Consider the following 55,081-nt stretch of genomic DNA (forward strand, 5'->3'; position numbering starts at 1 on the left):
GGACGGCGCGGACGCGGCGTGTTGCGGCGGCGCGAAGCGGCGCGGCCGGAAGCGGCCGGTGCCTCTTCTTCCATCGCGACTTCGGCCGGCGTGCCTTCGATCACCGGCTGCGGGCCGGTACCGTCGATGACAGGCTGCGGCTCGGAAACCGGCGCTGCGGCTGCGGCAACCGGAGCCGGCATGTCGTCTACATAGCCCTGATCCAGATCGTCCTGGTCCTGGTCGGCGGCATCGTGGCCGCGGAAGTCCTGACGGTCGTCACGCTGGAAACGGTCCTGCATCTGCGCCTGTGCGGCAGCGATGATGCGGTTGTAATGCTCGGCGTGCTGCAGGTAGTTTTCCGCCATGACCCGGTCGCCGGAGCTCTGGGCGTCGCGCGCAAGTGCAGAATACTTCTCGGCGATGTGCTGGGCCGTACCGCGAATCTTCACATCCGGACCGGAGCTGTCGTAGGTCCGCGTCAGCGGGTTCGAGCCCTTGCGGTTGTGATTGTTGTTATTACCATTGTTGTTGTTATTGTTGTTGTTATTCCGCCCGCGGCCGCGCTTGTTTTGCTGTCCTGGCCTCATAGTACATTCACCCGAATTCTCTTGATAATGATGATCATGTGGTTTCGTCTTCCGGCCGGATCCGTTCACGCCCGACAGAACACGCGCCGTTGTGCTCGCACAATGGCGGCTTCGGCGCCGACTGACGTCAAATTAACAGGTACCCGCACAAGGCACTGTTGAACCCTAGCAACTCTTTCTTGAGAGCAATCCCCGTGGCCAGGTCATACCGGAACGAATCTTAGGTCCATGACCTTCTGCCCAGTGCGCGGGCAAACTAGCCCGCTTCCTCTGGGATTCCAAGCCCTTTCTTTGCCTCTGCAAGAAAGAAGATGCGCCAGTGCAGCATTTTTTCAACGGTTTGTGTCGCGTTCGAAGATCAGGACGCGGTCGTTGCCGCCGAGATCCTTCGCCTCTTCACGCAGACGGAATTTTTCGGCGTAAAACAACGCCGTTACCGCCTCTTTCTGGTCGAAACCGATTTCCAAGCCTATCACGCCGTTTGTCTCAAGATGATGAACAGCTTGAGAAGCGATGGCGCGATAGGCATCTAGCCCATCTTCTCCGCCATCAAGCGCTGCGGCCGGGTCGTGAAGTCTCACCTCCGGCTCAAGCTCTTCGACCACACTGGACCGGATATACGGCGGATTTGAGACGATGACGTCGTATCGACCATCCACCTTTTCGTACCAGTTGCTGAGCAGGGGCCGAAATCGATCCGCAAGTCCGAGAGCGGCGGCATTTGCCGTCGCCGTAACCAGCGCGTCTCCGGATATATCGGTCGCCGTGCCCCTGGCTTCAAGAACCTCAGCCAGAAGCGCGAGACAAATCGCGCCCGTGCCGGTCCCGAGATCGATGATCTCGCACCCTCCCTTTCGCGCGACCACCGCGCGCAAATAAGGGATCATGCGATCGACCAGGGTTTCGGTGTCCGGGCGCGGCTCCAGCGTTTCCTTCGACAGCTTCAGCGGAAGGCCGAAGAACTCGCGCTCACCGAGGATGCGATAGACCGGCTCGCGCGCCAGCCGGCGGGTAACCGCTGCCCGGATCCGCTGGGCATCCTCATCCGAAACCGGGTCCCTGCCCCGCGACACGACCGCGCTCAGCGACAGGTCGAGCAGGCCCGAGATCAGATGCCGGACGTCGAGCGCCGCGTGTTCGATGCCGCCCGCCTGCAGGCGATCGCGACTTTCGGCAACCAGGCTCGCGAGCGTCTCGGCCATCGCTCAGCCTCGCTGCTCGCCGAGCTGCGCCAGCTGGCTTGCCTGATAGTCGGCAAGCAGCGCGTCGACGACTTCGTCGATTTCGCCCATCATCATCCGGTCAAGCTTGTAGAGCGTCAGGTTGATGCGGTGGTCGGTCAGCCGTCCCTGAGGGAAATTGTAGGTACGGATGCGTTCAGAGCGGTCGCCCGATCCCACCTGGCTCTTACGGTCGGCCGAGCGTTCGCTGTCGGCGCGCTGGCGCTCCATGTCGTAGAGGCGCGAGCGCAGCACCTGCATCGCCTTCGCACGGTTCTGGTGCTGCGACTTTTCCGAGCTGGTGACGACAAGTCCGGTCGGAAGATGGGTGATGCGCACGGCCGAGTCCGTCGTGTTGACGTGCTGGCCACCGGCGCCCGACGAGCGCATCGTGTCGATGCGGATGTCCTCGGGCCGGATCTCGATGTCGATGTCCTCGGCCTCCGGCAGCACCGCAACCGTCGCGGCCGAGGTATGAATGCGGCCGCTCGCCTCGGTTTCCGGCACGCGCTGCACCCGATGAACACCGGATTCGAACTTCAGCCGCGCGAACACGCCGCGCCCGGAAACGGTAGCGATGATTTCCTTGAAACCGCCGGCTTCGCCTTCGCTCGACGACAGCACTTCGACCTTCCACCCCTTGCCAGCCGCATAGCGCTCGTACATCCGGAACAGGTCGCCGGCAAACAGCGCCGCCTCGGAACCGCCGGTTCCGGCGCGGATTTCAAGGATCGCGCTCTTTTCGTCGGCCGCGTCCTTCGGAAGGAGCAGGAGCTGGATTTCCTGCTCCAACCCCTCGATCGCCGCTTGGACCTCGGGCTTTTCCATTTCGGCGAGATCACGCATCTCGCGGTCGGTCGATTTGTCGGCGAGCATGGCGGTGATGTCGGCAAGCTCCGCCGTCGCCTTTTCATAGGCGCGGATCTTCGTCACCACCGGCTGCAGTTCGGAATATTCCGAGGCGAGCTTGACGTAGACGTCCGCGGCCGGGCCGGCGGACATGCGCGCCTCGATTTCACCGAACCGCCGTTCCAGTTCGCGCATCTTTTCAACGGGAAGCTTTGCCAAGTCTCACTCCAATGCGTCTTGCCCCGGCCGGATCAGCTCCGGACGAGGGTTGCGACGCGTCACTTCAATCTAAACCGGAATGCCGTTTTCCGCGGCGAAATCCACCAGCATCTGGCGAACGGGCGTCTGATCGCGCGTATCGTCCAGTGCAGCGTTGAGCTGTGCGCCGAGCTTGGAGGCGTCAAGCGCCAGAAGCATCGCCTTGATCGGTCCGACGGCCGTCGGCGACATCGACACCGAACGGAACCCAAGCCCCAGCAGCGCCATGGCCGAGAGCGGCTTGCTCGCCATCTCGCCACAGAGCGTTACCGGCGTGTCGTGCCGGTCGCCGGCGCGCACGATGTCGCGCAGGATCCTGAGGAACGGGCGTCCGAGCACGTCGAACCGGTCGGAGACACGGGCATTGCCGCGATCGACCGCCATGGCGAACTGGAAGAGGTCGTTGGAGCCGACGGATACGAAGTCCACCTCGGTCATCAGCTCGTCGAGCTGCCAGAGCAGCGCCGGCACCTCCAGCATGGCGCCGAACTGCAGCTTGCGCGGCAACTGTTCGCCGAGCTTCGACTGCCGTTCGATTTCCTTCTGCAGGAGGTCGCGCGCGATCCTGAGTTCGGAAACCTCGGTGACCATCGGCAGCATCAGCTTGAGCTCGGCACCGGCCGCAGCGCGCAGCATGGCGCGCAGCTGCGTACGCAGTAGACCCGGCCGGTCGAGCGAAAGCCGGATGGCGCGCCAGCCGAGCGCCGGGTTTTCCTCTTCCGCCGCGCGGAAATAGGGAACCACCTTGTCGCCACCGATATCGAGCGTGCGGAAGGTCACGGGCTTGCCGCCCGTCTGCTTCAGAACGTTACGATAGAAGGCTTCCTGTTCCTCCGCCTTCGGCATGGTCGAGGCGATCATGAACTGGAGCTCGGTGCGGAAGAGACCTATGCCTTCGGCACCCGCCTCGTTCAGGTGCGGCAGGTCGACGAGCAGGCCGGCGTTCATCTGCAGCGTGATGCGCGTGCCGTCCCGGGTCAGCGGATCGACATCCTTCAGCGCCCGGAACTGCGCCTGACGCCGCGCCCGGAAGCGAACCTTTTCCTCATAGGCGCGCTGCAGGTCGGCGAGCGGTCGCAGATGCACCTTGGCATCGTCGCCATCGATGATGATTGCGTCGCGGTTTTCCGCAAGCGCCACGGCACCGGTCGCCTGGCCGATGACAGGAATACCCATGGCGCGGGCAACGATCACCACATGGCTGGTGACGGCACCTTCTTCGAGCACCAGGCCGCGCACGTTTTCTCGCGGATAGTCGAGCAGTTCGGCAGCACCCATGGCGCGCGCGACGATCACCGCATCGTTCGGGAAGTCGCTGGCCGAAAGCTTGGCGCCGTAGCCCGAGAGCTGGCGCAGCAAGCGGTTGGCGAGATCGTCGAAATCATGCATGCGCTCGCGCAAGTACGGATCCGTCAGGCGGATCATGCGCGCCTTGGTCTCGCTCTGCACGCGCTCGACGGCGGCTTCCGCCGTCAGGCCGTTGCGGATCGCCTCTTCGAGCTTGCGCACCCAGCCGCGGTCATGCGCGAACATGCGGTAGGTCTCGAGCACCGCCCGGTGCTCGCCTTCCATCGACACCTCGCGGCGCGACAGCATGTCGTCGATCGAAATGCGCAGCGAGCCGAGCGCTTCGGCAAGCCGCTGCAGCTCCTGGTCGGTATCCTCGTTGAGGAGATTGGTGACGACGATCCTCGGTTCGTGCAGGACAACATAGCCGAGACCGATGCCTTCGCCGTAGCTGTTGCCGTCGATCGAGACGGGACGCGACAGGTCGAGTTCGAGACCGGGCTTGGTGATCTTCTTCAGCTCGCCGGTCGCCACCATTTCGGCGAGAACCATGGCGGTCGTCTCAAGCGCCTCGACCTCGTCCTCGCGATAGTTGCGCATCGCCTTGTTCTGGACGACGAGAACGCCGAGCGCGCGCCCGGTGCGCAGGATCGGCACGCCGAGGAAGGAATGGTAGATCTCTTCGCCGGTTTCCGGCAGGTAGGTAAAGGCCGGGTGCGACTGGGCGTCGGAGAGATTGAGCGGCCGCGCCGAGGCGGCGATGGTGCCGACGAGGCCCTGCCCCATCTTCAATTGCGCCAGGTGAACGGCGGCCTTGTTCAGACCTTCGGTCGCATAGAGTTCGAGCACGCCGTCGGAGCGCAGCACATAGACCGAACACACTTCCGCGACCATATTCTGCGCGATCTGGCGCACGATACGGTCAAGGCGCTCCTGCGGCTCCAGCGGTTCCGCCATCAACTCGCGCAACCGCTTGAGGAGAACGCGCGGACCTGCGGAAAGGTCTCTCATCGCGTGGGGTCTCCCGAAATAGAGGGGACGGCAGCAAAGGGGATACGCGGCCAAACCGCCGCGAATCCCAAATCGGTCGTCTGTCGATTAACTCTTATCGAGACCGTAAGCGGAATGCAAAGTGCGAACCGCCAATTCCGCATAGGGTCCATCGATCAGGATCGAAATCTTGATCTCCGACGTGGTGATGGCCTTGATGTTGATGCCCTTGTCGGCAAGTGCGCGGAAGGCCGAAGCCGCAACACCGGCGTGGCTGCGCATGCCGATGCCGATGACCGATACCTTGACGAGGCCCGCTTCGGACTGGACGACGTCGTAGCCGATCTTGTCCTTGTTGTCGCCGAGCACCTTCAGCGCCTTGTCGACGTCGCCGGAGGGAACCGTGAAGGTCATGTCGGTCTTCGAACCGTCCTCGGAAATGTTCTGGACGATCATGTCGACGTTGATATGGGCTTCAGCCAGCGGGCCGAAGATCGCGGCGGAGACGCCCGGCCGGTCTGCGAGACGGCGCAGCGAAATCTGGGCTTCATCCTTGGCATAGGCAATGCCGGTTACGACTTCCTGTTCCACGATCTCATCCTCATCACAAATCAGCGTACCGGGCGGATTGAGAAGGTCACCCATGCCCGGCGCATCGGGATCTTCGAAAGACGAACGCACGAAGGTGCGGACCTTGTGCACCATGGCGAGCTCGACCGAGCGCACCTGCAGCACCTTGGCGCCGAGCGATGCCATTTCCAGCATTTCCTCGAACGCGATTTTCTTCAGCCGCCGCGCCTTCGGCTCGATGCGCGGGTCGGTCGTGTAGACGCCATCAACGTCGGTGTAGATGTCGCAACGGTCGGCCTTGACCCCTGCGGCGATCGCAACGGCCGAGGTGTCGGAGCCGCCGCGGCCAAGTGTGGCGACGCGGTTGTCTGGTCCAAGCCCCTGGAAGCCGGCGATGACGGCAACCTGGCCCTCGCCCATGCGGCGGACGAGCTCGGCACCGTCGATGTCGAGAATGCGGGCGGCGCCATGGGCGTTGTCGGTGCGGATCGGGATCTGCCAGCCCTGCCAGGAACGGGCGTTGATGCCCATCGACTGCAGCGCGATCGCCAGCAGGCCGGAAGTCACCTGTTCGCCGGACGCGACGATCGCGTCATACTCGCGCGCATCGTAGAAGGGCGAGTTGGCGCCGGTTGCCTTCGGCATGTTCTGCACCCAGCCGACCAGCTCGTTGGTCTTGCCGGACATGGCGGAAACGACGACGGCAACTTCGTGGCCGGCATCGACTTCGCGTTTCACATGGCGGGCAACATTGTGAATGCGGTCCAAATCAGCGACGGACGTTCCGCCGAATTTCATCACGATGCGTGCCATGTGCCTCTACCGGTACCCAATTTGCGCGCGTGAGGCGCGCGTGACAGGAAAGTCCCCGCCGGCGCCCGACGGTCAAAAAGCTTGGGAGACTTCTCGGACATCGGCAGTCACCGCTTCGGGGAGCGGAAAGTCGCGGCGTCTCTTAGCGGATCAGGGGGCCGCACGCAATGGCAAGAGGGCAGGAATAAGGCGCGGGAACCCCCGCCGGAAACCTATACCGGGACAAGCATGCGCCACTTGCAATTGCAGCCATGGCGGCTAGGCTGCCAGCGAGGGATCAAGGGGGCAGACATGCAGACACGTCGCATAGCCGCAACCGGGCGCGCCGCAGCCCACCTTGCCGGCACATTTGCGCTGGCGCTGCTCGCCTCCGCACCGGCGCGCGCTGCCGATTTCGACGCCGAGCGTATGGCGCCTGAGAGCGACTGGACGGTGATCGTCAGCCCCTATATCTGGGCCGCCAGCCTGAAGGGCGACGCATCGCTCGCCGGTTTCGACACCGATGTCGATGTGCCGTTCAAGGACACGCTCGACCATCTCGACCTGGCGCTGATGGGCAACATCGAGCTGACCAACGGCCAATGGGGCGTCTATTTCGACGGCCAATATGTGCGCACCAGCCAGGACGAAGAGCTGCTCTCCCATGAGATCGGCCTCGATATCAAGATGACGACACTGGCGGTCGGCGCGTTTTATCAGATCTACGAGCAGGAACTCGGTGGCAACACGGCCTTTGGCAAGCCCCGGACGCTCTCGATCGAGCCGACGATCGGCCTTCGCTGGACGAAGCTCGAAGCGGACGTGTCCGTGGCCGGCGCGAGTGCGAGCAAGAGCGCCGACTGGACCGACCCTTTTGTCGGCCTGCGGCTCAACGCCGACCTCAGCGAACGCTGGAACCTCGTCGCCGAGGCCGATGTCGGCGGCTTCGATGTCGGCTCCAAGCTCAGCGTCAACGCCCAGGCCTACCTCGGCTACCGCACCGAAATGTTCGGTCAACCGACGATCCTTCGCGCCGGCTACCGCCTGCTCTATCAGGACTACGAAAGCGACGATTTCACTGGAACCAACAAGTTTCGTTGGGACGTAAACCAGCATGGCCCGGTCATCGGATTCTCGATGCTGTTCTAGAGAGGCCTGATCCGCACGCGACCTGAAAGGGAGAATGACGTGACGTTTATCGGAAAGTCCGCCCGCTCGATTGTTTCAGCGGCACTCGCCAGCCTTCTCGTCCTTGCCCAGACCAGCGCCGAAGCCTGCACGCGCCTCGTCTATCTCGGCCCTGATGACAATGTCATCACAGCGCGTTCCATGGACTGGAAAAGGGATGTCGCCACCAATCTCTGGGTGCTGCCGCGCGGCACCGAACGCGATGGCCAGGCCGGCCCCAATTCGTTCAAATGGACGGCGAAGTATGGCAGCGTCGTTGCCACCGGCTATGACGTCTCCACCACCGACGGCGTCAACGAGGTAGGGCTGAATGCAAATCTGCTCTGGCTGGTAGAATCCGAGTATCCAAAGTTTGATGACAAATCGAAGCCCGGCCTGACGATTGCCGCCTGGGCGCAATATGTGCTCGACAGCTTCGCAACTGTCGAAGAGGCAGTGGCAGCGCTCGAGAAAGAGCCCTTCACCATCGTTACGGACAATGTTCCGGGCGAGAACCGCCTGACGACGCTGCACCTTTCCATCTCCGACAAGACGGGCGATAGCGCCATCGTCGAATATATCGGCGGCAAGCAGGTGATCCACCACGACCGCAAATACCAGGTCATGACCAACTCGCCTGTCTTCGACCAGCAACTGGCATTGAACAGCTACTGGAAGCAGATCGGCGGAACGGTGATGCTGCCCGGCACCAATCGAGCATCCGACCGGTTCGCCCGCGCCTCCTTCTACGTCAATGCCATCCCGAAGGACGAGAACCCCGACCGGGCGCTGGCGAGCGTCTTTAGCGTCATTCGCAATGTCTCGGTCCCCTATGGGCTCAACACCCCGGAAGAACCGAACATTTCCTCGACCCGCTGGCGCACCGTCGTTGATCACAAGCGCAAGCTCTACTTCTTCGAATCCGCGCTGACACCAAACACTTTCTGGGTCGACCTGAAGAAGATCGACTTTGCCAAGGAAACCGGCAAGGTGATGAAACTCGATCTCGGCGAAAACCAGGATCACACCTATTCGGGCGACGCAACCGGCGATTTCAAGCCGGCCGAACCATTCAAGTTCCTCGGCCTGCAGATGTGAGCCTTCGATGCCGGGGGCATTGAAAGTTGCACGCGACGATGGTATTCACACCGCGCAACTTGAATTCGAGGAAGGGGGGCTGCACGTGATGACATTTTTCCGGCACCACCGCCAGCGTGGCCCCGTCCAAGCCCTGCAGATGCGTTTGCAGGGCTGACCGGACATACTTCGCAACATCGCGAACCTATCCCTGGTCTGCCCAGAGTGATGCAGTGCGCAACCGTACCGGTTTGAACGCCTGCATCGTCTTCCCATACCGAGCCGACATGGCCCGAGCACAGCCCCTCGCTGTCGCGGGTTAAACCATCCGCCAACCGCGGCTAAGCGTGCCGCCCCGGATGCCTCATCGTCGCTCGCGCAGTCCAGAGAACGACCATGGCCTTGATCAATATCCGCAACCTCGGCGTCAGCCTGAGCGCACCGCTTTTCTCCAACCTCAACCTCTCCGTCGCATCCGGCGACCGTATCGGCATCGTCGCCGCCAACGGGCGCGGCAAGTCGACCCTGCTGAGATCGATCGCCGGGACGTTCGACCCGACGGCGGGCGAAATCACCCGCTCGCGAGGCCTGACGGTTGGCCACGTCGAGCAGAACGTGCCTGCGTCCCTTTTGCCTCTCTCCTTCCACGACGCGGTTCTTTCGGCGCTCCCGGCAGACCAGGCGGAGAACGAAAGCTGGCGCGTCGATATCGTGCTCGATTCCCTCGATGTGCCGGAGGTTCTGCGGGCGCGTGCCGTCTCGCAGTTGAGTGGCGGCTGGCAGCGGCTGATGCTGCTTGCCCGTGTCTGGGTCAGCGAGCCCGACGCCCTGCTGCTGGACGAGCCGACCAACCATCTCGATCTCGCCAAGATCGGGCGGCTGGAGGCCTGGCTGAATGCATTGCCACGCGATGTGCCGGTGCTGGTTGCCAGCCACGACCGCGCCTTCCTCGACGCAACCACCAACCGCACGCTGTTCCTGAGGCCGGAGCAATCGCCAGTCTTCGCGCTCCCCTATTCACGGGCGCGCTCCGCTCTCGATGAGGTGGACGCCTCGGAGGAGCGGCGTTACCAGCGCGACATGAAGGTGGCACAGCAGCTTCGCCGCCAGGCCGCCAAGCTCAACAATATCGGCATCAACTCCGGCAGCGACCTGCTCACGGTGAAGACGAAGCAGTTGAAACAGCGGGCGGAGCGGCTGGAGGATGCGGCAAAGCCGGCGCATCAGGAGCGCTCAGCCGGTGCGATCCGGCTCGCGAACCGCGGCACCCACGCCAAGATCCTGGTGACGCTCGACGACGTTCAGGTCGAAACGCCCGACGGCACCCCGCTTTTCCGCACCGGCAAGCGCTGGATCTGCCAGGGCGACCGCATCGTGCTGCTCGGCGAAAACGGCGCCGGCAAGACCCGGCTCGTCAATCTCATCCGCACCGCGATCGAGGAACCCTCCCGCGCGCCGGAAACGCTGAAGGCAACGCCCTCGCTCGTGCTCGGCTACAGCGACCAGGCACTTGCCGGCCTGTCGGACGACGAGACGCCGCTTGCAGCACTCTCCCGCCGCTTCTCGCTCGGCGATCAGCGCGCCCGTAGCCTGCTCGTCGGTGTCGGCGTCGGCATCGACATGCAGGAAAAGGCGATCGGCCGGCTCTCGGGTGGCCAGAAGGCGCGTCTTGCGATGCTGGTGTTGCGCTTGAAGGAGCCCAATTTCTACCTGCTCGACGAACCGACCAACCATCTGGACATCGAGGGCCAGGAAGCGCTTGAGGCGGAGCTGCTGAGAAACGAGACGAGCTGCCTTCTCGTCTCCCACGACCGCAGCTTCGTGCGCAATGTCGGCGACCGCTTCTGGCTGATCGAGAAGCGCCGTCTCGTCGAAGTCGAGGATCCCGAGGACTTCTTCGCCTCGGCGGCTGCAGGCGACGTCGGCTGACATAACCCCAATCATCGCAAGCGTGGCGCCCGCAAAAAGCGGGCGTCATCAGTCGCAACACCATCAGGCAGGCGGCCGCGCAATCAGGCAGGCGACCTCGCCGCTGTCGAAGCTCTTCGCCAACCGGACCTCGACCTGCCAGCTGTGGCGTAGGGCCGCCGCCTCAAGCCGCGCGCCAACGTCGTCCGCCCCCGTGGACGGCTCGTCATGGAAAAGAAAAAGGCGGCCCTCCGGTTTCAGCAGCCGCACCAGCGCCGCAAACTCGCGGATGGGATCGCCCCGCGTGAACACACCGACGCGCATGGCGAACGCCTTATCGAAGCGACGGCCACCGAGATCGAGCGAGCGAAGCTCCGCGACCCGCAAAGCGGCTCGCCCGGCGGCAACATATTCGGCATTTCGGCGTGCTGCGGCTGCCACCATCGTGGCCGATCGGTCGATCGCGACAATCTCCCCATCGACAAGCCGCTCGCAAACCTTCGTCACGGCAACGCCGTGTCCGCAGCCGACTTCGAGCAGATGATCGGACGGGCGGGGCGCGATGACGTCGATCGCCCAGTCGATCCTGTTCAGCCTCATCTGGATTGCTCTCCTTCCCTTCTCCGAAAACTAGCACGCGTGCCGGCGTGAATCCATCCGATGCAAATATAAAACCGCTTGCAAAATTACATCAGATTTGCCACTCTCCCCGTGAGAGAGCGTGCCGTAACGGGAGAGAGAAATGCGCAAGGTCATCATGTGGGACATGGTCAGCGTTGACGGCTTCTTCGAAGCGCCGGGACACGACATCGGCTGGTTCGTCTTCGAGGACGAGCTCGCCGCCTATATCGGCGAAACACAGCTCGGAACGGGCACCTTGCTTTTCGGCCGCGTGACCTATGAGATGATGGCGGCCTACTGGCCGTCGGCCGAAGGTGACATCGCGACCTTCATGAACGGCGTCGAGAAATTCGTCTTCTCACGCACGCTGACCTCCGCCGATTGGGCACGGACGACGCTCGTGACCGGCGACGCCGCCAAGGAAGTCGAACGATTGAAAAGGCTCGAAGGCGGCACGATCTTCATTTTCGGCAGCGCCGATTTCGCCAGCGAACTGGTCGAGAAGGGCCTCGTCGACGAATACCGCCTCGGCATCAATCCGGTATTGCTCGGCGAGGGTGTGCCCCTCTTCAAACCAGGACTGAAGCGAACGAAACTCAAGCTGACCCACACGCGCCCTCTGACGTCCGGTGTCGTCATCCTGCACTACCAGCCGGAAGCGAGCGCATAGCGGGACGGGTGCCACGTAGGCGCGTGCGCCGATCTGGCCCAGCGCCACCTCTTGACTTCCTTGTCCGATCGTCCGACTTCACTGCTGCACAACTCCCTAAATCGGGATCGGTTTAGGGGTAAATGATGCAGCAGTTTGAAGTGTTGCAGCGTCCGTAGCGCGTCGTAAAAGACGCGCGGCGCTGTCGGGACGATGCAAGGAGACGGCGACATGAGCGAGACCGCACGCACGACGATCGACCAGAGCGAGGTTGACCGCTTTTCCGCCATGGCCGCGGAGTGGTGGGATCCGACCGGCAAGTTCCGGCCGCTGCACAAGTTCAATCCCGTTCGCCTCGCCTATATCCGCGACAAGGTGGCTGAGCATTTCGGCCGCGATCCCAGGAGCCCGCAGCCGCTGAAGGGCCTGCGGCTCCTCGATATCGGCTGCGGCGGCGGTCTCCTGTCGGAGCCGATGGCACGCATGGGCGCAGACGTGCTCGGCGCCGACGCCTCCGAAAAGAACATCGGGATCGCGAAGACCCATGCGGCTGGAAGCGGGGTAACTGTCGACTATCGCGCCGTGACCGCCGAAGCGCTAGCCGAAGCCGGCGAGAGCTTCGACATCGTACTCAACATGGAAGTCGTCGAGCATGTGGCCGATGTCGATTTCTTCATGACCACCTGCGCCCATATGGTGCGCCCCGGCGGCCTGATGTTCGTCGCCACCATCAACCGCACGATGAAGGCGGCGGCGCTTGCCATCTTCGCCGCCGAGAACGTGCTGCGCTGGCTGCCGCGCGGCACGCACCAGTATGAAAAGCTGGTGCGTCCGGAGGAGCTGGAAAAGCCGCTCGTGGCGAACGGCCTCGAAGTGACCGAGCGGACCGGCGTGTTCTTCAATCCGCTCTCCAACCAGTGGAACCTGTCCAAGGATATGGACGTCAACTACATGATCATCGCCAAGCGGCCGCTATAAGCGATGTCGGCGGGGCTCAACCCGCCTGCCGACGGTCCTGCCATTCGCGCTTCAGGAGCGCATAGACGTATTCGTCGCCCCAGACATCGTTGAACCGGTCGTTCTCGATCAGATGCGCTTCGCGGCGCATGCCGAGACGCTCGACGACACCGACCGATCCCTTGTTGAGGGCATCGAGCCGGGCAAAGATCCGGTGGAAATTCAGCGTCGAGAAGCCGAGATCGAGCGTGGCCCGCATTGCCTCGGTGGCATAGCCCTTGCCGGCAAAGGCGGGATCGAAGATGTAACCGGTCTCCGCCTGCTCCGCCGCGCCGCTGGCGAGTTTCAGCAGCACCTCTCCGATCACGGCGCCATCGTCCCGACGCTCGACGGCGAACACGGCGACATCCCCATCGTCAACAAGCTTTGGCGCCGTAGCCTTGGCGAATTTTGTCCGCGCCGCCGTTTCGTCCAACGGTTCCTGGTAGAGATAGCGATAGACCTCAGGCAGCTGGTGATAGCCAAAGTAGCTCGCGAAATCATCGGGTGCGAAGGCCCTGATGATGAGGCGATCGGTGGAAATGCGGATATCGGACAACGTCATAGGCTGAAAAACTCCCACTGCAAAACCGCCAGATGGGAAGCAAGCCGTTGTATTTAAAGAGGCGCCGACGCGTTTACGCGAAAAGGGGCGAGTGTTTCCCGCCCGTGCGTCAGTTGACTTCGTCGGGCAGGATCGGGAGCGGCGCGACGGCAATGCCCTCTTCGAGCAGCGCCACGGCCTCTTCCGCCGTTGCTTTGCCGATCAGGCCGCGTTCTTCCGCTTCGCCGTAATGGATCTTGCGGGCCTCTTCCGGAAAGCGCTCGCCGACATCCTCGGCGTTTTCGCGTACGGACTTCACCAGCTCGCGGATCTTGGCGACCGTTTCCTTCTGCGCCTGGTCCATGATCACCGCCCGCGTCGCTTCCTTCTTGCGCGCAGTCGTGACGGAAGGCGCCATCAGTTGCTTGGCAACCGACGTCGAATTGCAGCTCGGACAGGAGACCAGCTTGCGCTCGACCTGGCGGTCGAAATCGTCGCTCGACGAGAACCAGCCCTCGAAATCGTGGCCGTTGTCGCAGGAAAGGGTGTAGCGGATCAAGCGGCAACGCCTCCCTTCCCGGTCGGCGCCACTTCATCGAGCACGAAACTGCGGGCGTTCTTCAGGTTCGGTATCTTGGCGCGCGCCGCGTGCACGGCGGCGACATCGATGTCGGCAAGCACAATGGCCTCGCCGGTCGGGCCAGCCGATGCAAGCACGCGCCCCCAGGGATCGATGATCATCGAATGGCCGAAGGTCTCGCGCCCATCCTCATGCGTGCCCCCTTGCGCGGCGGCAATGACGAAAAGGCCGTTTTCGATCGCTCGGGCGCGAAGCAGGATTTCCCAGTGCGCCTCACCGGTCTGCCGCGTGAAGGCGGCAGGCACCGACATGATCTCGGCGCCGGCAACGGCCTGCTGCCGGAAAAGCTCCGGGAAGCGCACGTCGTAGCAGATGGAAAAGCCAAGCTTGCCAAAGTCGAGTTCGGCCAGGCGCGCGATGCTGCCGGGCTGATAGGCCGCACTTTCCCGCCAGCTCTCGCCGTTGTCGAGATCGACGTCGAACATATGGATCTTGTCGTAGTCGCAGATCTTCTGGCCGCTCGGGCCGAACAGCAGGCCGCGATTGGCGATCTTGCCGTCGGCAAGCGCGATCGGCGTCGAGCCGACATGGAGGTAGACGCCGAGTTCGCGGGCCAGCTGAGCTGCCGCCGCGGCAATGAGATCGTTGGCCTCGTCCTTCAGGATCGCGCGCAAAGCAGCCCGGTCCCGCTGGAGCGCTCCGGTCATTTCCGGCGTCTGGATATAGGTCGCGCCCTGGGCTGCCGCTTCGCGCGCAAGCCGCACCATCGTCTCCGCATTCTTGCGGGGATCGACGCCGGAACACATCTGAAGGGCTGCAGCCTTGAAAGTCATCTCGTCCAACTCCCGGCGCTCACCGCTGACAAACGGGACGTCGCCTCTTGCAAGGGTGCGGTGCCTCAGGCAGCCAGCATCGCGTCGAGTTTGCCGGCGCGTTCCAGCGCGTGCAGGTCGTCGCATCCACCGACGTGAATGTCGTTGATGAAGATCTGCGGGAACGTCGTCCCCCCGTGCGACTTGTCGATCATCACCTTCCGAACACTCGGATCATAGGTGGCATCGTGCTCGAGGAAGGAAACGCCCTTGGTTTCCAGGAGTTTCTTTGCAGCCGAGCAATAGCCGCAGAACTGACGCGTATAAATGACCACCGAAGCCATGATCCTGAACCGCTCCTTTGCCGGCGCCCGTGCCGGACATCTGATTGTCATATAAGACCGGATACGGCTCTTGCAAAGGTCAAAACCGTGACCGACCCGACGCCCGCCCGCTTCAGCGCACGGGTCGCCGCGGCAACGGTTGCGCCGGTCGTATATACATCGTCGACGAGAACCACGCTTTTCCCGCTGAGACCCGCCTTGCCGCTTTCCGAGACGGCGAAGGCGCCGCGCACGTTCTCCTCGCGGGCGCGCAGCCCCAGGCGAACCTGCGGGCTCGTGCGCCGGATGCGTTTCAAAAGATCGGGCTGATAGGGACGGCCGGAGAGCTGCGCAATCGCCCGCGCCAGCTCCGCCGACTGGTTGAACCGCCGCTTCCACAGCCGGAAGGCATGCAGCGGCACGGGAATGATCGCATCGGCGGAAGCGACGGCACCGTCGCTCGCCCGGATCATCCATGCCGCCATCATCGGCGCGAGATCCGTGCGGTCGCGATACTTCAGCCCGTGGACCAGATCTCGGGCGACGCCTTCATGGATCGCCACCGATCTCAGCCGATCGAAGGCAGGCGGGTTGGCGATCGCCTCCGGTGACACCGATCCGGCGCCATGGTCGACCGAAAACGGGGTACCGAGAATATTGCAATAGGGCCGCTCGATCAGCGGCAGCGTCGCCCAGCAGGAGGCGCAGACCGCGCGATGGTCGCCGACCAGCCGACCGCAGCCGCAACAGACGGGCGGAAAGACGAGATCGACGAGCCCCAGGCCGAACCGTCTCAGCATGCCCGCGCGCCACGCCTGCGGAATACGCAACCTCTCCCATGCCATGCGGTTGACTTTGTGCCTCCGAAGGTCTCTTTGCTGCCCATCGCGGAGAGACTATCGTGGAAAAAATCTTTGACCAGAGCCTCGTCGAGGCGCACCGGGCAAGGGCGCTCAGAAACGCCGATCCGAAGGCCGGATTCCTTCTCGACATCGTGGCCGAGGAGCTCGCCGAGCGTGTCGGCGTGGTCGAGCGCCACTTCGACCGCGCACTCGAACTGCACGGCTACACCGGTGAAACGGCCCGCCAACTGATGGCGACCGGCAAGATCGACGCCATCGAGCGCGTCGAGACCGACGCCCGCTTCGGCTCGACCGAGGCGCCGGTGACGATCGCCTCGCTCGAAGAAGTTCCGGCCGAACCGGAAAGCGTCAACCTGATCGTCTCGCCGCTGTCCCTGCATCTGACCAATGATACGCCGGGCGCCTTCATCCAGGTGCGGCGGGCGCTGAAGCCCGACGGGCTGTTCCTCGCCGCCATCCCCGGCAGCGGCACGTTGCAGGAACTGCGCGAAGCACTGCTGGCTGCGGAAGCCGAGCTGACGGGCGGCGCCAGCCCGCGCGTCATTCCCTTCGCCGATGTCCGTGACGTCGGCGCGCTCCTGCAGCGCGCCGGTTTCGCCCTGCCGGTCACCGACACGGAAAACTACACGGTCCGCTACGATTCGCTGTTTGCGCTGATCCGCGACCTGCGCGCCATGGGCATGACCAGCCCGCTTTCGGCGCGCAGCCGCACGCCCGTTTCCAGGCGCTTTTTCCTCAGAGCTGCGGAAATCTATGCGGAGCGCTTCTCCGATCCGGACGGTCGCATTCGCGCAACCTTCTCGATCATCTACCTGTCCGGTTGGGCACCGCACGAGAGCCAGCAGAAGCCGTTGAAGCCGGGTTCGGCAAAACAGCGGCTTTCAACCGCTCTCGGTACGAAAGAGCAGCCGCTTTAGGGCGGCATCCACCCCCAGATCCGGTTTTAATGTTTATGCGCTTGGGAACGCTGCGGCGAGCGAGTCGTAGACGTAGGTCAACGCACTGCCGATCTGGTTGGCCCCGAAGATCAGGCTGAGGGAGACGAGGGCGGCAATCAGCGCATACTCGATGGCGATGCCTCCATCCTTGCCGCGAAACAAGCGTCTAAGCGTTTCCATTCGTCCCCAGCCTGATTTCTGTTCAATCCGAAACGCAAGCCAGCACCAACGGGCGGATGGCGTTCGTTTCAGCAGCCGCTCTTGCGGCCGTCGGCATCGATAATGCAAACCGCTCCGGGCATTTCCTGAAGGACGCTGCGCCGAACCGTGTAGCGCTTGGTGGTCCCGTTCGAAGGGATGGAGCCGGTGGAAATGTTGTCGTAATCGACAGGCGTATTGGCCATGATGCGCTTGTCTGTCTTTGACGACAGCATGGGCGTCAGGATCAGCGTCAGTGCGATCACCGCTGTTCCGAACAACAGCGACAGATTGAGCACACCTGTCCGGCGGGACTGATTGTTCATCAGATCCTTTTCCTGAACCGTGTTCCAGAAATCGTCGTCCACCATCCCAGCCTCACAAACGCGCAAAATACGGCGAACGCAAGCGCCCTTCCCAAGCTTGGTTCTACCGCACTGCCTGAAATCGATACGCCGTTGCCAACGATACGTACCGAAACTGAATTGGAGCTATCTTTGCGCCAGGGAGATAAACGATCGATTAATAATCAATCAGATTTCGGGTAGGTTCAGAGCAAATCCATAAGAAACGGGATGAGCGGTTCGTCGGCCGGCGGCATCGGATAATCGCGCAGGGCCTTTGGCCGGACCCACTTGATCGCCTGGCCTTCCCGCCCGGTCGCAACCCCTTCGTAGCGGCGGCAGACATAGAGCGGCATCAGGAGATGGAAGTCGTCATAGGTGTGGCTGGCGAAGGTGAGCGGCGCGAGGCACGCGACCTTGGTGCGGATGCCGAGCTCTTCCTCGAGCTCGCGGATCAGGGTTTCCTCCGGCGTCTCGCCCGCCTCGACCTTACCGCCCGGAAACTCCCATAGGCCGGCAAGCGATTTTCCTTCCGGCCGCTGCGCAAGCAGGATGCGGCCATCGGAATCGACCAGCGCGCAGGCCGCGACAAGCACGATCTTCTTTCCGTTGGCGTCCATGGCCTCAAGCTCCCGGCGTTCTGTAGATGTAGCTGTAGACTTCGGAGAAACCGGCGCCGCGATAAAGCGCCATGGCCGCGCTGTTGTCCGCCTCCACCTGCAGCCAGGCCTTCTTGGCGCCGCGAAGGCGCGCCCAGCGCAGGCAGACGTCGAGCATTGCCTTGCCGACGCCCTGGCCACGGACGCGCTCGTCGACGGCAAACTGCATGATGCCGGCAAGGTCGTTGTCCTGGACGACCAGCGCCACGGCCGTCGGTCCCGTTTCGGCATCCTCGAACAGGAAGAGGCCGCTCTCCGGCTTGATCGCATTGATGATTTCCGCCAGCGCCGCCTTGCGCTTCGGATCGCCCTTCGCAATCCCGATGCAGGCGTCGACGAAGCGCCCGACATCCTTGATCGGCAGGTGATCGATGCCGTCGCCAAACTCGCGCTCGACGAGATCGACCGTCATCACCAGGCTGCGGCTGAACGCGGTCCAGCCCTCGGCGTCCATATGGGCGACAAGCTGCGGCGGTGTCAGTGGCGTCTGGCGCACGGTCAACGGCCGGCCGTAATCGGCAAAGCGCCGGGCGGCCTTTTCGAGACGGACCGGGATGTCGCGATAGTCGGACGGATCAAGCGGATTGACGGAATTCAGCCGCTTGGAATCATGGCCTGCGTTGAGCCGGATCAGCCAGCTGCCATCATATTGCACGGACGCTGCCGGCCAGGCGCGGAAACCCACGGCCTCGAGACGGCGCACGTTCGGAAGATCCACCATTGCCACTTCCCCAGCTTCGGCCTGTGCCTTGCCCGCCACGGGCCGAATATCACTCGATGTCATCTTGCTACCTCTGTACGGCCTGGCACGCCAGGCCGCTCACCATCCTGCAATCGGTGCCTCAGCTCCGATAATCGCCGTTGATCTCGACATATTCCTTGGTCAGGTCGCAGGTATAGACGGTGGCGCGACCGGAACCGAGGCCGATCTCGACGCGGATCGGGATGTCCTCGGCCTTCATCACGGCGGTGGCCGCAGCTTCCGAATAGGTCGGATCACGCTCGCCCTCGACCGCCACGCGCACATCGCCGAACCAGATCGCCAGCCGGTCGCGTTCGGCCAATTCGCCCGCCTTGCCGACGGCCATGACCACGCGGCCCCAGTTGGCGTCTTCGCCGGCAACGGCGGTCTTGACCAGCGGCGAATTGGCGATCGAAAGCGCAATGCGCTTGGCGGCCGCATCGTTCTCGGCGCCCTCGACGGTGACCTCGACCATCTTGCGCGCGCCTTCGCCGTCACGCACCACCTGGAGCGCCAGATCGCGCAGGAGATCGTTCAGTGCTGCGCGGAAGGCATCGAGCCGCGGGTCGGCCGCGTCGGTGATCGCCGGCTGGCCATCGGCCGATGCAGCGCCCGTCGCAAAGAGCATCAGCGTGTCGGACGTCGAAGTGTCGCTGTCGACCGTGACCGAATTGAAGGTCGGGCCGACGCCGGCCGAAAGCAGGGCCTGCAGCGCGGCCGGCGCAATGTCGGCATCGGTGACCACGAAGGAGAGCATCGTCGCCATGTCGGGCGCGATCATGCCGGCGCCCTTGGCGATGCCGTTGATCGTCACCTTGACGCCACCGATGTCGGCGCTGCGTGTCGCGACCTTCGGATAGGTATCCGTCGTCATGATCGCCTTGGCGGCTTCGAACCAGAAATCCTCTTTGCCGGCAACAGCCAGATCGTCGAGTACGCCGGCAAACTTGGTCGCGTCCAAGGGTTCGCCGATGACGCCGGTCGACGCCAGGAACACTTCGCTCTCCGCGCAGCCGACAGCCTTTGCCGCCGACTTCGCCGTCAGTTCGGTCGCGTCGCGGCCCTTCTTGCCGGTGAAGGCATTGGCGTTGCCGGAGTTGACGACGACGGCGCGTGCGACACCGCCAGAAAGGTTCTTGCGGCAGAAATCGACAGGGGCCGAGGGGCACTTGGAACGGGTGAAGACACCGGCCACGACAGCCGGCCGGTCGAACACCATCATCAGCACGTCGGTGCGGTTCTTGTACTTGATGCCGGCGGCTGCGGTCGCCATGCGGACGCCGCGCACGGAGGGCATTTCGGCAAAGGTTTTCGGAGCGAGCGGGGAAACGGAGCCGGACATGGGAAACCTGCTGTGACGTGTTGAAACCAAAGCATCTCCAGGAAGAACCAGGGCGGCCTTCAGGAGTGCCTAAGAACAAAGATCCGGAGCGGTCTACAACCGAAACGGTTCCAGATCCATCTTGCGACAAATGCCCGAACGGTTTTCATGCCGGGCATCGACAAAAAGCGGTGACGACAGGCCCCGCCGGTGGCAGGGCCCGCCGATCGAATTACTTGGCTTCTTGCGCTTCCTGCGCCTTGTTGGCCTCGTCATAGGCCTGCTTCAGCGCTGGGTCGGAAATTTCGACGCCTGCATCCTTCTTGGCAGCGGCAAGCAGCTCGACATACTTGTCACGCATCACAAGCTGACGAACCTGCTGTTCGACCTGCTCGAGCGGCGGCGGGGCCTGCGGACGCTTGTCTTCGACCAGGATGACGTGGAAGCCGAACTGGGTCTTGACCGGGGTCTTGGTGTAGGTGCCCTTCTCGAGAGCGAAGGCAGCCGTTTCGAATTCCGGCACCATGCGGCCCTTGGTGAAGTAGCCGAGGTCGCCGCCGTCGTTCTTGTTCGGATCGGTGGACTTCGCCTTGGCAAGCTCGACGAAGCTCTTGCCGGCGTCGAGTTCCTTGATGATTTCCTTGGCTTCGTCTTCCGTCTTGACCAGGATATGACGGGCCTTCACTTCTTCCTGAACCGGAATGGCCGCGACTTCCTTGTCGTAGCGGGCCTTCACCTCGTCCTTGGTGATGGCGTCGACGACGTGCTTCTTGAAGTAGGCGTTGTGCAGTTCGCGCTCGGTGAGGTACGCGACGCGCTGCTTGAAGGTGGCGTCGTCCTGCAGGCCTTCCTTCTCGGCCGTGGCGGACAGAAGCTTGACGTCGATGATTGCCGACAGTGCAGCGGCGCGCTTCTGTTCTTCCGGCATCTGCTGCAGCTGCGGGTCGAGACCGCCCAGAGCAAGGTTGAGTTCGGACTGGCGCACGTCCTCGCCGCCAACCTTGGCGACCACCGGATCGGCGTCTTCCGCCCGCGCGCCACCATGTACGGCCATCGCCGCAACCAGTGCCGCGGCGGCCAGGGTTTTCAACTTGGTCATGCTCACTAACCTTTCACATTGGCCTTCGGCGCAATTGCCTGCAGCTTGTAGCGGCTGCACAACACCAGAATGTGGCGGTTCTGTAGCCGTCCGGCAGTGCAATTGCGTTGACATAATTCGACCCCCCTCTTATCTGTCACGCAACCTCGCGTCCAGAACAGTTTCCGGGCGTTTCACGGCATTGCGCGGTTTTCGCGGCGCGGCCATGAGACCCAAGGCAACAAAAAAGAAAGGACCATTCATATGGTCAGTCTCGGCGGCCTAGCCCGCAAGTTGTTTGGCTCCTCCAACGATCGCCGCGTGCGTGGCTACAAAGCCCGGGTGGATGCCATCAACGCTCTCGAAGCCGACATGAAGGCCCTGTCGGACGAGGCGCTCGCCGGCAAGACGGTGGAATTCCGCAAGCAGCTGGAAGAAGGCAAGACGCTCGACGACCTGCTGGTTCCGGCCTTTGCAGTCGCCCGCGAAGCGGCCCGCCGCGTGCTCGGCCTGCGCCCGTTCGACGTCCAGCTCATCGGCGGCATGATCCTGCATGAGCGCGCCATCGCCGAAATGAAGACCGGTGAAGGCAAGACCCTCGTCGCGACGCTTCCGGTCTACCTGAACGCGCTTGCGGGCAAGGGCGTCCACGTCGTTACCGTCAACGACTACCTCGCCCAGCGCGACGCCGGCACCATGGACCGCATCTATAGCTTCCTCGGCATGACCACGGGCGTCATCGTCCACGGCCTGACCGACGAGCAGCGCAAAGCCGCCTATGCCTGCGACATCACCTACGCCACCAACAACGAGCTCGGCTTCGACTATCTGCGCGACAACATGAAGTACGAGCGCGGACAGATGGTCCAGCGCGGTCACTTCTTCGCCATCGTCGATGAAGTGGACTCGATCCTCGTCGACGAAGCGCGCACGCCGCTGATCATCTCCGGCCCGCTCGACGACCGCTCGGATCTGTACAACACGATCAACCAGTTCATTCCGCTGCTTTCGCCCGAAGATTACGAGATCGACGAAAAGCAGCGCTCGGCCAACTTCTCCGAAGAAGGCACCGAGAAGCTGGAAAACCTGCTGCGCGAGGCGGGCCTGCTCAAGGGTGAATCGCTCTACGACATCGAAAACGTCGCGATCGTCCACCACGTCAACAATGCGCTCAAGGCCCACAAGCTGTTCCAGCGCGACAAGGACTACATCGTTCGCAACGGCGAGATCGTCATCATCGACGAATTCACCGGCCGCATGATGCCGGGCCGCCGTTATTCGGAAGGCCAGCACCAGGCGCTCGAAGCCAAGGAAAAGGTGCAGATCCAGCCCGAGAACCAGACGCTCGCATCGATCACCTTCCAGAACTACTTCCGCATGTATTCCAAGCTCGGCGGCATGACCGGTACGGCCTCCACCGAAGCGGAAGAATTCGGCAACATCTACGGTCTGGAAGTCGTTGAAGTCCCGACCAACCTGCCGATCAAGCGTATCGACGAGGACGACGAAGTCTATCGCACCCAGGGCGAGAAGCTGAACGCCATCATCGAGGAGATCAAGTCGGCGCACGAGCGCGGCCAGCCGATGCTGGTCGGCACGACGTCGATCGAAAAGTCGGAACAGCTCGCCGACCTCCTGAAGAAGTCGGGCTTTGCCAACTTCCAGGTTCTGAACGCCCGCTACCACGAGCAGGAAGCCTTCATCGTCGCCCAGGCCGGCGTGCCGGGCGCCGTCACGATCGCCACCAACATGGCCGGTCGCGGTACCGACATCCAGCTCGGCGGCAACGTCGACATGCGCATCCAGCAGGAGCTCTCGGACGTCGAGCCCGGCCCCGAGCGCGAACAGCGCGAACAGGCGATCCGCGCCGAAGTGCAGCAGCTCAAGGAAAAGGCGCTGGCCGCCGGCGGCCTTTACGTTCTCGCGACCGAGCGCCACGAAAGCCGGCGCATCGACAACCAGCTGCGCGGCCGTTCCGGCCGTCAGGGCGACCCGGGTCGCTCCAAGTTCTACCTGTCGCTCCAGGACGACCTGATGCGCATCTTCGGCTCCGACCGCATGGACGGCATGCTGCAGAAGCTGGGCCTCAAGGAAGGCGAGTCGATCATCCATCCGTGGATCAACAAGGCACTCGAACGCGCCCAGAAGAAGGTCGAAGCCCGCAACTTCGACATCCGCAAGAACCTTCTGAAGTACGACGACGTTCTCAACGATCAGCGCAAGGTGATCTTCGAGCAGCGTATCGAGCTGATGGATGCCGAAAGCGTCACCGAAACCGTGACCGACATGCGCACCGAAGTCGTCGAAGACATGGTCAGCAAGCGCATTCCCGAAAAGGCCTATGCCGAGCAGTGGGACGTCGCCGGCCTCAAGGCCGACGTGCAGCAATACCTCAATCTCGACCTGCCGATCACCGAATGGGCCGCCGAGGAAGGCATTGACGAGGCCGATATTCTCGAGCGCGTCATGGCCGCTGCCGAAAAGGAAGCCGCCGACCGTGCCGAACGCTTCGGTCCCGAGATCATGCAGTATGTCGAACGCTCGGTCGTGCTGCAGACGCTCGACCATCTGTGGCGCGAGCACATCGTCAACCTCGACCACCTGCGCTCGGTCATCGGCTTCCGCGGTTATGCCCAGCGCGACCCGCTGCAGGAATACAAGTCCGAAGCCTTCGAGCTGTTCCAGGCCCTGCTCGGCAACCTGCGCCAGGCCGTGACGGCACAACTCATGCGCGTCGAGCTGGTGCGCGAAGCGGCAGAAGCGCCACAGCCGGTCCCGCCGGCCATGCACGGCCACCACATCGACCCGCTGACCGGCGAGGACGATTTCGGCGGCGAAACGCTTCTGGCAGCTCCGCCGGTACAGCGCGACGCGGCCAACCCACTGTCCTGGGGCAAGGTGTCGCGCAACGAGCTGTGCCCCTGCGGTTCGGGCAAGAAGTACAAGCACTGCCACGGCATCTACGAGGCATAAGCCGAATATGGAAAGCGGGTGCTGTCTGTACCCCCTGCCCTTCAGAAATGCCGCCTCCGGGCGGCATTTTCGTTTCGCGGGGCCTGCTTGCTAGAGATCGGACGACCTGGCGTGGGCAATCAGGCTTTCGAGTGCGCGAATGCCGGTGCGGTTGATGTGGCGGCGGCCTAGCGTGGCGTTGATGCGGAGTGCGAGGTCTTGCGCATCCGCCGTTTTGAGGTCGTCCAACCGCTCGATGCCGATCTCCTGGAGATAGCCGACCATGCGCGGGCCGATCGATTTCGCCTGCATCATCCGTTGCCGCTCGATGTCCTCAATCGGCATGGTTGCCCCCATTCCTTACAACCGCGCTGCACCCTTTGTTAACGCTGTTCTGGCAGTACTGAAACCCTGTATTGCGTAATCTCAGGGTGTTCTCGTGTTCATGGCGGTATGTCAAACGGCCGGACGAATGCTGCCGTCGGCACTGAGACACCGCCTGTCCGCAATATTCGCCGGACTTCTCCCGATCCTCACCGGTTCGGACGCGAAGAACGCCGCGCGCCGCATGGCGCTCGTCGCCTTCGCGGTTCGTATCGTCAGCGCCGCCATCGCCTTCCTGTCGCAGATCATCCTTGCGCGGCTGATGGGCGAGTTCGAATACGGCATCTTCGTCTTCGTCTGGGTGCTGGTCATCCTGTTCGGCAGCCTCTCCTGCGTCGGCTTCCACTCCGTGGTCATCCGCTTCCTGCCGGAGTACCAGGCATCGGCCGCCATGGACGAGATCCGAGGCGTCACGACGACGGTGCGCATCTTCGCACTTTCCTCCGCCACCACGGTCGCGGTCCTCGGCCTTGCCGGTTTCTGGTTCTTTTCCGGGCACATCGAGGCCTACTACCTCGTGCCCCTCTATCTCGGGCTCTTTACCCTGCCGATGATTTCGCTCGGCGACGTCATGGATGGCACCGCGCGCGCCCATGGCTGGCCGATTGCCGCCATGAGCCCCACCTTCATCATCCGGCCGCTGCTGGTGCTCGTTTTCATGGTGCTCGCCGTCACCGCCGGGGCGCCGCATACGGCGCAAACGGCCATGATGGCAGCCATGGCCGCGGCCTATGTCACCAGCGTCTCGCAGTTTCTCGCGCTCACCTATCGCCTTCGCTCGCGCTATGTTCCAGGACCGCGACGCGTCGAGCTTCGCCGCTGGCTCAAGGTCTCGATCCCGGTCTTCCTGGTCGATGGCTTCGGGTTCCTTCTCACCAATTCCGATGTGGTGATCGTCGGCCTCTACCTTGAGCCGGACGACGTCGCGATCTATTTCGCCGCTGCCAAGACGATGGCGCTGGTGCATTTCGTCATGTTCGCGGTCAAGGCAGCCGCAGGCCCGCGCGTCTCCAACGCGATGGCGCGCGATCCCGGCCAGATCCCCGGCATCGCGATCGAAAGCGCCCGTTGGGCCTTCTGGCCGTCGCTTCTGGTCGGCGCTTTGGTGCTTCTGGCGGGGCCGTTCCTGCTGTCGCTTTTCGGGCCGGCCTTCGTCACCGGACTGCCGCTGATGATGGTGCTTTTTGCGGGCATCCTCGCCAAGGCTTTCGTCGGCCCGGCCGAAACGCTGCTGACGATGGCCGGCCAACAGACGCTGTGCGTGATCCTCTACGCTGGCGCGCTGGTGGTCAACATCGCACTCAACCTCAGCCTCATCCCTCTTTTCGGACTGAACGGTGCTGCTTTTGCAACCGCCGGTGCTATGTTCGTAGAGGCGATGCTGCTGCACATCGCCGTCCGGCGTACCTTCGGCTTCGCGCTCTTCGCCTTCGCAAGAGCACGGGCCGGCAATGATAACAACGGGGCTGTCCATCCATGATCGGCAATACCAATCTTCCGAGCGATGCAAACAGCCGGGCCGCACGGGTTCTCGGCGGCCTGGCGCAGGCCGGCGACAGCGGGCCGACCGCAGAGCAGCTGATCGAGGTCGGTCGCCCCGGACGCCATCTTGCCATCTATCCGGCAAGGGCCGGCTACGAGTTGCAGCGCGAGCTCGACTTCCTGTCGAACCGGGCGCTGGAGCCGAACGTCTTCTTCACCGGACGCTTCCTCGCGCCGGCCATGCCGCGCCTGGAAGAGCGCGTCATCCGGCTTGCAATCATGCGCGACAACGACGAACGCCGCAGCCGTCTGCGCTTCCTGATGCCGTTCTCGATCGAAAAACCCGGCTTTTCGATCGGCGCACCGATCATCCGCGCCTGGTCGAACCCGTTCGGACCGCTGGGCGTGCCACTGCTCGACGCCGAGGATGCGGCCGAGACAATCGACAACCTGTTCGAAGCCTTTGCCGCACCGGCAACCGGGCTGCCCTCGATCCTGGTGCTGCCCGACATGCGGCTGAACGGCAAGGTTGCCCGCCTCACCCGCGCCGTCGCCATCGGCCGCAACCTGCCTCTGACGGTGACCGACACTTTCAGCCGGCCGATGCTTGAAAGCCTGCTCGACGGCCCGACCTATCTGCGCCAGGCAATCAGCCCGGCGCATTTCCGCGAGCTGCGGCGGCAGTGGAACAATCTCGAAAAAGAGGGCGAGCTCGTCTATTCGGTCGCCCGCCAGCCTGCCGACGTCCGCTTGCGCATGGAGGAATTCCTGGCGCTGGAAGCCTCCGGCTGGAAGGGCAAGGCGCGCAGCGCCATGGTGCTCGACCGTTTCCGCGCCGCCTTTGCCCGCGAGGCGATCACCAATCTGGCGGACGGCGACAGCGTGCGCATCCACACGCTCGATCTCGACGGCAAGGCGATCGCCTCGATGGTCGTCTTCCTGATGTCGGGCGAGGCCTACACCTGGAAGACCGCCTATGACGAGCGCTATGCCAGGTTCTCGCCGGGCAAGCTGCTTCTCGCCGAACTGACGGAATGGCATCTCGACGACGCCAACATCTCGCGCTCCGATTCCTGCGCGGTACCGGACCACCCGATCATGAGCCGCTTCTGGCAGGAGCGCGAAGACATGGGAACCATGGTGATCGGCCTGCAGCAGACCCGAGACCGCGAAGTGCGCCAGGTGGCAGCCCAGCTCCATCTCTATCGCAACACCCGCAACATGGCGCGGATCCTGCGCGACAAGATCAAGGCGCTGGCCGGGCGCTAGAGCGGGACAAGAAACTGCACGCGGTTTCCGCCCGCTTTCCCGTCCAGCCAATGGGTTCAATCGCGCGGCGCCCGCGGGGGCTACGAGGCTTCGGAAATCTCGATCGCCTCGTGCGCTTCCGCCGCCGCCTGTTCACGCAGGAACCGGCGGATCACCTTGCCCGACGTCGTCAGCGGCAGGCTGTCGACGAAGGCGATCTCGCGCGGATATTCATGCATCGACAGCCGGGTCTTCACCCATTCACGGATGGAGCTCGCAACACGATCGTCGCCGACGACGCCGGGTCTCAGCACCACATAGGCCTTGACGATCTCGGTCCTCACCGGATCCGGTTTTCCGACCGCGGCTGCGAGCTGGACGTCCGGATGGCCGGCCAGGCAATCCTCGATCTCGCCGGGACCGATGCGATAGCCCGACGAGGTGATGACGTCGTCGTCACGGCCAAAGAAGGTGAAGTAGCCCTCCTCGTCCATCACGCCCTGATCGCCGGTCGTCATCCAGTCGCCGATGAATTTCTTCTCGGTCGCCGCCTCGTTGCCCCAATAGCCGAGGAACATCACCGGGTCCGGCCGTTTCACCGCCACCTGTCCGACGCTGCCGGCCGGCAACTCGCGCCCCTCGCCGTCGATGATCGCCACGCGGTGACCGGGCGCTGCCTTGCCCATTGAGCCCGGCTTGACGACGCCAAGATCGGCAGCCGACGAGATGACGATGTTGCACTCGGTCTGGCCATAGAACTCGCTGACCTCGATCCCGAGCGCGGCCTTTGCCCACTCATAGGTTTCGCGACCAAGGGATTCACCGGCCGAGCCGATGGTTCTCAGATTAAGCCGATAGCGCTCGCGCGGGTTCTCGACCGCCTTCATCAGTCGAAGCGCCGTCGGCGGAATGAAGGCGTTGCGCACGTCCATTTCTTCCAGGATGCGAAAGGCCGTATGCGGATCGAATTTTTGGGCCGGCGACGACACGACCGGGACGCCATGCAGCAGCGACGGCAACAGCGCGTTGAGCAGCCCTCCCGCCCAGGCCCAGTCGGCCGGCGTCCACATGCGGTCACCCGGCTGCGGCAGGAAGTGATGGTGAAACTCGAAGCCCGGCAGATGGCCGAGCAGCACCCGGTGCCCGTGCAGTGCCCCCTTCGGCGGCCCTGTCGTGCCTGACGTATAGATCATCAAGGCCGGATCGTCGGGCCCGGTATCGGCCGCAACAAAGCCCGAAGGATCACCCGACGCCAAGTCCGAGAAGGCGATCGTGCCCGCCTGCGGCTGATCCTCCGCCAGCACCACAAGCCGCAAATCAGGCAGCCGTTCACGGATCGCCGCAATGCGTTCATAACCGAAGCTGTTGGTGACGACAGCTGCCACGCCGGCATCGCGCAGCCGGTACTCGAGCGCCTCGACGCCGAAGAGCAGCGCCAGCGGCAGAGCGATGGCACCGTGCTTGTAGATCGCCGCATGGGCGATCGCCGTTTCGAACCCCTGCGGCAGCAGGATCGCGACCCGCTCGCCGGGCACGACAGCCTCCCCCGCAAGCCCCTTGGCGAAGGCAGAGGATTGCCGCGCGAATGCACCATAGGTGAGCGACCGATGCGCACCGCCGGGATCAAAATGCTGGAGACAAACCCGCTCCGGCGCCCGCGCAGCCCAGGCGTCGCTGACGGCAACGCCGATATTGAACTTTTCCGGGATCTGCCAGCGGAAAGCGCGGTAGAGGTCGTCGTAGGTCTCTATTCTCGGTAACATGACGCTGCCATGACAGTTTTCTTGCTGCAGCGCACCTAACACCTTCGCAAGCGACAGTTCAATGACCGCGACGACACGGCTGCGTGAGCGTGCGCCACACTGGTCATCGCTTCAGCGCCGAACACCGCCCTTGCGTTTCAAGTCGGCGGCACTTCGGCGAGAAGAGCGCGGATATGGCCGAGAACGTGACGAAAACCGCCAATCCCGCCACCGCCTCGGGACAGAAACACCGCCCCCTGCCAGGCCGCCACAACGATGGCGGCCCGTGCGACCGCCTGCGCCGGCGTCCAACCCATCTCCTCCAGATTGCGTGCGAGCAGCCTTTCCATGTCCTTGAGGACAGCAGTCGCAAGGTCCCGCATCGCCGCCGTCGTCGCCAGGGGATCGATCATCGTCTGTCCAACCGGACAACCGATGATCTCCCCTTGTCCGGCGTAGAAGGTCTCAATCCGGAAAAACACCCGCTCGATCCGCTGCGACGGCGAGAGTTCCGGGTCTTCGAAGATCGGCAAAGTCTCGGTGCGGAAATGCATCACCACCTGTTCGAACAGCGCTTCGAACAGGGCGGCCTTGTTTGGAAAGTGGTGGGTGATCTTGCCGAGCGAGACGCCGAGGGCAGCCGTGATCTCCGAAAACGAGGACGCTGCATAGCCGCGAACGAAAACCAGCCGTCCAGCGGCCTGAAGGATTTCCTCCCGTGTACGAAGTCCCTTGTCGTAGCCCACGATCCTATCTCCCGGATACAACCGAGCGACGGAAGAACCAGAAGGTCCCGCCCGGCAGGAAGCTGAACAGCATCGCCTTGATCGCCCAACCGCGTGGCTGATCACGCAGCGCCAGCTCATTGATGACGGCCCAGACGTAGATGAGGAAGGCCATGCCATGCAAAGGGCCGAGCCAGCGTGTGACCTCGGCAAAGCCGAAGCCGTGCTTCAGCGGCACCCCGACGCAAACGAGCAGGAGCAAAGTCGTTCCCTCGGCGATCGCCGCAAAGCGCAGCAGGCGGGAGATAGGATTTCGGGTTTCGGGCTCGGACATGGTCAGGCTCACTTGATGATGGCGATGGAAATGATGGTGACGGTCAGTGCCAGGCCGGCAGCTTGCAGCATGCGGATGCGACCGGCCGACACCCGCCGGTCTGGGCGGCGAAGGGAAGACACCGTTGCGGCGATCGCGCCGTGCAGGCCTGTCATCGCCAGGACGCAGGCAAGCTTGACTTGAAACCAGGGCTCGCCGAGCAGCTCCGGCCCCCGCAGGAAAAACAGGGTGGCGCCCAACAAAAGCGTCGCGAGCATCGCCGGATTGATCACGGCGCGCAGGCCACGCTGTCCGATCACCCCCAAGGTTTCGGCACCGCCGCCTTCAGCAAGCGCCTGCCGTTGGCTGGCGAGCTGCGCGACGAGAAGGGCTTGCCCGCCGAGCCAGATGACGACCGAGACGACATGCGCCGCCTTGATCCAGAGGTAGTAGGGAAAGAGCAGATCCATCATCGGCAAATCCAAAACAAAAAGATCATTCTGTTTGTTGCCGAAATGGGTTCAAGAGTCACTGCGACAAATCGGCAGCGGAGCGCGTCCGTGAGACGACGTCGGCAGACATGAAAGATCTCAATGCCGCACAGTCCGTCGAAACGGACGTCGTTGCCTTGATGCAAGAGAATGTTGGATGGGTTGCAGTCTGGTGGTGCCCCATGCCGGGGTCGAACCAGCACTCCTTTCGGAACTCGATTTTGAGTCGAGCGCGTCTACCAATTCCGCCAATGGGGCTCAGGGAAGTGCGATATCAGCGGCTCGGATTTACACGAAGGATTTCGCCGTGGTCAACCATCATTTTCAGGATGCACGACCAACAATCACGAAAGCGTGCGGGCCGGTCGCAGCCGCCGCGATTTACAGCGCGTGCGATCCTGCCTAAGAAGGCGCCATCCAGTTTGCACTGCGGCATGCGTCGGTTTCGAGCTGCCGCCCGCGAGGTATAGATGATCGACGCCGCCACCCAATCCCGCCAGCATCTGCTGATCGCCGTTATCGTAACGCTCGGCATGGCGGCGACAGTCGGCGGGGCGCTCGGCTTCGAGCATGTCGGCGGCTATATCCCCTGCGCGCTCTGCCTGTTGCAGCGCGATCCCTACTACTACGGCATCCCGGTCGGCGTTCTGGCAATCGCCACGAGCGTGTTCAAACTGCCGGCGTGGACGACACGCACGCTGCTTCTCATCGTCGGCATCCTGATGCTGGTCGGCGCCGGGATGGGCGTCTACCATTCGGGCGCGGAGTGGGGTTTCTGGGAAGGCCCGTCGACCTGCGCCACGACCGCACAAGGGATTTCGTCCAATGTCGGCGACCTGCTCGGCGACCTCGATTCCAAGCATGGCCCGTCCTGCACCGAAGCCTCCTTGCGGGTGCTCGGGCTCTCCTTTGCCGGATGGAACGTGATCGCCAGCCTTATCCTCGCAGCGATCGCCCTGCGCGGTGCGGCAAAGGCGCGCTGACCCAGATCGCTCTTGGGAAACAGGCACGATGTGTCGTGACCGCCCCGACAAAGTTTCGCGAGCGCACGCACCTGTCCTGACCCCGCTTTTGCGGCCTGATCCGGCAAGAAGGCACGAACAGCGTCAGGGCTGCAGTTCGACGTCCCAGTAGAGATAGTCCATCCAGCTTTCATGCAGATGGTTCGGCGGGAAGAGCCGGCCGTTGTTGTGCAGATCCTGAACCGTCGGCTGATAGGGCCGCTGGTGCGGGAACATGCCGGCCTGCTTCGGCAGCTTGCTGCCCTTGCGCAGATTGCAGGGCGAGCAGGCTGCGACGACATTGTCCCAGGTCGTCTGGCCGCCGTGAGCGCGGGGCACCACGTGATCGAAGGTGAGATCGTCGGGCGAACCGCAATACTGGCATTCGAATTTGTCGCGCAGGAACACGTTGAACCGGGTGAAGGCCGGGTGGCGTGAGGGCTGCACGTAGCTCTTGAGGCAAACAACGCTCGGCAGTCGCATCGAGAAACTCGGAGACGACACCGAATGTTCGTACTCGGCAAGGATATTTACACGGTCAAGGAAGACGGCCTTGATCGCGTCCTGCCAGGACCAAAGCGACAAGGGGTAGTAACTCAGCGGCCTATAGTCAGCGTTCAAGACGAGCGCCGGCAAGGCCTGTGGTGAGACTGCAATCGTCAAGCGTATTCTCCTGATCGATTCGGCATCTGCACCTTCTATATTAGGCCCGTTGCAACAGGATTGTGAAGCCGGAAACAAAAATGCGTGCGCTGGATTCGCTTTTTCCTTCAAGGTGTCACAGGAACAGCATCACGACGCATTTCCTGTGAGTAATAGGCCCAGAAGAGGCGTGCCGCGACGCTGCGCCAGGGCGACCAGGAAGCGGCGAGCGAATCAATTTCGCGTGCGCTCGGGCGCAGTTCGAGGCCCAGTCCGTGGCCGATCGCGTTTTGCAGCGCGACGTCGCCGGAGGGAAAGACATCCGGGTGGCCGGCGCAGAAGAGCAGATAGACTTCAGCCGTCCAGCGCCCCACCCCCTTGATCGCCGTCAACTCCCGGATCGCCTCCGATCCGTCGATGTTGCAGATCGCGTCGAGATCGATCTGACCACCGACGACCACTTCGGCCACGCGCCTCAGCGCCTCTGCCTTCGCCCGCGACAGCCCGATCGCCCGGCAATCCTCGTCGCTCAGCGAATTGACGCCCGCGGCCGTCACCTCGCCGAGCTTCTCCTCCATGCGCCGCCAGATCGCGGCCGCACTGGCCTTCGAGACCATTTGCGAGACGATGATGCTGGCAAGGCCACGATAGCCGGGATCGGTGCGCCGGAGCGGCACGGGGCCGGCTCTGGCAACGACGTGCCCGAGGCGCGCATCGAGCATCACCAGGCCCGAAAGCCCGGCCTCGATGTCCTCATGTGTCCGGATGATCCGCATGACGCCTCCACAAAGCGGATGATTTTTATACCCCTTCCATGGCAAAGGGAAAGCATGCCTGACACGCCACCCGTTTTCCGCTTTGCCCCCAGCCCCAATGGCCTGCTTCATCTCGGCCACGCGCTTTCCGCGGTCCTGAACCACGACATGGCGAAGGCCGCAAACGGACGGTTCCTGCTGCGCATCGAGGATATCGACCGGACCCGCTGCCGCCCCGAATTCGAGGCGGCGATCTTCGAAGACCTCGCCTGGCTGGGCCTCGACTGGGAGCGCCCGGCGCGCCGCCAGTCGGAGCATCTCGACGCCTATGCGTCGGCATTGGCGCGGCTCGATGCGCTCGGCGTCGTCTATCCCGCAAACATGACGCGCGGCGAGATCAAGACGGCGGTCGCCGCCGCCGAAGAAGGAGGCGGGCCCTGGCCGCGCGATCCGGACGGAAGCCCAGTCTACCCGGGTCGCGAACGTGAGCTTAAGGCTCGCGACCGCGCCGGCCTGCTGTCGAGCGGCAAGGCCTATGCGTGGCGGCTCGACATGGAAAAGGCCGTCGCCCTCATCGGAGATACCCGCCTGACCTGGAGCGAAAGCGGCAGCGGCCCCGAAGGCCAGACCGGCACGATCATCGCCGATCCCGGCGCCTGGGGCGACGTGATCCTGTCGCGCTCCGATGCGCCGTCGAGCTATCATCTCTCCGTCGTCGTCGACGACGCGCTGCAGGGCATCACCCATGTGGTGCGCGGCCGCGACCTCTATCACGCGACATCCGTTCACCGGCTGCTGCAGCGGCTTCTCGATCTGCCGGAGCCGCTCTATCACCATCATCGGCTGCTCCTTGGCCCAGACGGGCGCAAGCTGTCGAAGAGCAACCAGGATACCGGCATCGCAGCCTTCCGTGCTGCCGGCCGCACGCCTGAAGACGTCCGTGCGCTAATCGGCTAGGTCCTGCTCCTCGCGAGCGGTATCCCCACCATTGCGCAGCTGGAAGCTGCGCCGCACCATGCGCTTGACCCTGTATTTGAGGATCGCGGCATTGATCTCGGCGCCGATGATGAAGATCGCTGCGATCATGTAGAGAAACACCAGCACGATCATGATCGACGCCAGACCTGCATAGGTCGAGACATAGGTGGCGAAGGTCGCGAGGTAGGAAGCAAAGGCATAGGCGCCGATCGTCCAGCAGACAAGCGTCAGCACGATGCCCGGCAGCACGTCGATCACCTTGCGGTGGCCGTCCGGCAGCCAGAGATGCGACACCAGCAGACCGGTGGTCAGCACGACGAGTGCGAGCGGCAAGCTCCAATTGTCGACAGTCGCAAGCACATCAGCAAGCCAGGGGAGCCACTGTCCGGCATACCGCACCGCCAACGGCACGGCGACGAGCAGGATGCTGAGTGCGGCCAGAATCAGGACGCCGGCCAGCACGAAACCCAGGCTCGCAAGCCGGGTGACGTACCAGTAGCGGCTCTCGGTGACGCGATAGGCGCGGTTGAGCGAGACGCGCAGCGCCTCGACGCCGTTGGAGGCGAAATAGGCGGCGGCCAGCACCGAAACGGTCAAGAGCCCGCCGCGCGGGATGGTCAGCACCCGCACGATTTCGTCGGCGATGGGCTTGGCGATCGATTCCGGCCAGGCATCGAAAATCAGATGCACCGCCGTTTCGGCAAATTGGTCGGCCCCGAGAAAGCTGCCGAGCGCCGTGCCGAAAATCAGGAAGGGAAACACGGCGAGCAGCGACGACAGCGCCACATGGCTCGCCATCGCCCAACCGTCGTCGAGGCTGAAGTGCCAGAGCGCATCGAAAACGACTTTCCAGGTGATGCGTATAAACGCTGGCATTCCATTCCAATCCTACGAGGCGCCGGGACTACCCGATCAGTACGTCCGTCTCGGCGCCGTTTCCTTGGCTTCGCATGACCCCAACGGCGACAACGCTGGCGGGTTCCGGCTTGCGCAATTCAATTGTATCCCGCCGATGAATATGGGAAACCGAGGCAGGATTTCTACAGGATTCGACCGGATGACGGATCGCCCCACAATCATTGTCACCGGATGCTCCTCCGGAATCGGCGCCCATTGCGTACGCGCACTTCACGCCGACGGCTGGCGGGTCTTTGCGACCGTGCGGCGGGAAGAGGACCGGCAATCGCTTGAAAGCGAGGGCATCGAGACCTTTCTGATGGACTATACCAAGCCGGAGAGTATCGCTGCCCTGGCCGATACGGTGCTGGCCCTTTCCGGCGGGCGCATCGATGCGCTGTTCAACAACGGCGCCTATGGCCAGGCGGGTGCGGTCGAGGATCTGCCGACCGAGGCGCTGAGGCTCCAGCTCGAAACCAACGTGATTGGCTGGCACGACCTGACGCGGCGGGTGATCCCGGCGATGCGGGCGCGCGGCAGCGGCCGCATCGTGCAGTGCTCCTCCATCCTCGGCATCGTGCCCTATCGCTGGCGCGGCGCCTACAACGCCTCCAAGTTTGCGATCGAGGGCCTGTCGCTGACCCTCAAGATGGAACTGGCCGGCAGCGGTATCGAGGTGAGCCTGATCGAGCCCGGGCCGATCACCTCGAAATTCACCGCCAATGCCGTCACCTATATCGAGCGCTTCATCGACCTCAAGAATTCGGTGCATCGCGTCGAATACGAACGGCAGATGCGACGCCTGAAAGGCGAGAGCAAACCCGCGGCCGGAAAGCTTGGCCCGGAGGCGGTTTATGCGGTTTTGAAGCACGCGCTGACAGCAAAGAAACCGAAACCGCACTATATTGTAACAAGGCCCGCCAGACAGGGCGCGCTTCTGAAGAAGCTTCTGCCGGCGGCACTGTTTTATCGCATCATCGGCCGACTTGGCTGACGCAAGAATTGCAAGGAAGAGTTCGATGTCCAGCTTCTTTACCGGCCTGACCCTGTTCGTCATGGGCCTGGTCGTGATCGTCTTGATCCGCGGCCTCGTGAACATGGCAAAGGGCGGCAGTGGCAACACGTCCAACAAGCTGATGCAGGCGCGCGTTCTGCTGCAGGCGATCGCGATCGCCCTGATCATGCTCACGCTCTGGATCACCGGCGGCGGCCGCCCGACCTGACGCAATCTTGAACGGACAGCCGTTCCACACCGTTCCTGATATTGCGCGAGAGGACTGCGTCCACCCATGGTGAAGCTCAACAAGATTTACACCCGGACGGGTGACAACGGCACCACCGGGCTCGTCTCCGGGCCGCGCCGTCTGAAAAGCGACCTGCGCGTCGATGCCTATGGCGCAGTGGACGAAACCAACGCCTTTGTCGGCCTGGCGCGGCAGCATACGGCCGGCAACGTCGACCTCGATGCCGCGCTGATGCGGATCCAGAACGATCTCTTCGATCTCGGCGCGGATCTCGCGACACCCGACACCGGCGAGCCGCCGCAATACGAACCGCTGCGCATCGTCGCAGCACAGGTGACCTGGCTCGAAACCGAGATCGACCGGCTGAATGCCGAGCTCGATCCCTTGCGCTCCTTCGTGCTTCCGGCCGGCAGCCCCGCCTCTGCAGCCCTCCATGTCGCCCGCACGGTCGCACGCCGTGCGGAACGCCAGGTGGTGGCGCTTGCCCAGATCGAAGGCGAAATCGTCAGCACGGAAGCCATCGCCTATATCAACCGCCTGTCGGATTTCCTGTTCGTCGCGGCCCGCTTTGCAAATGACAAAGGTCAAGCCGACGTTCTTTGGATTCCCGGGAAAAACAGATAACGTCCGCTTGCGCATCGTCGCCCGATCGAGATTCGGCGGGAGAAACGGGCCGTAACCTGTGCTTCGGGAGACCGCATGTTCATTCCGCTTCACGATACGAACACCCTGAAGCACATCAAGGTCCAGTACGTCACGATCAGCCTGATCGTGATCAACGTCGTCGTCTGGCTGATCACCGGTCCGATTGCCTCCGAGCAGTTCGCCAATGCAGCACTGCTCGGCTTCGGCTATATCCCGGCGCTCATCTTCGACTACGCCCAGCTTGATCCCTCGCTGGTCGTCGTCCCCGACGGCTTCACTTTCGTCACCTATTCCTTCCTGCATGGCGATTTCATGCATCTCGCCATGAACATGCTGTTCCTCTGGGTGTTCGGCGACAATGTCGAGGATGCCCTCGGGCACTTCCGCTACCTCGTCTTCTACCTGCTCTGCGCCGCTGCAGGCGCACTGGCGCATGGGCTGCTCGACCCGGCCTCCGAGGCCCCGCTGATCGGAGCATCGGGGGCGATCTCCGGCATTGTTGCCGCCTATTTCCTCCTGCACCCGAAGGTGCGCGTCTGGGTGCTGGTGTTTTTCCGCATCCCGCTGCCGCTGCCCGCCGTCATCCCGCTCGCCTTCTGGATCGGCCAGCAGTTCTTCATGCTGGTCGTCGATCCCGGCAGTGGCGTTTCCTGGAGCGCCCATGTCGGCGGCATCATCGCGGGGTTGGTTCTGGTGGTCATTTTGCGACGCCGCGATGTGCCGCTGTTCGACCGCACGATCGTCACCCCCCGCGCCGTCCGGCACAAGGCCGAACCGGTCACCGCAAGCCAACCGCCCTCGCCAGATGCGACAAGACCGCCCGTTCCCTGGGGACGCCAGACCGGATCCTGACACCGGCAATCGCCAGCCTTCAACGAGGATGATCCATTATTTCAATGGCTTGCCTGGACGCTGCCCGGCCCTCCCGGAACAGGGCTGCATCAGGCCTCGAGCCACTTGCCATCGACTATTCTTACGTGTACGTAAACGTAATTCCAATTCTCGGGATTATATCGATTTAGCGTCATGCACAGCGATTGTAATTGGAGAAAAAACGCGTATCGATGTCGCCAACCGACAATCAGGCGGCTCCGTTAAGGCGCATTTTCCTGCGAAAGCTCTTGGAGGGAAGAATCCATGAAAATACTTGTGACGGTGAAGCGGGTCGTTGACTACAACGTCAAGATCCGCGTGAAGGCAGACGGTTCGGGCGTCGAACTTGCGAACGTGAAGATGTCGATGAACCCCTTCGACGAAATCTCGGTCGAAGAAGCGCTGCGGCTGAAGGAAGCCGGCAAGGCTGAGGAAGTCGTCGTCGTATCCGTCGGTCCGGCCAAGGCCGAAGAGACGCTGCGCACCGCGCTCGCCATGGGCGCCGACCGCGCCATCCTGGTTGAGACCGAAGACCAGGTCGAACCGCTCGCCGTTGCCAAGATCGTCAAGGGCGTTGCAGACGCCGAACAGCCGGGCCTGATCATCGTCGGCAAGCAGGCGATTGATGATGACAGCAACCAGACCGGCCAGATGCTGTCGGCTCTCTTGGGCTGGGCCCAGGGCACCTTTGCCTCCAAGGTCGAGATCGGCGACGGCAAGGCGACCGTGACGCGCGAAGTCGACGGCGGTCTGCAGACCATCGACATCAAGCTGCCGGCGGTCGTCACCACCGACCTGCGCTTGAACGAGCCGCGCTACGCATCGCTGCCGAACATCATGAAGGCGAAGAAGAAGCCGCTCGACAAGAAGTCGCCTGCCGACTTCGGCGTCGACACGTCAGCCCGCCTCAAGGTGCTGAAGACCGAGGAGCCGTCGGGCCGCAAGGCTGGCATTAAGGTCAAGTCGGTCGCCGAACTCGTCGAAAAGCTCAAGACCGAAGCCGGCGTACTTTAAGTTCAGGAAAGGGAGACATCATCATGGCCATTCTTCTTCTGGCTGATCACGACAGCAACCACCTTTCCGACCAGACCGCCAAGGCGCTGAGCGCTGCTTCCAAGATCGGCGGCGACGTGCACATCCTCGTTGCCGGCGCCGGCGCCAAGGCTGCGGCCGAACAGGCCTCCAAGCTTGCGGGCGTTGCCAAGGTGCTCGTCGCAGACGACGCCTCGCTGGCCAACAATCTCGCAGAGCCGCTCGCGGCCCTGATCGTCTCGCTCGCCGGCAACTACGACACGATCGTTGCCGCCGCCACCTCGGTCGGCAAGAACGTCATGCCGCGCGTCGCAGCCCTGCTCGACGTCAGCCAGGTCTCCGAAATCATCGAAGTTGTCTCTTCTGACACCTTCAAGCGCCCGATCTATGCCGGCAACGCCATCCAGACCGTGCAGACGACGGAAGCCAAGCGCGTCATCACCGTGCGCACCGCCTCCTTCGCCTCGGCCGCTGAGGGCGGTTCGGCTGCGATCGAGAGCGTTTCGGCTGCCGCCAACCCCGGCGTTTCCTCCTTCGTCGCCGACGCCCTGTCGTCGTCCGATCGTCCGGAGCTCACCTCTGCCAAGATCATCATCTCCGGCGGCCGTGCGCTCGGCTCGTCCGAGAAGTTCCAGGAAGTGATCCTGCCGGTTGCCGACAAGCTCGGTGCTGCCGTCGGCGCTTCGCGCGCTGCGGTCGACGCTGGTTACGCGCCCAACGACTGGCAGGTCGGCCAGACCGGCAAGGTCGTCGCGCCTGATCTCTACATCGCCTGCGGCATTTCCGGTGCCATCCAGCACCTCGCCGGCATGAAGGACAGCAAGGTCATCGTCGCGATCAACAAGGACGAAGAGGCGCCGATCTTCCAGGTCGCAGACTACGGCCTGGTTGCTGATCTTTTCGACGCTCTGCCGGAGTTGCAGAAGGCGCTGTAAGTCCAAATCGATGCCACCCGCCGCACCCGTGAAAAGGGCTGGCAAAAGCGGGGACTTGGCATTAACAATCTACCGGGCCGGCCAAACCGGCCCGGTTTGCATGTCTGACGGCGGCCTCGCCGCCAAGCTTTGAAGATGGATGTTCGCTGCGATGATCAAGACGGTCGGAATTATTGGTGCCGGGCAAATGGGCTGTGGCATCGCACATGTTTCGGCAATCGCCGGATACAAGGTACAGATCTATGATCTGGCCGCCGAGCGGATCGAAGCAGGCCTTGCCACCGTCAACGGCAACCTTGCCCGTCAGGTCTCCTCCGGCAAGATGACCGACGAGGCCCGCAAGGCGGCACTTGCCCTGATCAAGGGCTCTTCCGACATCAACGACCTGTCGCAGGCTGATCTGGTGATCGAAGCCGTCACCGAAGACGAAACGATCAAGCGCAAGATCTATGGCCAGGTTTGTCCGATCCTGAAGCCGGAAGCGATTCTCGCGACGAATACCTCGTCGCTGTCGATCACCCGCCTCGCCTCCGCCACCGATCGCCCCGAGCACTTCATGGGCATCCACTTCATGAACCCGGTTCCGGTCATGAAGCTGGTCGAGCTCGTGCGCGGCATCGCCACCGACGAGCAGACCTTCAAGACCGCCAAGGAATTCGTCGCGACGCTCGACAAGACCGTGACGGTCGCCGAAGACTTCCCGGCCTTCATCGTCAACCGCATCCTTTTGCCGATGATCAACGAAGCGATCTACACGCTGTACGAAGGCGTCGGCAGCGTCGAGGCGATCGACACCGCCATGAAGCTTGGCGCCAACCATCCGATGGGCCCGCTCCAGCTTGCCGACTTCATCGGCCTCGATACCTGCCTGTCGATCATGCAGGTGCTCTATGACGGCCTCGCAGACTCGAAGTACCGCCCCTGCCCGCTGCTGGTAAAATATGTCGAAGCCGGCTGGCTCGGCCGCAAGTCCGGGCGCGGCTTCTACGACTATCGCGGCGAAGTGCCGGTTCCCACCCGCTAATTCGGTCAGCATCTGACAAGGAAAACCCGGCGATCCGCCGGGTTTTTCTTTGCTCAAATCCTGTCCCGTTCAGCTTCCCGCAGCCGGGGCAAGCGCAGCGCTGATCAGCGCCTTGGCATCGTCGCTGTCCCAGGCGGCCGGGCCGTTCATCGAGCCGATCAGGCAGCCCTTGTCGTCGAGCAGCAGGGTCGCCGGCAGGCCGAAGGCCAGGCCTTCCTTCTTCATGTTGTTGAACACGCCCATGGAAGCGTCGCGGTAATAGCCAAGCGCGTGTACGGCGGTCTCGTCGAGGAAAGCCTTCGGCTTCTCGTCGTCGCCGACATCGATGTTGATCGCCACCACTTCGAACTTGTCGCTGCCGAGCGACTTCTGCAGGGCGTTCAAGGCCGGCATTTCTTCGCGGCAGGGCACACACCAGGTGGCCCAGAGATTGACGAGCAGCGTCTTGCCGGCGAAGGCCGAGACATTGGTCGGCTTGCCGTCCGGGCCGTTGAAGTCGAGCGCGATCGGCCGCGGTGCCGACGCCGGCGACATCGCGGCGACCTGCCCCTTCATGAAGGGCGTCAGCGCGGCGACCTTGGCCGAGGTCAGCGGGCAGCTGGCTGCAGCCGTTTCGGCCGTCTCGCCATTGCCAGACCCGGTCTCCTTCACGTATACCGCTGCCGCACCGACGATCACGCCGAACAGGGCGGCGAGCGCGAACAGTTTCACGGCCGGGGGGGATTTCTTCTGGTCGGGCATTTCATTCTCCAAGGCGGGCATTCTTCATGACTGACGGCAATTCCGAGACGAAATCCTCCAACCAGATGTGGGGCGGTCGCTTTGCCTCGGGTCCGGACGCGATCATGGAGGAAATAAATGCCTCGATCGGCTTCGACAAGAAGCTCTATGCCCAGGACATCCGCGGCTCAATAGCGCATGCGACGATGCTGGCGCATCAAGGCATCATTTCGACTGAGGACAAAGACAAGATCGTTCACGGCCTGAACACGATCCTGTCAGAGATCGAAAGCGGTGCGTTCGAGTTTTCGCGCCGCCTCGAAGACATCCACATGAACATCGAAGCCCGGCTCGCGACCCTCATCGGTCCGGCGGCCGGCCGCCTGCACACCGCCCGCTCGCGCAACGACCAGGTGGCGCTCGACTTCCGCCTCTGGGTCAAGGAAGAGCTGCAGCGGACCGAGAAGGCGCTGACGGCGCTGATCGCCGCCTTCCTCGACCGCGCCGAGGAACATGCCGATACCGTCATGCCCGGCTTCACCCACCTGCAGACCGCACAGCCCGTTACCTTCGGCCATCATTGCATGGCCTATGTCGAGATGTTCGGCCGCGACCGCTCGCGCGTGCGCCACGCCATCGAGCACATGGACGAAAGCCCGATCGGCGCCGCAGCCCTTGCCGGCACCGGCTTCCCGATCGACCGGCACATGACCGCCAAGGCGCTCGGCTTTGCCGGCCCGACCCGCAACTCGATCGACACGGTATCTGACCGCGACTTCGCGCTCGAATTCCTGTCGATGGCCTCGATCACCGCCACGCACCTGTCGCGCCTTGCCGAAGAGATCGTCATCTGGTCGACGCCGCAGTTTGGCTTCATCCGCCTCTCGGATGCGTTTTCGACCGGTTCCTCGATCATGCCGCAGAAGAAGAACCCGGATGCAGCCGAACTGGTGCGCGCCAAGACCGGCCGCATCAACGGCTCGTTGGTCGCGCTGCTCACGGTCATGAAGGGCCTGCCGCTCGCCTATTCCAAGGACATGCAGGAAGACAAGGAACAGGTCTTCGACGCTGCCGAAAGCCTCGAACTGGCGATCGCCGCCATGACCGGCATGGTGCGTGACGTGACCATCCGCACCGACCGCATGAAGGCGGCCGCCGGGTCCGGCTATTCGACCGCGACCGACCTTGCCGACTGGCTGGTGCGTGAAGCGGGCCTCCCCTTCCGCGACGCCCACCATGTCACCGGCCGCGCCGTGGCGCTTGCCGAACAGAAGAGCTGCGATCTCGCGGATCTTTCGCTTGCCGACCTGCAGTCCATCCATGCCGACATCACCGACAAGGTCTTCGATGTCCTGACGGTCGAAGCCTCCGTGGCCAGCCGGACCTCCTTTGGCGGCACCGCGCCGAACGAGGTCCGCAAGCAGATCGCCTGGTGGCGCGCCCGCAACTAAGGCATCCGCGCCAAGCCCGCTGCGGGCGGTTCCTCGCCCGCAGAAACAGGGTGCACAAGTGCCTGAAAAATCGGTAAGACATCGCACCTGCATCAGTTCCCGCGAAGGAAAATCACGATGACATTCACGAAGGCGGCCCGGCTTGCACTTCTGCTGGCGATCCCCGGGCTGGTTCTTGTCGGTTGCGGACGCAAAGGCGACCTCGATCGCCCCGGCTCGACCGCGCCGATCAACACCAAGGCGCCGGCAGGAACTGTCGAGCAGAAGGAAAAAGCGGACGAGCGTTCGTTCCTGCTCGATCCCCTCCTCTAGTAGAAATTATGCAATTCCGAACGGAAGCCGCTTCGCACTTTCCTGGAATTGCTCAAAGCCGAGCTGCCTGACGTGAACCATTTTCAGTACCGCGACGGAATTCTCTACGCCGAAGATGTGCCGGTGACCGATATCGCCCGCGCCGTCGGCACGCCCTTCTATTGCTACTCGACCGCCACGCTCGAGCGCCACTACACGGTGTTCTCCAAGGCTTTTGCCGATGTGGATGCGATGGTCTGCTATGCGATGAAGGCCAACTCGAACCAGGCCGTGCTGAAGACGCTCGGCCGCCTCGGCGCCGGCGTCGACGTCGTCTCGGGCGGTGAACTGCGCCGCGCGCTTGCAGCCGGCATCCCGGCAAGCCGCATCATGTTCTCCGGCGTCGGCAAGACGCCGCTGGAAATGGACCTCGCACTGGAAGCCGGCATCTACTGCTTCAACGTCGAGTCCGAGCCGGAACTCGAAGTGCTCAACCAGCGCGCCGTTCGCGCCGGCAAGCGCGCCCATGTCTCCTTCCGCATCAATCCGGATGTGGATGCTGGCACGCATGCGAAGATCTCGACCGGCAAGAAGGAAAACAAGTTCGGCATTTCGTGGGAGCGCGCCCGCGCCGTCTACGCCCATGCCGCAACCCTGCCCGGCATTCAGGTGACCGGCATCGACATGCATATCGGCAGCCAGATCACCGAGCTGCAGCCTTTCGACGCCGCTTTCAAGCTGCTGCGCGAACTGGTCGATACGCTGCGCTCCGATGGCCATTCGATCGATCACGTCGACATCGGCGGCGGCCTCGGCATTCCCTACAAGGACGACAACAATCCGCCGCCGCTGCCGGACGCCTATGCGGAAATCGTCAAGAGCCAGCTGCAGTCACTCGGTTGCAAGATCGTCACCGAGCCGGGCCGGCTGATCGTCGGCAATGCCGGCATTCTGGTGACCGAAGTCATCTATGTGAAGGACGGCGGCGACAAGACGTTCGTCATCGTCGACGGTGCGATGAACGATCTCATCCGCCCGACCCTCTATGAGGCCTATCACGAGATCCGCCCGGTCCGCATTTCCGCCGCCAACGCGCCGCGCATCCGCGCCGACGTCGTGGGCCCGGTCTGCGAAACCGGCGACTATCTGGCGCTCGACCGCGAGATGGCGATGCCGAAGCCCGGCGATCTCTTCGCCATCAGCTCGGCCGGTGCCTACGGCGCCGTGCAGGCCAGCACCTACAATTCCCGCCTGCTGATCCCCGAAGTTCTGGTCAAGGGCGACCGTTTCCACGTCATCCGTCCGCGCCAGGACTATGATGCGCTGATCGGTCTTGATTCGGTGCCGGACTGGCTCGACTGAGCCGTCCTGCCGCAGACACGACAGTCTGTGGATCGGCCGTGCGGACGATCACGATTGTGTTTGCGCCCTCGTCTTCGCCACAAACGATGGTATCCTGAACGCAAGCGGGATAGGCGAAGCTGCGTGCTTTTTTGAGCGCGGCCGTAGCCTCACTATATTGGGTCAGCCACAAGCGTTGATGGGCGACCGAAAGGAAACTTGGGCGGATGACGCAATTCCGGCAGGATGAAACGCCACAACCGAAGCCGTTTTCGAGAACTCTGGCGCTGAAGAGATGGCTGGCGCGCGCCGTGCTGGTCGCCGAGCAGGTCCTTCCGCGCATCCTTCTGCCGGGCTCCGTCGCCCTTCTGTTTCTTGCCTTCGCCTGGCTCGGTTTCTTTCGCGCAGCGCCTTTCTGGCTGCATGCGGCGGCTCTCTTTGCTTTCGCCCTAGCCTTCCTTGCCTCCCTCGTCCCGCTCAGCCGGGTCCGCCTGCCCGCGAACGCCGATGCCGATCGCATGCTCGAAGAGCGCAACGCCTTGCCGCATCAGGCCATCCGCGTCCAGGACGATCGCCCCGCGACCGACAATCCCCTGGGTGAGGCGCTCTGGCGCGAACACCAGGCGCGCATGGCGCGGATGATCGGCGCGCTCGATACCGGCCTGCCGCGGCCCGATATCGCCAGCCACGATCCCTTCGCGCTCAGGGCCGTGCCGGTGCTTCTCGCCTGCGTCGCCTTTGCCTATTCCTATTCCAATCGCGCCGGACTGCTGAGCGATGCCTTCCGGCTGCCGCAGACGTCAATCGAGGCTGCCAATATCCGCGTCGATGCCTGGGTGACGCCGCCGCCCTATACCGGGCGGGCGCCGATCTTCCTGACGGGCAAGCCCGAAGCCGCCGCGGCCGTGAATGAGGACGCCGGGGCGATCACCATTCCGCAGTTCAGCGATATCACCGTCAGGATCACCGGCGCCGGCGCAGACGCGTCCGTACGCTACGCGGAAACCGGTGCGAGCGAACCGATCGTCATTCCGGTGGCCGGCGAGAAGGCCGAGCAAAAACAGGCCGAGCCGCAAGTGGGCAAGGCCGGGCCGAAGGTCGCCGAAGTCGTTGCAACCGAGCCGGCACGCAACGCGACCGCCGTCCGCAACCACGTCTACAAGGTCGTCAAGGACGGCGAACTCATGGTCGGCAGCCAGCGCTGGGCGTTCAAGATCACCCCGGACGGCGTGCCTCAGATCGCCTTTGACGGGATCCCTCATCCGACCGTCAACGCAGCGCTCGAAATCACGTTCACGGCCAACGACGACTACGGCATCGCCCAGGCCTGGGCGGAGATCAAGCCGCTCGACGAACCGGAAGAAGGCGCCCGCGCGCTCTATCCGCTGCCGGAATACCGGCTCGATCTGCCCCGCCGCAATGCGCGCGAGGCAAAGGGCACGACCAGCCGGAACCTCAGCGAGCATCCGCTTGCCGGCAAGCGGGTAGAGGTGACGCTCGTCGCCCGGGATGCTGCCGGACAGGAAGGCCGCAGCCCGCCGCACGAGATGATCCTGCCTGCCCGCCAGTTCTCGCAGCCGCTCGCCGGCGCCGTCGCCGAGCAGCGTCAGGTCTTCGCGCTCAACGCCAACGACCTGCCGCGCGCCATCGATCTCAACGATGCCGTCACCTCGCTTGCCGAGGACTGGATCCCGAACCTCACCCACTTCCTGCTGTTGAAATCGGCGCGCACCCGCATGGCGCTCGCCTATAACGACGACATGTTGCGCGATGCCGCCGGATACCTGTGGGAAATCGCGCTCGGGATCGAGGATGGCGACCTGTCGCTCGCCGAGCGCCGTCTGCGCGAAGCCCAGCAGGCGCTGTCGGATGCGCTGGAGCGCAACGCTTCGGACCAGGAGATCGCCAAGCTGATGCAGGAACTGCGCCAGGCGATGCAGCAATACATGCAGGCGCTCGCCGAGCAGGCGATGAAAAATCCACGCATGACCGGCAAGCTCGACCCGAACAACATCCTGCGCCAGCAGGACCTCGAGAAGATGATGAACCAGATCGAGAACCTGGCACGGTCGGGTGCGCGCGATCAGGCACAGCAGATGCTCTCGGAACTGCAGCGCATGATGAACAACCTGCAGGCTGGCCGCGGACAGCAGCAGATGGGCGAGCAGAACGACGCCATGCGCCAGCAGATGGACAAGCTCGGCAAGCTGATGCAGCAGCAGCAGCAACTGATGGACGAGACCTTCAAGTTCGATCAGGCCCTGCGCGACCGGATGCAGCGCGGCGACCCGCTGCAGGGCGAGGACAACGAGCTCTTCGGTCAGGAAATGCCGCAGGACCCGGGGCAGCAGGGCGATCCGAACGGTCAGCCCAATCCGCTCGACGACATGACGGCCGAACAACTGAAGGACGCGCTGAAGCAACTGAAAGAGCAGCAGGACGCGCTTGGAAAGCAGCTCGGCGAGCTGAACAAGGGCCTGGAAAGCATGGGCATCAAGCCCGGCAAGGGCTTTGGTGAAGCCAAGCGCGAAATGGACGGCGCTTCCGGCGCGCTCGGCAAGGGCCAGGGTGAACAGGCCGTTGGCAATCAGGGCCGCGCGCTACAGGCGCTGCGCCAGGGCGCCCAGGACATGATGAACCAGATGCAGGGCCAAGGTCAGGGCGGCCCTGGCATGGGCGTGCCGCAATACGGTCAAAACGGCCGCGATCCCCTGGGACGGCGACAACAGAATCTCGGTCCGAATTTCGGCGACCAGGTCAAGGTTCCAGACGAGATCGATTCCCAGCGCGCCCGACAAATCCTCGATGAGATTCGCCGCAGGCTCGGCGACAGCCTGTCGCCGGAGCAGGAGCGGCAGTACCTCGAACGCCTGCTCGACATGCGCTGAGCCGAGAATTCGCCCGGTTTCGGCCGCTTGCCCCATCTCGGCAGAACATGACAACGCCACCCGTCGCATCGAAATCGCTGCGGCGGGTGGCGGTCTTGTTGCTGTAATGCAGGTCGGTGGATCTGCCCGTCAGGCGGCCAGCGCCAGGGCGACTGCCTTGCGGATATCGGGAAGGGAAAAGGGCTTGGAGATGACGTCGACGATCTTGTCGGTGAGATCGTCAGCCCGCTCGCGCTGCTCGGCATAGCCGGTCATCAGCAGGATCTTCATGGCCGGAAAGGCGGCCGACGCCTGGTGCGTCAGCTCGATGCCATCCATCACGGGCATGCGGATATCGGAAAGCAGAAGGTCGAAGGCCTGGGCCTCCAGGCAGGCAAGGCCATCGGCCCCATCGCCCGCTTCGACCGTCTCGTGGCCGTCGAGCCTCAGGGCCCGCGCGACGAAGGAACGCAATGCATCCTCGTCCTCGGTAATCAGGATCTTCGCCATCATGGCCTCCGCGTTCGCTTCCGAGTCCGGCGTTCACGCCGGCACCCGCACCTGATCCAAAGGTACAGCGAGCGTGGATCATCGGGAGACACACTGGCGCTGCAGCGCCGCCGATCCTCGTCGAGAATCACTGCGGCACGCACCAAAACAACCAGTTTTTCGTTTGTGTTCGGTAAACGCCGAACGACTGGATTTCAGGGCGCATGCCCCAAAACGGGACGTTTACTCGGCGTCGCCGGTGACAACGCCGACAAACGGCAGCTCGCGGAAGGCATAGGCGACGTCCATGCCATAGCCGACGACGAAGTGATCGGGGCATTCGAAGCCGACATAATCCGCCTCGAGCTCGACCTTGCGCTTGACCCGCTTGTCGAGCAGCACCGCGATCGTCACGTTGCGGGCGCCGCGCTCGTACATCAGCTCCTTGGCGAAACGCAGCGTGCGGCCGGATTCCAGAATGTCGTCGATCAGCAGAACGTCACGCCCGTGCACGTCGCTGTCGATGTCCTTGGTGATCTTGACGCCCTGCGAAACGGTGCCGGTGCCGTAGCTCGACAGCGTGATGAACTCGACTTCCGGAGCAAGACCAGCCGTATGCATCGAGCGGATCAGATCGGCCGCGAAGATGAACGATCCCTTGAGCACGGCGATCACCAGCAGATCCTTGTGCGGGCCGTTGACGATCATTCCGGCAAGCTCGCTGTTGCGGGCAGCGATCGTTTCAGCCGTATAGAGAGGTTCGATATTCTTACCGCGAACAACGGGCATCAGGGCTTCTCCAGCGTTTCATGCGGAAGACCTCGGCCTTCCCGTTGCCGCCGCTTAGCACAATCAGCGGGCCGAAACACCGTTTTCGGCGAAGGAAACCGCGACTTCCGGCATTTTTCCACCTGCATAGGGCAGTCTCGTCATGAAATGACGGCTCTCACCGGGCGCGATGGCAGCCCCCTCGGGCATCACCCGCGTCGTCGTGACCTTGCGGCCGTTGGCGGTGATCTCCACCACGACCTGCGGCAAACGCTGCTCGACATCGGAGCGATTGTCGATCGAGCCATAGACGGACAGCACGCGCATGCCACCGGAATAGTCGAGCCCGCTCTTGATGCCGGAAATCGCCAACGGCTGGACGTCGGCCTGCCCGTCGCCGGCAAAACCGACGATCGCCAGGAAGGATGCAAGCGCAACCCCCGCGACCATCCCGGCAAAGCGGCGTGCCGGCATGTCGCGAAGCCGCGTTTCGGCAAGACCAAGCAATCGGCCGCCGAGCGACGGCTCCTGCTCCACGACCGTCAGCGTCGGCCGCCGCCGGTTGCCGGTCTTCGCATTGTCGTTGAACACCGGATAGGGCGTGCGACGCGACGAGGCGGAGATCACCTCGAATTCCGCATCGACGACGTCGGCGCGCCGCGGCGCTGTAGCCCCGTCGCGTCCGCCGCGCTCCGGCGGCAGGAAGTCGGTATAGGCGCTGCTGCTGGCGGACTTGGTCCGGAATGCCTGCATGATCATTTCCTCCTGTCCCGCAAGAGAACACGGCCGCAGGCGGCCGGCTTGTCTGCGAAACCCTCGGGCAATGGCGAGCCCCTTGCGGTGCAAGAACTAGGCATTGCATCAAATCTTTCCGACACGTAAACCGGAATGGTTAATGTTTCGGAAAGACGTCGCGAAAGCGGCGCGTTTTCATGAAAAATTAACCGTCACTTAACCATGATTCCGCTGGCGGTTTTGCCTTTCCTGGCTGGTCGTCCTATGCGCGGAGGACCGGAACCGGCCATCGGTTGCAGGGCCGTAAGAGAGACTGGGCTGCCGCTTGATTCACTTTGAGAACGTCGGACTGCGCTATGGCATGGGACCGGAAATCCTCCGGGACCTGACCTTCGACATTCCACGCCGTTCGTTTCAGTTCCTGACGGGGCCCTCGGGCGCCGGCAAGACGACACTGCTGCGGCTTCTTTTCCTCTCGCTGCAGCCGACACGCGGCCTGATCCGGATGTTCGACCGCAACATTTCGTCGATCCCGCGGGAGGAATTCCCGATGCTGCGCCGGCGCGTCGGCATCGTCTTCCAGGACTTCCGCCTGCTCGAACATCTGACGACCTACGAGAATGTTGCGTTGCCTTTGCGCGTGCGTGGCAAGGAAGAGGCGAGCTACCGGGCCGACGTGATAGAACTCTTGAAATGGGTGGGCCTTGGCGAACGCATCAACGTGCTGCCGCCGGTGCTTTCCGGTGGCGAAAAACAGCGTGCGGCCATCGCCCGGGCACTGATCGACCGGCCGGAGATCCTGCTTGCCGACGAGCCGACCGGCAACGTCGATCCGCCGATGGCAAGGCGCCTGCTCAATCTCTTCCTCGAACTCAACCGGCTCGGCACGGCGGTCGTCATCGCCACCCACGATCTGTCGCTGATGGACCAGGTGGAGGCGCGGCGCATGATCCTTTCGCAAGGGCGGCTCGACATCTATGAGTGACAGCCGCACGGAACGCCAGAAGGACGTGCCCGAACAGGCACCGGAGGCGCAACAGCGCCGGACCGAAATGCGCGTGCGCCCGACCGGCCCGATCGTGCCGTCGAGCAATGTGTCCGGCAATGCGCTGATGTGCGTCATCGCCATCATGTCGTTCCTCGCCTGCCTCACGCTCGGCGGCGTCAGCATGGTGCGAGCCACGGCCCAGAGCTGGCAATCGCAGATCTCCCGCGAGATCACCATCCAGATCAAGCCCGACGACAGCCTCGACATGGAAAAGGCGCTCGCGGATGCGCGCGACCTGGCGCTGACCTTCAGCGGCACGACGGACGGCAAGATCGTCGACCGGGCCGCAACCGCCCGCCTGCTCGAACCCTGGCTCGGCGAGGGCCTCGATCTCGACGAGTTGCCCGTCCCGCGCCTCGTCATCATCACCATCGACGAAAACAACCCGCCCGACTTTGCGGCCATGCGCAAGGCGCTGACCGAAATCATCCCGCAGGCCTTCCTCGACGACCACCGCACCTGGGTCGACCGGCTGGTCGCAATGGCCAACACCACGGCGATGATCGGCACCGGCGTCTTGACGCTGGTCTTCTCCGCCATGGTGCTGACGGTGGTCTTCGCCACGCGCGGCGCGCTGTCAGGCAATCGTCACATTGTCGAGGTGCTGCATTTCGTCGGTGCCGAAGCCGGCTTCGTCGCGTCGGAATTCCAGAAACATTTCTTGAGGATCAGCCTCAAGGGCGCCGGCGCCGGCGGCCTGCTCGCGGCACTTTTCTTTGCGCTGGCGGGGTTCTGGCAGTCGCGGACCCTGGCGACCCCCGAGACGGATCAGGCCACCGCCCTCTTCGGAACATTCACCATCGGCTACGGCGGCTATCTCGGCATCGCCGCGATCATCGTCGTCATCGCCATCCTGACGACGGTTACGGCGCGGCTGACGGTGACCCGCACGATCTACGAAATCGACCTCATCCGCTCGGACCCCGGCCGTACCGACCTTTACCAAAGCTGAGCCGCCTGATGTTTCGCCGCCACTCGATCTATTCCTTGCCGCAATCTGCGGCTATGTGAAGAGAATCATGATGGCGCGAGAACTACGCGGGAACGGAATGGCCGGAGGAGACAAATGGCACGGGAAAGCCGACGATCGCCGGCGGTCCCGCAGTCTCCTGCGCAAAATTCTCCGCCGAACCTTCTTCGTCCTGCTCCTGCCGCTGGCAATCCTGATCGCCGCCTTCCTGAATTTTGCCGACACGGTGGCGTCGCTGCAGCCGCCCGGCCATCCCAAGGCCGATGCGATCGTGGTCCTCACCGGCGGCTTCCAGCGGATCGACCAGGCGGTCGATCTTTTGAAAGGCGGCGCCGGCAAGCGCCTGCTGATCTCGGGGGTTCACCCGACGACGACAGGCAGCCAGATCCGCCGCAACACCCAGAGTTCGGCCGATCTTTTCAAGTGCTGCGTCGACATCGGCCATGAGGCGATCGACACCATCGGCAATGCGACCGAAGCGGCGCAGTGGATCCGCGATCGTGGCTACGCGACCGTGCTTGTCGTCACCAACAATTATCACATGCCGCGAAGCCTGCTGGAGCTTCGCCGCGCCCGGCCGGAAACGGAGTTCATCCCCTACCCGGTCGTCAACTCCGATCTGAAGACGACAAACTGGCTGCGCAATCCGATGGTGCTGAAGTCGATCCTTCTGGAATTCGGCAAGTATACGGTGGCGTCGATACGCGACCTCGCCGGCGCCCGCCCGACCAGCGGCCTGCGCACCGATGCCTCGCGCGCGACACCCGCCGAAGAATAGGCCGGCAGGAACGCCCTTCCCCGCTGCAAAGTGAAACAGAGCAGTTTTCCTTCGGCACTTAATCGTGTAGGCAGCGATCAACCGGCTCAACGACGCCGGTGCCCTTGAGACCTCGCCTACGAGAGCGTGCCTGATGATCGTCTTGCGTTCGATCCTTTTCAACGTGGTGTTCTACGCCAATCTGATCGTGCAGATGATCGTGCTGACCCCGATCTACTTCCTGCTGCCGCGCAAGAAGGCGTGGTTCGTGCCGAAGAACTGGGTGCGCAGCAACCATTGGCTCCTAGAAAAGATGGTCGGCACGACCTTCGAGATCGAAGGCCTGGAGAACATTCCGAACGGCCCCTACATCTTCGCGCCCAAGCACCAGTCCTTCTGGGACGCCTACGCGCTGCTGCCGTGGCTGAACGACCCCTTCTACATCCTGAAGCGCGAACTGACCTGGATCCCGCTCTTCGGCTGGTACATCCTAAAGCAGCGCATGGTGCCGGTGAACCGCGCGGCGCGCGGCAAGGCGATGACAAGCGTCATGGATCGCACCAAGCAGGAAATGGCGACGGGCCGCGAGCTCATCATCTACCCGGAAGGCACCCGTCGTCCGCCGGGCGCGCCGCCGGAATACAAGTACGGCATCGCCCGCCTCTACCGCGACCTGAACGTGCCGGTCGTGCCGGTCGCCATGCATCCGGGCCTGTTCTGGCCGCGCCGCAAGTTCCTGCGCTTCCCCGGCCACTTCAAGGTCCGCATCCTGCCGCCGGTCGAGGCCGGCATGGACCCTGACGCTTTCCTCAAGAAGCTTGTCGAGGTAACGGAAAAGGCCAGTGACGAACTGCTCGTGGAAACGGTGAAGGCCAATCCGCACGTACCGCTGCCGCCGACCGCCGAGCAGCGGATGAAGGAACTGAAGGCCGAAGGCCGGGCCTGATCCTTCAGGGCCCTGCCGGATGCGGCGCCTGCCGCAGCAATCCGACCACCTCTTCCAGCCAATGATCGCGGATGCCCATTTCCTTGAGATGGGCGAGCGTGTTGAACACGTATTCGCTGTTCGGCCCGGATTTTCCGGTCGAAACCGAGACGATGCCGGCCGCCTCCGCAGTCGTCAGCGCGCCCGCGTACTGGACATGGCCGCGATCGATGACATAAGCGAGCGCCGGCACGCGGCGGCCGTCGGCAAGCAGCACCGGCATGGTGCGCTCCTTGTAGACGTGGGTCACCAGTTCGCGCTCGCGCAGATAGTCGACGACACCGGCCTGCTGTCCGCGTTGGACGCGAAACGCCGTCCCGATGCAGGAGCCGCCACGGTCGAGCCCGAGCACCAGCCCCGGCCGCTGCTCAGTGCCGCGGTGAACCCAGGAACGCACGCAGAGCGAGCGGCGAAATCCGAAGGCGCGCGCCGTCAGCTTCTCCTCGAACGCAAAGCCCGGGTTCCACATCAGCGAGCCGTAGCCAAAGACCCAAAATTCGTCCATATCCACTGTCATTCAACCCGCGCTGCTGTTCTCACTGCCGAATCACGATCGGTCGCGTGGGACGGTGAGCCATTTCGGTTTCTACGGCACAGCATCCCGGCACGAAAGAGACAAGCTCGTCCTCCTGCGGCCGAAGGAAAGAATAGTTTTGCGGATCGACGGCGCCACCCGAAAGGCAGCCTCCATCCTGTTTTGAGTGAGGTACCCGCGCCCATGTCGGCCACCGCAGTCTCCAACCCATCGCCGGTCAGCCGGAAATTCCGCTGGCTCATGGCAGGCATCGTGCTTGTCACCGGCGTTTATTCGGCCGGCTGGTTCTTTGCCGCCGACCAGATCGAGAAGCGGCTAACGACCCGCCTCGCCGAAGGACAGGCGGCCGGCCTCGGCGGCGAATGCACCAACATGGACGTGCGTGGCTTCCCGTTCCGCATCGGCCTCTTCTGCGACAAGGTGCATCTCGACGACACCCGCAACGGCACCTCTGCCTCCTTCGGAGCGCTCAGGACCGCCGCCCAGGTCTACCAGCCCGGCCATGCGGTGATCGAACTCGACGGCCCGGCCGAGATCCGGGCTTCCCCTGGCCTCAACGTGTTTGCCGACTGGACGCTGCTGCATGCGAGCGTGCGTGCGACCCTGTCCGGTGTCGACCAAACGTCGCTCACCTATGACAACCTCACCGGCCGCGTGCGCCTTCCGCTCTCGGGCGACGGCCTCGGCTTCGGCGCCAGCCACGGCGAAGTGCACCTGCGCCAGAACGGCGCGGACCTCGACGCCGCCTTGAGCGTCGACAAGCTCGACGTTCGGCCAGAAGAGGGCCCGAGCCTCGCACCGCCGGCGACCGTCGCCGCCGACCTCACCTTCACCGACCGGGCGGGATGGATGACGGCACCGCCGACGCCTGAGATGTTTCGCGGCAGCAAGGGCGAACTGCGCCAGCTTACCCTCGACCTCGGCTCCGGCATGAACGCCAAGCTTTCCGGGCCGTTCTCGGTCAACGATCAGGGGCTGATTTCCGGCGAGTTCTCGCTGACGATGACCAACATCGAAGCCTGGCGCGCCAATCTGGTCACCCTGATCCCGGATGACGCCAATCTCGTCGACAACACCGCAAACATGCTGAAGGCGCTCGCCAACGGCAAGAACGAGGCGACCGTGAAGCTCAACGTGCGCGACGGCACGGCGTTCCTCGCCTTCATCCCGATCGGCGTCCTGCCGACTCTCTAGGCCACGGGTATAAACCGCACAGGAAGGAAGACCGCTCCACGGTCTTCCCCGGCCTGCTCACGGCTATTTCTGGTCCATCGCATGGCGGCCGAAGTCCGGCATCGCCGTGTCCTGGCCTGCCTGGATGATCGAACGGCGAATGGCCCGGGTGCGGGTAAAGAGATCGAACAGCTTGTCGCCGTCGCCCCAGCGGATGGCCCGCTGCAGATAGG

At 63.4% G+C, this 55,081-nt stretch carries 58 protein-coding genes and 1 tRNA gene (1 of these 59 cut by a window edge); 27 read left to right on the top strand and 32 right to left on the bottom strand.

Annotated elements, in window-relative coordinates:
- From L981_RS25505 to L981_RS25525, 5 genes are all read right to left on the bottom strand, one after another.
- The coding region (locus L981_RS25505; RefSeq protein WP_043622963.1) for a DUF4167 domain-containing protein at nucleotides 1–569 on the bottom strand (569 nt) is incomplete at its 3' end.
- A 332-nt stretch (nucleotides 570–901) separates the two neighbouring features.
- Nucleotides 902–1,771, bottom strand: a complete 870-nt coding sequence (gene prmC / locus L981_RS25510; RefSeq protein WP_043622965.1) for a peptide chain release factor N(5)-glutamine methyltransferase — start codon at nucleotides 1,769–1,771, stop codon at nucleotides 902–904.
- Between the two features lie 3 nt (nucleotides 1,772–1,774).
- Nucleotides 1,775–2,857: a peptide chain release factor 1 gene (prfA, locus tag L981_RS25515; RefSeq protein ID WP_043622968.1), complete on the bottom strand. Its 1,083-nt coding sequence runs from the start codon at nucleotides 2,855–2,857 to the stop codon at nucleotides 1,775–1,777.
- 69 nt (nucleotides 2,858–2,926) lie between these two features.
- A complete protein-coding gene (gene ptsP / locus L981_RS25520) occupies nucleotides 2,927–5,194 on the bottom strand; it encodes a phosphoenolpyruvate--protein phosphotransferase (protein WP_043622970.1) in 2,268 nt (755 codons plus the stop codon).
- A gap of 87 nt (nucleotides 5,195–5,281) precedes the next feature.
- Nucleotides 5,282–6,556 carry an aspartate kinase gene (locus L981_RS25525; protein WP_043622972.1) on the bottom strand — a complete coding sequence of 425 codons (1,275 nt, stop codon included), beginning with the start codon at nucleotides 6,554–6,556 and terminating at the stop codon, nucleotides 5,282–5,284.
- Between the two features lie 291 nt (nucleotides 6,557–6,847).
- Between L981_RS25525 and L981_RS25530 the strand changes: the two genes are divergently transcribed.
- From L981_RS25530 to L981_RS25540, 3 genes are all read left to right on the top strand, one after another.
- The gene (locus L981_RS25530; RefSeq protein ID WP_082006158.1) at nucleotides 6,848–7,684 is read left to right on the top strand and encodes a hypothetical protein; all 837 of its coding nucleotides are present in this window, start codon (nucleotides 6,848–6,850) and stop codon (nucleotides 7,682–7,684) included.
- A gap of 69 nt (nucleotides 7,685–7,753) precedes the next feature.
- Entirely contained in the window at nucleotides 7,754–8,800 is a 1,047-nt protein-coding gene (locus L981_RS25535; protein ID WP_052202019.1) for a linear amide C-N hydrolase, read from the top strand.
- A gap of 375 nt (nucleotides 8,801–9,175) precedes the next feature.
- Nucleotides 9,176–10,708 (top strand): ABC-F family ATP-binding cassette domain-containing protein, encoded by a 1,533-nt coding sequence (locus L981_RS25540; RefSeq protein WP_043622978.1) that lies wholly within the window; start codon nucleotides 9,176–9,178, stop codon nucleotides 10,706–10,708.
- A 63-nt stretch (nucleotides 10,709–10,771) separates the two neighbouring features.
- Here the strand turns inward: L981_RS25540 and L981_RS25545 are convergent, their stop codons facing one another.
- Nucleotides 10,772–11,287 (bottom strand): class I SAM-dependent methyltransferase, encoded by a 516-nt coding sequence (locus L981_RS25545; protein WP_052202014.1) that lies wholly within the window; start codon nucleotides 11,285–11,287, stop codon nucleotides 10,772–10,774.
- A 142-nt stretch (nucleotides 11,288–11,429) separates the two neighbouring features.
- Here L981_RS25545 and L981_RS25550 point away from each other — a divergent pair, with 142 nt between their 5' ends.
- The gene (locus L981_RS25550; protein WP_043622980.1) at nucleotides 11,430–11,978 is read left to right on the top strand and encodes a dihydrofolate reductase family protein; all 549 of its coding nucleotides are present in this window, start codon (nucleotides 11,430–11,432) and stop codon (nucleotides 11,976–11,978) included.
- A gap of 210 nt (nucleotides 11,979–12,188) precedes the next feature.
- A complete protein-coding gene (gene ubiG / locus L981_RS25555; protein ID WP_043622983.1) occupies nucleotides 12,189–12,935 on the top strand; it encodes a bifunctional 2-polyprenyl-6-hydroxyphenol methylase/3-demethylubiquinol 3-O-methyltransferase UbiG in 747 nt (248 codons plus the stop codon).
- Nucleotides 12,936–12,951: 16 nt separating this feature from the next.
- Here ubiG and L981_RS25560 read toward each other — a convergent pair whose 3' ends face one another.
- From L981_RS25560 to L981_RS25580, 5 genes are all read right to left on the bottom strand, one after another.
- Nucleotides 12,952–13,518, bottom strand: coding sequence for a GNAT family N-acetyltransferase (locus L981_RS25560; protein ID WP_043622986.1), 567 nt, complete (start codon nucleotides 13,516–13,518; stop codon nucleotides 12,952–12,954).
- A gap of 109 nt (nucleotides 13,519–13,627) precedes the next feature.
- Nucleotides 13,628–14,056, bottom strand: coding sequence for a DUF1178 family protein (locus L981_RS25565; RefSeq protein ID WP_043622988.1), 429 nt, complete (start codon nucleotides 14,054–14,056; stop codon nucleotides 13,628–13,630).
- Complete coding sequence (locus L981_RS25570; protein WP_043623137.1) at nucleotides 14,053–14,910, bottom strand: carbon-nitrogen hydrolase family protein; 858 nt, start codon at nucleotides 14,908–14,910, stop codon at nucleotides 14,053–14,055. The genes L981_RS25565 and L981_RS25570 overlap by 4 nt, the downstream gene beginning before the upstream one ends.
- Nucleotides 14,911–14,975: 65 nt before the next feature.
- Nucleotides 14,976–15,233: a glutaredoxin 3 gene (grxC, locus tag L981_RS25575; RefSeq protein WP_043622990.1), complete on the bottom strand. Its 258-nt coding sequence runs from the start codon at nucleotides 15,231–15,233 to the stop codon at nucleotides 14,976–14,978.
- Between the two features lie 47 nt (nucleotides 15,234–15,280).
- A complete protein-coding gene (locus tag L981_RS25580) occupies nucleotides 15,281–16,012 on the bottom strand; it encodes a ComF family protein (RefSeq protein WP_245281717.1) in 732 nt (243 codons plus the stop codon).
- 101 nt (nucleotides 16,013–16,113) lie between these two features.
- Here L981_RS25580 and L981_RS25585 point away from each other — a divergent pair, with 101 nt between their 5' ends.
- Nucleotides 16,114–16,992 carry a methyltransferase domain-containing protein gene (locus L981_RS25585; protein WP_043622996.1) on the top strand — a complete coding sequence of 293 codons (879 nt, stop codon included), beginning with the start codon at nucleotides 16,114–16,116 and terminating at the stop codon, nucleotides 16,990–16,992.
- Between the two features lie 33 nt (nucleotides 16,993–17,025).
- Here the strand turns inward: L981_RS25585 and L981_RS34050 are convergent, their stop codons facing one another.
- The 6 genes from L981_RS34050 to L981_RS25610 form a co-directional block, all read right to left on the bottom strand.
- Nucleotides 17,026–17,193 (bottom strand): Flp family type IVb pilin, encoded by a 168-nt coding sequence (locus L981_RS34050; RefSeq protein ID WP_082006159.1) that lies wholly within the window; start codon nucleotides 17,191–17,193, stop codon nucleotides 17,026–17,028.
- A gap of 68 nt (nucleotides 17,194–17,261) precedes the next feature.
- The gene (locus L981_RS25590; RefSeq protein ID WP_043622998.1) at nucleotides 17,262–17,582 is read right to left on the bottom strand and encodes a hypothetical protein; all 321 of its coding nucleotides are present in this window, start codon (nucleotides 17,580–17,582) and stop codon (nucleotides 17,262–17,264) included.
- 179 nt (nucleotides 17,583–17,761) lie between these two features.
- The gene (mutT, locus tag L981_RS25595) at nucleotides 17,762–18,175 is read right to left on the bottom strand and encodes an 8-oxo-dGTP diphosphatase MutT (RefSeq protein WP_043623001.1); all 414 of its coding nucleotides are present in this window, start codon (nucleotides 18,173–18,175) and stop codon (nucleotides 17,762–17,764) included.
- A gap of 4 nt (nucleotides 18,176–18,179) precedes the next feature.
- Nucleotides 18,180–18,998 carry a GNAT family N-acetyltransferase gene (locus L981_RS25600; protein ID WP_043623003.1) on the bottom strand — a complete coding sequence of 273 codons (819 nt, stop codon included), beginning with the start codon at nucleotides 18,996–18,998 and terminating at the stop codon, nucleotides 18,180–18,182.
- A gap of 58 nt (nucleotides 18,999–19,056) precedes the next feature.
- Nucleotides 19,057–20,298, bottom strand: a complete 1,242-nt coding sequence (argJ, locus tag L981_RS25605) for a bifunctional glutamate N-acetyltransferase/amino-acid acetyltransferase ArgJ (protein ID WP_043623006.1) — start codon at nucleotides 20,296–20,298, stop codon at nucleotides 19,057–19,059.
- Nucleotides 20,299–20,509: 211 nt separating this feature from the next.
- The gene (locus tag L981_RS25610) at nucleotides 20,510–21,376 is read right to left on the bottom strand and encodes a peptidylprolyl isomerase (protein ID WP_043623010.1); all 867 of its coding nucleotides are present in this window, start codon (nucleotides 21,374–21,376) and stop codon (nucleotides 20,510–20,512) included.
- Nucleotides 21,377–21,619: 243 nt separating this feature from the next.
- Here L981_RS25610 and secA point away from each other — a divergent pair, with 243 nt between their 5' ends.
- Complete coding sequence (secA, locus tag L981_RS25615; RefSeq protein ID WP_043623012.1) at nucleotides 21,620–24,328, top strand: preprotein translocase subunit SecA; 2,709 nt, start codon at nucleotides 21,620–21,622, stop codon at nucleotides 24,326–24,328.
- 90 nt (nucleotides 24,329–24,418) lie between these two features.
- Here secA and L981_RS25620 read toward each other — a convergent pair whose 3' ends face one another.
- On the bottom strand, nucleotides 24,419–24,652 hold the full coding sequence (locus tag L981_RS25620; RefSeq protein WP_043623014.1) for a hypothetical protein: 234 nt from the start codon (nucleotides 24,650–24,652) through the stop codon (nucleotides 24,419–24,421).
- A 127-nt stretch (nucleotides 24,653–24,779) separates the two neighbouring features.
- On the opposite strand from L981_RS25620, the gene L981_RS25625 reads away from it, so the two are divergent.
- Both L981_RS25625 and L981_RS25630 read left to right on the top strand, forming a co-directional pair.
- Nucleotides 24,780–26,171 (top strand): lipopolysaccharide biosynthesis protein, encoded by a 1,392-nt coding sequence (locus L981_RS25625; protein WP_052202016.1) that lies wholly within the window; start codon nucleotides 24,780–24,782, stop codon nucleotides 26,169–26,171.
- The gene (locus L981_RS25630) at nucleotides 26,168–27,442 is read left to right on the top strand and encodes a GNAT family N-acetyltransferase (RefSeq protein WP_043623017.1); all 1,275 of its coding nucleotides are present in this window, start codon (nucleotides 26,168–26,170) and stop codon (nucleotides 27,440–27,442) included. The genes L981_RS25625 and L981_RS25630 overlap by 4 nt, the downstream gene beginning before the upstream one ends.
- An 80-nt stretch (nucleotides 27,443–27,522) precedes the next feature.
- On the opposite strand, the gene L981_RS25635 is transcribed toward L981_RS25630, so the two are convergent.
- From L981_RS25635 to L981_RS25655, 5 genes are all read right to left on the bottom strand, one after another.
- On the bottom strand, nucleotides 27,523–29,184 hold the full coding sequence (locus tag L981_RS25635) for an AMP-binding protein (protein ID WP_043623020.1): 1,662 nt from the start codon (nucleotides 29,182–29,184) through the stop codon (nucleotides 27,523–27,525).
- Between the two features lie 137 nt (nucleotides 29,185–29,321).
- Nucleotides 29,322–29,909 carry a TetR/AcrR family transcriptional regulator gene (locus L981_RS25640; protein WP_043623022.1) on the bottom strand — a complete coding sequence of 196 codons (588 nt, stop codon included), beginning with the start codon at nucleotides 29,907–29,909 and terminating at the stop codon, nucleotides 29,322–29,324.
- Between the two features lie 4 nt (nucleotides 29,910–29,913).
- Complete coding sequence (locus L981_RS25645) at nucleotides 29,914–30,222, bottom strand: DUF3817 domain-containing protein (RefSeq protein WP_043623026.1); 309 nt, start codon at nucleotides 30,220–30,222, stop codon at nucleotides 29,914–29,916.
- Between the two features lie 8 nt (nucleotides 30,223–30,230).
- Nucleotides 30,231–30,674, bottom strand: a complete 444-nt coding sequence (locus L981_RS25650; RefSeq protein WP_052202017.1) for a CopD family protein — start codon at nucleotides 30,672–30,674, stop codon at nucleotides 30,231–30,233.
- A 191-nt stretch (nucleotides 30,675–30,865) separates the two neighbouring features.
- Nucleotides 30,866–30,950 (bottom strand) — tRNA-Leu (locus tag L981_RS25655).
- 212 nt (nucleotides 30,951–31,162) lie between these two features.
- Between L981_RS25655 and L981_RS25660 the strand changes: the two genes are divergently transcribed.
- A complete protein-coding gene (locus L981_RS25660; RefSeq protein ID WP_043623028.1) occupies nucleotides 31,163–31,675 on the top strand; it encodes a disulfide bond formation protein B in 513 nt (170 codons plus the stop codon).
- 123 nt (nucleotides 31,676–31,798) lie between these two features.
- Here the strand turns inward: L981_RS25660 and L981_RS25665 are convergent, their stop codons facing one another.
- A complete protein-coding gene (locus L981_RS25665) occupies nucleotides 31,799–32,356 on the bottom strand; it encodes an HNH endonuclease (protein ID WP_043623031.1) in 558 nt (185 codons plus the stop codon).
- Nucleotides 32,357–32,463: 107 nt separating this feature from the next.
- On the bottom strand, nucleotides 32,464–33,111 hold the full coding sequence (locus tag L981_RS25670) for a DNA-3-methyladenine glycosylase (RefSeq protein ID WP_043623033.1): 648 nt from the start codon (nucleotides 33,109–33,111) through the stop codon (nucleotides 32,464–32,466).
- A 54-nt stretch (nucleotides 33,112–33,165) separates the two neighbouring features.
- Between L981_RS25670 and gluQRS the strand changes: the two genes are divergently transcribed.
- Complete coding sequence (gene gluQRS / locus L981_RS25675) at nucleotides 33,166–34,047, top strand: tRNA glutamyl-Q(34) synthetase GluQRS (protein WP_043623036.1); 882 nt, start codon at nucleotides 33,166–33,168, stop codon at nucleotides 34,045–34,047.
- On the opposite strand, the gene L981_RS25680 is transcribed toward gluQRS, so the two are convergent.
- Nucleotides 34,036–34,944: a YihY/virulence factor BrkB family protein gene (locus L981_RS25680; RefSeq protein ID WP_043623038.1), complete on the bottom strand. Its 909-nt coding sequence runs from the start codon at nucleotides 34,942–34,944 to the stop codon at nucleotides 34,036–34,038. The genes gluQRS and L981_RS25680 overlap by 12 nt on opposite strands.
- Before the next feature lie 181 nt (nucleotides 34,945–35,125).
- Here L981_RS25680 and L981_RS25685 point away from each other — a divergent pair, with 181 nt between their 5' ends.
- The 7 genes from L981_RS25685 to L981_RS25715 all read left to right on the top strand — a co-directional run bounded on the left by L981_RS25685 (nucleotide 35,126) and on the right by L981_RS25715 (nucleotide 40,718).
- The gene (locus tag L981_RS25685) at nucleotides 35,126–35,959 is read left to right on the top strand and encodes an SDR family oxidoreductase (RefSeq protein ID WP_043623041.1); all 834 of its coding nucleotides are present in this window, start codon (nucleotides 35,126–35,128) and stop codon (nucleotides 35,957–35,959) included.
- Nucleotides 35,960–35,984: 25 nt separating this feature from the next.
- Nucleotides 35,985–36,188, top strand: coding sequence for a twin transmembrane helix small protein (locus L981_RS25690; RefSeq protein WP_043623043.1), 204 nt, complete (start codon nucleotides 35,985–35,987; stop codon nucleotides 36,186–36,188).
- A gap of 66 nt (nucleotides 36,189–36,254) precedes the next feature.
- The gene (locus tag L981_RS25695; RefSeq protein WP_043623046.1) at nucleotides 36,255–36,833 is read left to right on the top strand and encodes a cob(I)yrinic acid a,c-diamide adenosyltransferase; all 579 of its coding nucleotides are present in this window, start codon (nucleotides 36,255–36,257) and stop codon (nucleotides 36,831–36,833) included.
- Between the two features lie 75 nt (nucleotides 36,834–36,908).
- Complete coding sequence (locus L981_RS25700) at nucleotides 36,909–37,706, top strand: rhomboid family intramembrane serine protease (protein ID WP_043623049.1); 798 nt, start codon at nucleotides 36,909–36,911, stop codon at nucleotides 37,704–37,706.
- A 285-nt stretch (nucleotides 37,707–37,991) separates the two neighbouring features.
- On the top strand, nucleotides 37,992–38,741 hold the full coding sequence (locus tag L981_RS25705) for an electron transfer flavoprotein subunit beta/FixA family protein (RefSeq protein WP_043623052.1): 750 nt from the start codon (nucleotides 37,992–37,994) through the stop codon (nucleotides 38,739–38,741).
- Between the two features lie 23 nt (nucleotides 38,742–38,764).
- A complete protein-coding gene (locus L981_RS25710; protein ID WP_043623055.1) occupies nucleotides 38,765–39,694 on the top strand; it encodes an electron transfer flavoprotein subunit alpha/FixB family protein in 930 nt (309 codons plus the stop codon).
- 151 nt (nucleotides 39,695–39,845) lie between these two features.
- Nucleotides 39,846–40,718, top strand: a complete 873-nt coding sequence (locus L981_RS25715; RefSeq protein ID WP_034806743.1) for a 3-hydroxybutyryl-CoA dehydrogenase — start codon at nucleotides 39,846–39,848, stop codon at nucleotides 40,716–40,718.
- Between the two features lie 69 nt (nucleotides 40,719–40,787).
- On the opposite strand, the gene L981_RS25720 is transcribed toward L981_RS25715, so the two are convergent.
- Entirely contained in the window at nucleotides 40,788–41,459 is a 672-nt protein-coding gene (locus L981_RS25720) for a TlpA disulfide reductase family protein (RefSeq protein ID WP_043623058.1), read from the bottom strand.
- A gap of 26 nt (nucleotides 41,460–41,485) precedes the next feature.
- On the opposite strand from L981_RS25720, the gene argH reads away from it, so the two are divergent.
- From argH to L981_RS25740, 4 genes are all read left to right on the top strand, one after another.
- A complete protein-coding gene (gene argH, locus L981_RS25725; protein WP_043623061.1) occupies nucleotides 41,486–42,889 on the top strand; it encodes an argininosuccinate lyase in 1,404 nt (467 codons plus the stop codon).
- 117 nt (nucleotides 42,890–43,006) lie between these two features.
- Nucleotides 43,007–43,201, top strand: coding sequence for a lipoprotein (locus L981_RS25730; protein WP_034806616.1), 195 nt, complete (start codon nucleotides 43,007–43,009; stop codon nucleotides 43,199–43,201).
- Between the two features lie 72 nt (nucleotides 43,202–43,273).
- A complete protein-coding gene (gene lysA / locus L981_RS25735; RefSeq protein ID WP_043623146.1) occupies nucleotides 43,274–44,542 on the top strand; it encodes a diaminopimelate decarboxylase in 1,269 nt (422 codons plus the stop codon).
- A gap of 206 nt (nucleotides 44,543–44,748) precedes the next feature.
- The gene (locus L981_RS25740) at nucleotides 44,749–47,409 is read left to right on the top strand and encodes a TIGR02302 family protein (protein WP_043623064.1); all 2,661 of its coding nucleotides are present in this window, start codon (nucleotides 44,749–44,751) and stop codon (nucleotides 47,407–47,409) included.
- 129 nt (nucleotides 47,410–47,538) lie between these two features.
- Here the strand turns inward: L981_RS25740 and L981_RS25745 are convergent, their stop codons facing one another.
- From L981_RS25745 to L981_RS25755, 3 genes are all read right to left on the bottom strand, one after another.
- A complete protein-coding gene (locus L981_RS25745; RefSeq protein ID WP_043623067.1) occupies nucleotides 47,539–47,898 on the bottom strand; it encodes a response regulator in 360 nt (119 codons plus the stop codon).
- A 222-nt stretch (nucleotides 47,899–48,120) separates the two neighbouring features.
- Nucleotides 48,121–48,666 (bottom strand): hypoxanthine phosphoribosyltransferase, encoded by a 546-nt coding sequence (gene hpt / locus L981_RS25750; RefSeq protein ID WP_034806612.1) that lies wholly within the window; start codon nucleotides 48,664–48,666, stop codon nucleotides 48,121–48,123.
- A 63-nt stretch (nucleotides 48,667–48,729) separates the two neighbouring features.
- Nucleotides 48,730–49,398, bottom strand: coding sequence for a hypothetical protein (locus L981_RS25755; protein ID WP_043623149.1), 669 nt, complete (start codon nucleotides 49,396–49,398; stop codon nucleotides 48,730–48,732).
- A gap of 307 nt (nucleotides 49,399–49,705) precedes the next feature.
- Between L981_RS25755 and ftsE the strand changes: the two genes are divergently transcribed.
- From ftsE to L981_RS25775, 4 genes are all read left to right on the top strand, one after another.
- Nucleotides 49,706–50,365, top strand: coding sequence for a cell division ATP-binding protein FtsE (ftsE, locus tag L981_RS25760; protein ID WP_043623069.1), 660 nt, complete (start codon nucleotides 49,706–49,708; stop codon nucleotides 50,363–50,365).
- On the top strand, nucleotides 50,358–51,380 hold the full coding sequence (locus L981_RS25765) for an ABC transporter permease (protein ID WP_043623071.1): 1,023 nt from the start codon (nucleotides 50,358–50,360) through the stop codon (nucleotides 51,378–51,380). The genes ftsE and L981_RS25765 overlap by 8 nt, the downstream gene beginning before the upstream one ends.
- A 97-nt stretch (nucleotides 51,381–51,477) precedes the next feature.
- Complete coding sequence (locus tag L981_RS25770; protein ID WP_043623073.1) at nucleotides 51,478–52,176, top strand: YdcF family protein; 699 nt, start codon at nucleotides 51,478–51,480, stop codon at nucleotides 52,174–52,176.
- Between the two features lie 133 nt (nucleotides 52,177–52,309).
- Entirely contained in the window at nucleotides 52,310–53,101 is a 792-nt protein-coding gene (locus L981_RS25775; protein ID WP_043623076.1) for a 1-acyl-sn-glycerol-3-phosphate acyltransferase, read from the top strand.
- Nucleotides 53,102–53,105: 4 nt separating this feature from the next.
- Here L981_RS25775 and L981_RS25780 read toward each other — a convergent pair whose 3' ends face one another.
- Nucleotides 53,106–53,657: a gamma-glutamylcyclotransferase gene (locus tag L981_RS25780; RefSeq protein ID WP_052202018.1), complete on the bottom strand. Its 552-nt coding sequence runs from the start codon at nucleotides 53,655–53,657 to the stop codon at nucleotides 53,106–53,108.
- A gap of 201 nt (nucleotides 53,658–53,858) precedes the next feature.
- Here L981_RS25780 and L981_RS25785 point away from each other — a divergent pair, with 201 nt between their 5' ends.
- Nucleotides 53,859–54,869, top strand: coding sequence for a DUF2125 domain-containing protein (locus L981_RS25785; RefSeq protein WP_043623079.1), 1,011 nt, complete (start codon nucleotides 53,859–53,861; stop codon nucleotides 54,867–54,869).
- A 63-nt stretch (nucleotides 54,870–54,932) separates the two neighbouring features.
- On the opposite strand, the gene L981_RS25790 is transcribed toward L981_RS25785, so the two are convergent.
- A protein-coding gene (locus L981_RS25790) for a prephenate/arogenate dehydrogenase family protein (RefSeq protein WP_043623081.1) crosses the window boundary here: on the bottom strand, nucleotides 54,933–55,081 show its final stretch. The gene runs 775 nt beyond the window's last position; the window shows 149 of its 924 coding nt (coding positions 776–924); its start codon lies beyond the right edge, outside the window; the stop codon is at nucleotides 54,933–54,935.

This window comes from Ensifer sp. ZNC0028 (genome assembly GCF_000799055.1).
GTDB lineage: Bacteria > Pseudomonadota > Alphaproteobacteria > Rhizobiales > Rhizobiaceae > Ensifer.

What these genes read in the sequence shown, in the direction of transcription:
- prmC (WP_043622965.1), bottom strand. Translation starts at nt 1,771, where the DNA reads ATGGCCGAGACGCTCGCGAGCCTGGTTGCCGAAAGTCGCGATCGCCTG.
- ptsP (WP_043622970.1), bottom strand. Translation starts at nt 5,194, where the DNA reads ATGAGAGACCTTTCCGCAGGTCCGCGCGTTCTCCTCAAGCGGTTGCGC.
- L981_RS25525 (WP_043622972.1), bottom strand. Translation starts at nt 6,556, where the DNA reads ATGGCACGCATCGTGATGAAATTCGGCGGAACGTCCGTCGCTGATTTG.
- L981_RS25530 (WP_082006158.1), top strand. Translation starts at nt 6,848, where the DNA reads ATGCAGACACGTCGCATAGCCGCAACCGGGCGCGCCGCAGCCCACCTT.
- L981_RS25540 (WP_043622978.1), top strand. Translation starts at nt 9,176, where the DNA reads ATGGCCTTGATCAATATCCGCAACCTCGGCGTCAGCCTGAGCGCACCG.
- L981_RS25545 (WP_052202014.1), bottom strand. Translation starts at nt 11,287, where the DNA reads ATGAGGCTGAACAGGATCGACTGGGCGATCGACGTCATCGCGCCCCGC.
- L981_RS25550 (WP_043622980.1), top strand. Translation starts at nt 11,430, where the DNA reads ATGCGCAAGGTCATCATGTGGGACATGGTCAGCGTTGACGGCTTCTTC.
- ubiG (WP_043622983.1), top strand. Translation starts at nt 12,189, where the DNA reads ATGAGCGAGACCGCACGCACGACGATCGACCAGAGCGAGGTTGACCGC.
- L981_RS25560 (WP_043622986.1), bottom strand. Translation starts at nt 13,518, where the DNA reads ATGACGTTGTCCGATATCCGCATTTCCACCGATCGCCTCATCATCAGG.
- L981_RS25570 (WP_043623137.1), bottom strand. Translation starts at nt 14,910, where the DNA reads ATGACTTTCAAGGCTGCAGCCCTTCAGATGTGTTCCGGCGTCGATCCC.
- grxC (WP_043622990.1), bottom strand. Translation starts at nt 15,233, where the DNA reads ATGGCTTCGGTGGTCATTTATACGCGTCAGTTCTGCGGCTATTGCTCG.
- L981_RS25580 (WP_245281717.1), bottom strand. Translation starts at nt 16,012, where the DNA reads ATGCTGAGACGGTTCGGCCTGGGGCTCGTCGATCTCGTCTTTCCGCCC.
- L981_RS34050 (WP_082006159.1), bottom strand. Translation starts at nt 17,193, where the DNA reads ATGGAAACGCTTAGACGCTTGTTTCGCGGCAAGGATGGAGGCATCGCC.
- L981_RS25590 (WP_043622998.1), bottom strand. Translation starts at nt 17,582, where the DNA reads ATGGTGGACGACGATTTCTGGAACACGGTTCAGGAAAAGGATCTGATG.
- mutT (WP_043623001.1), bottom strand. Translation starts at nt 18,175, where the DNA reads ATGGACGCCAACGGAAAGAAGATCGTGCTTGTCGCGGCCTGCGCGCTG.
- L981_RS25600 (WP_043623003.1), bottom strand. Translation starts at nt 18,998, where the DNA reads ATGACATCGAGTGATATTCGGCCCGTGGCGGGCAAGGCACAGGCCGAA.
- argJ (WP_043623006.1), bottom strand. Translation starts at nt 20,298, where the DNA reads ATGTCCGGCTCCGTTTCCCCGCTCGCTCCGAAAACCTTTGCCGAAATG.
- L981_RS25610 (WP_043623010.1), bottom strand. Translation starts at nt 21,376, where the DNA reads ATGACCAAGTTGAAAACCCTGGCCGCCGCGGCACTGGTTGCGGCGATG.
- secA (WP_043623012.1), top strand. Translation starts at nt 21,620, where the DNA reads ATGGTCAGTCTCGGCGGCCTAGCCCGCAAGTTGTTTGGCTCCTCCAAC.
- L981_RS25620 (WP_043623014.1), bottom strand. Translation starts at nt 24,652, where the DNA reads ATGCCGATTGAGGACATCGAGCGGCAACGGATGATGCAGGCGAAATCG.
- L981_RS25625 (WP_052202016.1), top strand. Translation starts at nt 24,780, where the DNA reads ATGCTGCCGTCGGCACTGAGACACCGCCTGTCCGCAATATTCGCCGGA.
- L981_RS25630 (WP_043623017.1), top strand. Translation starts at nt 26,168, where the DNA reads ATGATCGGCAATACCAATCTTCCGAGCGATGCAAACAGCCGGGCCGCA.
- L981_RS25635 (WP_043623020.1), bottom strand. Translation starts at nt 29,184, where the DNA reads ATGTTACCGAGAATAGAGACCTACGACGACCTCTACCGCGCTTTCCGC.
- L981_RS25645 (WP_043623026.1), bottom strand. Translation starts at nt 30,222, where the DNA reads ATGTCCGAGCCCGAAACCCGAAATCCTATCTCCCGCCTGCTGCGCTTT.
- L981_RS25650 (WP_052202017.1), bottom strand. Translation starts at nt 30,674, where the DNA reads ATGATGGATCTGCTCTTTCCCTACTACCTCTGGATCAAGGCGGCGCAT.
- L981_RS25660 (WP_043623028.1), top strand. Translation starts at nt 31,163, where the DNA reads ATGATCGACGCCGCCACCCAATCCCGCCAGCATCTGCTGATCGCCGTT.
- L981_RS25670 (WP_043623033.1), bottom strand. Translation starts at nt 33,111, where the DNA reads ATGCGGATCATCCGGACACATGAGGACATCGAGGCCGGGCTTTCGGGC.
- gluQRS (WP_043623036.1), top strand. Translation starts at nt 33,166, where the DNA reads ATGCCTGACACGCCACCCGTTTTCCGCTTTGCCCCCAGCCCCAATGGC.
- L981_RS25680 (WP_043623038.1), bottom strand. Translation starts at nt 34,944, where the DNA reads ATGCCAGCGTTTATACGCATCACCTGGAAAGTCGTTTTCGATGCGCTC.
- L981_RS25685 (WP_043623041.1), top strand. Translation starts at nt 35,126, where the DNA reads ATGACGGATCGCCCCACAATCATTGTCACCGGATGCTCCTCCGGAATC.
- L981_RS25690 (WP_043623043.1), top strand. Translation starts at nt 35,985, where the DNA reads ATGTCCAGCTTCTTTACCGGCCTGACCCTGTTCGTCATGGGCCTGGTC.
- L981_RS25695 (WP_043623046.1), top strand. Translation starts at nt 36,255, where the DNA reads ATGGTGAAGCTCAACAAGATTTACACCCGGACGGGTGACAACGGCACC.
- L981_RS25700 (WP_043623049.1), top strand. Translation starts at nt 36,909, where the DNA reads ATGTTCATTCCGCTTCACGATACGAACACCCTGAAGCACATCAAGGTC.
- L981_RS25705 (WP_043623052.1), top strand. Translation starts at nt 37,992, where the DNA reads ATGAAAATACTTGTGACGGTGAAGCGGGTCGTTGACTACAACGTCAAG.
- L981_RS25710 (WP_043623055.1), top strand. Translation starts at nt 38,765, where the DNA reads ATGGCCATTCTTCTTCTGGCTGATCACGACAGCAACCACCTTTCCGAC.
- L981_RS25715 (WP_034806743.1), top strand. Translation starts at nt 39,846, where the DNA reads ATGATCAAGACGGTCGGAATTATTGGTGCCGGGCAAATGGGCTGTGGC.
- L981_RS25720 (WP_043623058.1), bottom strand. Translation starts at nt 41,459, where the DNA reads ATGCCCGACCAGAAGAAATCCCCCCCGGCCGTGAAACTGTTCGCGCTC.
- argH (WP_043623061.1), top strand. Translation starts at nt 41,486, where the DNA reads ATGACTGACGGCAATTCCGAGACGAAATCCTCCAACCAGATGTGGGGC.
- L981_RS25730 (WP_034806616.1), top strand. Translation starts at nt 43,007, where the DNA reads ATGACATTCACGAAGGCGGCCCGGCTTGCACTTCTGCTGGCGATCCCC.
- L981_RS25740 (WP_043623064.1), top strand. Translation starts at nt 44,749, where the DNA reads ATGACGCAATTCCGGCAGGATGAAACGCCACAACCGAAGCCGTTTTCG.
- L981_RS25745 (WP_043623067.1), bottom strand. Translation starts at nt 47,898, where the DNA reads ATGGCGAAGATCCTGATTACCGAGGACGAGGATGCATTGCGTTCCTTC.
- hpt (WP_034806612.1), bottom strand. Translation starts at nt 48,666, where the DNA reads ATGCCCGTTGTTCGCGGTAAGAATATCGAACCTCTCTATACGGCTGAA.
- L981_RS25755 (WP_043623149.1), bottom strand. Translation starts at nt 49,398, where the DNA reads ATGCAGGCATTCCGGACCAAGTCCGCCAGCAGCAGCGCCTATACCGAC.
- L981_RS25765 (WP_043623071.1), top strand. Translation starts at nt 50,358, where the DNA reads ATGAGTGACAGCCGCACGGAACGCCAGAAGGACGTGCCCGAACAGGCA.
- L981_RS25770 (WP_043623073.1), top strand. Translation starts at nt 51,478, where the DNA reads ATGGCCGGAGGAGACAAATGGCACGGGAAAGCCGACGATCGCCGGCGG.
- L981_RS25775 (WP_043623076.1), top strand. Translation starts at nt 52,310, where the DNA reads ATGATCGTCTTGCGTTCGATCCTTTTCAACGTGGTGTTCTACGCCAAT.
- L981_RS25780 (WP_052202018.1), bottom strand. Translation starts at nt 53,657, where the DNA reads ATGACAGTGGATATGGACGAATTTTGGGTCTTTGGCTACGGCTCGCTG.
- L981_RS25785 (WP_043623079.1), top strand. Translation starts at nt 53,859, where the DNA reads ATGTCGGCCACCGCAGTCTCCAACCCATCGCCGGTCAGCCGGAAATTC.